The following is a 57671-nucleotide window of genomic DNA, read 5'->3' on the forward strand; positions in this document are numbered from 1 at the left end:
TGGTGAGTCCCGCCTTTTGGCAGGCGGCCCGGAGATCCGGGGTGCAGATCTGCGCGATCGTGTACACGCCGTCCTTGACGAGGGTGCTCTCGATGGTGTCGACGGTCACGGGCGTCAGGGGACCCAGAACGGCGGGTATCGCGTCGCTGGTGTCGTTGCCGACGCGGTCCTTCGCGATGGCGTCGATGGGCGCGCCGCGGCCCAGGGCGAGTGCCATCTCGACGGCGGCCCCGGCTTCGGAGACGAAGGACTTGTAGACCGTGACGTACTGCCGGCCCTCGACGATCCGCTGCACGGCTTCGCGGTTGGCGTCCTGGCCCGTGACGGGGGGCAGCGGCTTGACGCCGGCGGCCTTGAGGGCGGTGAGGACGCCGAAGGCGAGGCCGTCGTTGGCCGAGTAGACGCCGTCGAGACGGTCCGGGCCCACATCGGCGATGGCGGCGGACATGTTGGTGAAGGCGTTCTGCGGTATCCACCCGCCGGTGTAGTACGACTTGACGATCTTCGCCCTGCCCTCGAAGGCGGAGAGCGCACCCCTCTTCAGCGCTGCGGTGTTCGGGTCGGTGGGGTCGCCGTTCATCATCACGATCCGCGGTTCGTGCGTCCCGTGCCCCATCGCCGTGAGCAGTGCCTCGGCCTGGAGCCTGCCGATTTGCTCCGAGTCGTAGCCGGAGTACGCCGAGATGGGACCTTCCGCGAGGCGGTCGTACGAGACCACGGGGATGCCCGCGTCATGCGCCCGTGTGATCGAGGGGCGCAGCGCCTTGTAGTCGACCGGGTCGAGGATCATCGCTCGTACCCCGTTGGCGATCATGGAATCCATCTGCTGCTGCTGGGTGGCCACATCCCCCGAGGCGTTGGCGTATTTGACCACACAGTCGGGGCACAGCTGCCCCACCTTCGCCTGGATCAGGGGCTTGTCGGAGGCGGCCCAGCGCGCGGTGTGGGTGTCGGGAAGCAGCAGGCCGATGGAGAAGCCCTTCGTGTTCGGCTCACCGCCACCGGGTGTCGCGGCGGGTTGCAACGCGCCGCACGCGACCACACCGGCGACGAGGGACGCCACCGCGGCAGCCAGGACGGCACGCCCGACGGCGCCTCCCGCGGGGTCGGGTCGTCGAATCATGGCAGCCATCCGGAGGAACATCAGGACACCTGATCCGACCCTACTCCGCCGCGCTGTGGCAGGCCGTTCGAATCCGTCGCGCCTCACACCCCCTGCGGCGAAAGCAGTACCTCCCCCCATACCTGCTTGCCGCCGCTCAGCGGCACCGAGCCCCATGTCTCCGACATCGCCTCGACCAGCAACAAACCCCGACCCCCCGTCACCTCCCAGTCGACGCTGGCCGGCTTGACGGGTGTACGCGGCGAGGAGTCGCTCACCGCGACCCGGAAACGATCGCCCGCGAGCGTGAGGTCGAGGCGTACCTCGCCCTGCGTGTGCGCGATGGCGTTGGTGACCAGTTCGGAAACGATGAGCAGGATCGCGTCGGTCTCCTCGGTCACCTGCCAGGCACGCATCGTGCGCGCGGTGAAGCGGCGCGCGTGCATGACCGCGTCGGGTAGCCGCCACACCGCCCAGCCGGCGCGCCGCGGACGCGCGGTCAGCCCGTCGTAACGCATGAGCAACAGCGCCACGTCGTCGTCGCGGGCCTCGGCGCCGCGGATCAGCTCGTCGGCCATCCGGTCCACGTCGGACGGATCCGCCGCCGAGAGCGTTTCGCGGACCCGCCGGACACCGTCCTCCAGCAGGAGCTTGGCGGACTCGACCAGACCGTCGGTGAGCAGCGTAAGCACCGACCCCGGGGACAGCGGAGCCATGGTCAGCGGGAACTCCGCGTCCGGGAGCACCCCGAGCGGGGGCCCGCCCTCGGTCTCCACCTCCCGGGTCGTGCCGTCCGGCTCGCGCACGACCGGCAGCATGTGCCCGGCCCGCACGAACCAGGCGTCGCCCTCCTCCGTGTCCAGAGCCACATAGCAGCAGGTGGCGAAGACGTCGGTCTCCATGCCGACCAGCAGGCGGTTCGTGTGCGAGACGACCACGTCGGGCGGGTGGCCTTCGACCGCGTAGGCACGGATCGCGGTGCGAATCTGGCCCATCACCGTGGCGGCTTCGGCGCTGTGCCCCTGCACGTCGCCGATGACCAGCGCGACGAACCGGTCCGACAGCGGAATGACGTCGTACCAGTCGCCACCCACCGCGAGGCCCGCGGTCGCCGGCAGATAGCGCGCGACGGTCACGCAGCCGGGCAGCGACGGGAGCTTGCGGGGCAACAGGCTGCGCTGGAGCATCGCGGCGAGCTCGTGCTCGGCATCGAACGCCCGGGCGCGTACGAGGGCCTGCCCCACCAGACCCGCGGTGGCGGTCAACAGGGAGCGCTCCTCCGTGCCGAACCGATGCGGCTTGTCCCAGCCCAGCAGGCACAGGCCGACCACTCGGTTGCCGTACGGCAACGGCAGTACGGCGAGACCACCACGACCGAGTTCGTCGAGGCCGGGCTCGAGGCCGGTACTGGTCTCCCACAGGCATGTGGTGCCGTCACGGAGCGCGGCCGTCAACGTCGGCAGGGCACCGGTCAGCGTGTCGGGCCGCTCCAGCGGCCACTCGCCGCGCCAGTTCTCCGGCCACGCCGTCGGCTCCGGCGGGTCCAGCACGGTGACCACCAGCCGGCCACCGTGCAGCTGCGACAGCGCCAGCCGGTCCGCCCCCAGCGGCTCCCGAAGCGCGCTCACCAGGCTCCGACCGACATCCCGCACGGCAAGAGCGGTCGCCAGCAGGGCGGACAGCCGCTGCACCATGGAGACCTCATCGGTGCTCGACCGCCGGTGGGAGGCATCGACGAGCACGCCCAGCAGCCTTTCCGGCTGGCCCGAGGAGTCCAGCAGCACCCGACAGCGCAGCCACAACCACCGCAGTTCGCCCGTGGACCGGCGGATGCGATACTCCAACTCCCGACCGCCCGGCATCGCGTGCCCCGGCTCGACGACCGACATGAGTGCGGGCAGATCTTCCGGGACGGTGTGCGCCAACAAAGTCTCCACCCGACCGTCGAAGTCGTCGGGAGCGATACCGACCAGGTCCAGCACGTGCTCGTCCGCCTGGATCCGCCCCGTACTCAGGACCAGGGTGAACGACCCGGCGCGGCCGCCATCCGCAGCCGAGGCGAGTCGCTTCTCCGACCGTCTTCGGCCGACCGCCGCGTTCGCGTCCGCGTCGTGGACGACTCCACCCGCGGCTGCCACGCCCGGGAGGCCGCTCGACAGGTCGGGTCGTACTCGACCGTGCTCGGTCCCGCCGCCCGACGCACCGGCGAGGGCTCCGCCGGATTCGAAGCCTCCGCTCGCCGGGCACCCCGCTTCGACACGCAAGGCGACCTGGCCCGCGTACAGCTCCAAGAGGCCGCGACGCCGGGCGTCGAAGCCGTCACCCGTGCCGTCCACCACGACCAGGCACCCCAGGCGCCTGCCGTCCACGTCGAGGGGCAACGCGCCCAGCGAGGCGCCGGCAGCGGACACGATCGCATCGCCGTCCGAAGCCGCGATCTCGTCCGAGGACAGCCACAGCGGCCGACCCGCGCGGAACGCGTCGGCGATGGGCGACCCCCCGGACAGCGCGTACCACGGCCACAGTCCGTACGCGGCGCCGGAACGCTCTCCGACCGTCTCGGTCAGGCGCAGCCCGTGCGCCTCCTCGTCCACCACGTAGACGGCGACCATCGCCACCCCGGCGGAGGCCAAGACTTGCTCTGTCACAGTCGGCAACGCCCTCTCAGCGGTGGGTCAACGGTGGACTTCCCGGGCCATCACGGCGGATGAAGCCGGGATGGCCTCCTCCAACCTCCTGCCTCATTCCAGTGTGCGTGTAACCCCGCTCCAGGTGCCCTCGGTACAGGGGGGACGACGCGGGAATACCGCAGGCCGAGCGCCCTGGCGGATCCGGTCACGAACCGTCGAACGCCGCGTCCCGCACGCGTACGGTGGAATGGCGAGCGGGCTCGGGGCTTCACCGGACGAAAGGGTGGCCATGAGCACATCGGCAGGCCATCGGAGCCACGGCAGCACCGACGGTCCGACGGGCGAGCAGGCCCTCCCACGGACACAGGCACAGATACAAGGGATGCCGCCCCGCCGTGATCACCCGGACATCGTTTCCGACCCGGGGCCGTTCGATGCTTCCGCGGCGCCTTCCGGTTCGACGGCACCAGGACCCGAACCGACGGGCGACCTACGTTCGACGGACGATCCGGGTTCGGGCGGGGCAACGCCCGTGCACGACGAGCAGCCCCCATCGCCGGTGGATTTCCGAGCGGTGTTCGAGGCGCTGCCGGCCGGGGTGGCGCTGCTCACGCCGGACCTGATCTATGTGGAGGCGAATCCCAGGTACCTGCGCCTGGCGGGACGCCGACGCGAACAAGTCGTCGGCCGGTACATCTTCGAGGCGTTCCCCGACAACCCCCGGCGCAAGGACGCGCTCGGAACACACCGCCTCGCCGCCTCACTGCGCCGGGCGGCCGGCGGGCAGCGCGACACGATGGCCGTACAGCGCTACGACACCCAGCGATCCGACGAGCCCGGCGTGTGGGACGAGCGGTATTGGAGCGTTCTCAACGTCCCCGTCCTCGGCCCCGACGGCCGGGTGCGATGGGTCCTGAACCGCGTCGAGGAAGTCACCGAACTCCTGCGCGCCAAGAACGAATGCCCCGCCGAGCGCGCGAACTTCATGGAGGCGGAACTGTACAACCACGCGCGCGAACTCCAGGACGTCAACGAACGCCTCCGCAGCGCCTACGCACGCGAACGCGAAGTGGCCCTCGTCCTGCAGAGCGCGATGCTGCCCGCGCCGTCACCGTCGCCGCACGCCGGCCCCCACGCCGCGGCGGTACGCTACCGGCCCGCGCAGGGGGCGCTGAACGTCTGCGGCGACTGGTACGACCTGGTGGACCTGCCCGAGGGACGCACCGCCGTCGCGGTCGGCGACGTGGTCGGACACGGCCTCGAGGCCGCAGCCGTCATGGGCCAGCTCCGCAGCGCTCTGACCGCGACCCTGCGCATCGCCGACGGCCCCGCCCAAGCCCTGGAGGCGCTCGGGCTGCACGCACGCTCGATACCCGGTGCCGAAGCCGCGACCGCCGTCGCGGTGATCGTCGACCCCGCACGCCACGACCTCCACTACAGCAGCGCGGGACACCTGCCTCCCGCCCTCCTCGCCCCCGACGGAGGGGTCACCCTCCTCGACCGGGCCACCGACCCCCCGCTCGGCGCCCACCCCGAACACCTCCCCCGCCCCCAAGCGGCGCTCGAATACCACACCGGCGCAACCCTGATCCTGTACACCGACGGCCTGATCGAACGCCGTGACGAAGACATCGACACGTCCGTGGCCCGCCTCGCCCACTCCCTCACCGGCCACCGCACCCTCGACCCCGAACCCCTGGCCGACGCGCTCCTCGCCGACCTCCTCCCTTCCGACGGCGCCACCGACGACACCGCCCTGGTGGTCCTGCCGCTGTAAAGGCCCGTCATCCGATCGGTCGTTCGTGACCCCGGCCGTCCGGCCGTCCGCGGGGTCCTCGGTCTGTGCAGGAGCTCGGAGGCGTCCCGGTGAGGTGAGAGGTGTTCCCCGCGAAGGGCTCGGACCACGGTTACCAACCGTCCGATCATCTGATCGGTCACGGTCGCGGGAGTACCGGACGCCAGGGCCCGCCGATCTCGACCCGGACGGGTCGCACGTATCGCAACGGTCTCACCGTCGTCCGGCGGTTGCTTCGATCAGCTCGTAGGCCAGGTCGAAGCGGATGCCATCGGGGTTGTGGAGTCCCTTCTCCGCGTACCAGGACTCGCCGGCCTCCGGGTGGGGGCCGCTCACGCCGACCCGGCCCTTGCCGTACGGGGCCACGACGACGGCGGCGTCTCCGTTGGGGTAGGTCGCCAGGACGTCGGCCTCGGCGCCCTTGTTCAGGAAGAAGGCGGGCCCGTCCTGGAAGTACATGTGCCGAGGCTTGCCCTTCCACTTCACCCGCACCACGGTGTCGCGCGCGTCGGGGACGGTGGTGCCCGGGGAGTCGATATACCCGTTGGTGTCGCCGGGGAGCAGGCCGAAGCCCGGGTTGGCGCCCGCCAGGTAGGCGCCGAAGCACAGTCCCAGATAGCTGCCGCCCTCCCGGACCCACGTACGGACGACCTCGGCGGAGCTCTTCAGGTCCCGCCAGGTCCGCTCCAGGTCGGAGCCGCCCCCCGGTTGCACGTACAGCTTCGCCTCGGCGAGGTCGGAAGCCTTCGGCGCGGCCTTCACATACTTGACCCGGTAGTGCTGCGGCGCCTCGCGCAGCACCTTGGCTATCGCCGGCGCGCAGTCGGGGCAACCCTGCGGGCCGTCGTAGATCACCGCGAGGGGGCCCTCGGCGGGCTGCCGCACCCCGGCGAACGAGGACGGGGCGCAGCCCACGACCAGCAGGGCGGCGGCCACGAGGACGGAGGCAAAAGGGCGACGAGCGAGGGTTCGGTCGGTCATGGCCCCACCCTCCCGCTCCACTGCCGGTGCCCGGTACCTGCCGATCGGCGGGGACGCCTCCCCCGGTCGGCGGGAATCCTTCGCCCGTGCGACCGACCGGGACATACGAGCCGTAGGGTCGGGATGTGACGATGCAGAGGGGACCATGTACATGATCCGAGCCGTGGTGGTCGACGACGAGGCGCTCGTGCGCTCCGGCTTCCGGCTCATCCTCAACGCCGCCGAGGACATCGAGGTCGTCGCCACCGCCACCGGCGGCGAGGCCATCGCCGTCGTACGGGAGCACGAGCCCGACGTCGTCCTCCTCGATATCCGCATGCCGGACGTGGACGGCCTCACCGTCCTGCGCGAGTTGCGTGCGCTACCCGCCCCGCGGCGGCCCGCCATCGCCATGCTGACGACTTTCGATACCGACGAGTATGTCCTGACCGCCCTCGACGCCGGGGCCGCCGGCTTCCTGCTCAAGGACACCGATCCCGACCTGCTCGCGCAGGCGGTGCGGACACTCGCCGGGGGCGGCGTGGTGATGTCGCCGAAGGCGACCCGTTCCCTGCTCGGCAGCCACCCCGGCACGGCGGAAGCCGACGAGGGGACCGCCCGGGTCGGGCGGCTCTCCGAGCGGGAACGGGACGTGCTCGTGCTGGTCGCCGAGGGGCTCTCGAACGCCGAGATCGGGGACCGGCTCCATCTGGGCGGCGGGACGGTCAAGGACCACGTCAGCGCGATCCTCACCAAGCTGCGGGTCGGCGGCCGCGTCCAGGCGGCGCTGCTCGCGCAGCGGGCGGGGCTGCTGGAGCGGCGATGAACAGGATCCCCGTCCCGCTCGTCGACGCCGGCCTGGTCGTCCTCGCCGGGTTCGACCTCTGGCTCAACCTGGAGGACGACACCCCGTTCGGACTCGTCCTCGGCGCTCTCACCTGCGCGGCGCTGCCCCTGCGCCGCCGCTTCCCCCTATCCGTCTTCCTGCTCTGCCTTCCCGGCTCCCTCGTCCAGGACGTCCTCGTCGCGCCGGTCGCCGCGCTTTACACCCTCTCCGCACGCACCCGCGACCGGCGGCTGCTCGCCCTGTACATGACCCTCTTTGCGCTCGCCACCGCCGCCCCCTGGCCGCTGACGGACTTCGCGGGCGAGGAGCACACCTGGACGCTGGTCACCTTCGTCTACACGTTCGCGTTGGCCTCCGCCCCCGTGCTGCTGGGCCGGCTCCTCCAGACCCGGCAGGACCTGCGGCTGCAGCTGACCGAGACCGAGGCGGCCAGGGAGCACGAGCGGGAACTGCACGCGCAGGGCGTCCTCGCCCGCGAACGAGCCCAGCTGGCCCGGGAGATGCACGACGTCGTCTCGCACCAGGTGAGCCTCATCGCCGTACAGGCGGGAGCGCTCCAGGTCGCCACCGCCGGCGACGAGGTCCACGAGGCAGCCCGTACGATCCGCACGCTCAGCGTCGAAACCCTCGATGAGCTCCGCACCATGGTCACCCTGCTCCGCGCCTCCAGCGGCGACACCACGGAGCTTGCCCCGCAGCCCACCCTCGCCGACCTCCGCCGCCTCGTCCACGGCAGCGGCTTGGACGTCGGGCTGACCGGCGAACTCCCGGCCGTGGATGTTGTCCCCGCCCCGGCCCAGCGCGCCCTCTACCGGACCGTCCAGGAGGCGTTGACCAATGTGCGCAAGCACGCCCCCGGCGCCGCCGCGAGGGTCGAGCTCTGGCACGACGGCCCGGCATACGGTGTCACCGTCACCAACGACCCCCCGGCCCGCCCCGCCCTCGCGCTGCCCGGCGCGCACCAGGGCCTCATCGGCCTCCGCGAGCGCGCCGAACTGCTGGGCGGCAGTCTGGAGTCGGGACCATCCGGAGACGGCGGCTGGCAGGTCCGGCTACGCCTCCCGGACCGCCGCAGCTGACCATGTCCTTGGCATCGGGTGCACGGCTCCCCCTCCGTCCGGGTCTGGTGTGTGCGTCTTCTCCTTCCGGCCCGCTTTCCACGGGCCGACCGGTGAGCCGAGCGACCCGGCATCTCACGCCCATCGCCCGCCGGACGTGGTGTCGTGGAGCCGCGCATACGCCGGTCGGGAGGTTCCAGTGAGTTCGTCGGGATCGATCGGGTGGGACCGGAGGCGTGCGTGCTCGGGCGCGGCGGCACGCGGCGCCGCGGCTTGGCGGGTGGTTCCCGGTGGGATTTCGAAGACGACCCAGGAGCGGGGCGAACTCGCGGCCCGGCCGGGCCCGGCGCGGCTCGCCGGTGGGTCGCCACGAGAACCGTCCGTCCCACGACGTTTCGTGAGCGTCGCGCAAGCGCGTTGAAGCCGAACGGCTCGATGGAGCACGGAACTCTTCGAAGCCGGGCAGTGGCTCGACCTCGGCGTGAGTCCGGTCCGGGTAGGGCGGACAGCCGTGCTTGGCCGCCCTCGGCCCGGGAACGCCGCCCGCTCGCACGGCGGTTCGCGTCAGCGGAGGTCGAGGGGGATCGCCTTGTCCACCTCCGGCTTCAGGCACGCGTTTGCGCTGCACGCGCCGTAGGTGACGACCACCTCGGCACGGTGGCCGCCCGTTCGGCGCACCGGCAGGGTGAACATGACCGGACCGTCCGGGTAGACCGGAAGTTCGGTGGCGAGACCCGTCAGCCTCAGGAGCCGCGTCGAACTCCCGGTCGCGGGCGTGCCGTCGGCGGCGAGGTCGCCGCGGACTCCGATGCGGGTGGGGATGCCCAGACCGTCGACTCCTCCCTCGGGGAGATCGACGCCGTAGATGTGGAAGCCCGGTTGGGGGGCGAACGTCACCTCGAGTTCGCGTCGGCCGTCGTGTGGCAATCGAAGCACTGCGGTGACGGTGACCCCGCTCGCGGTGACACTTGCCGTGGGCGGGGCAGGGGCGGAGGCGGTTTCCCGCGTCGATCCGCATCCGCCGAGCGCCACGACCGTCGCCGCCACCCACGCCCATGAGCATGACCACGCCGGGGCGGACCGCCGCCGGCGCCGGTGGGTTCTCATTTCCGCCCCGCGTCGCCCGGCGCCCAGCGGGTCAGGAATTCGGCGACCTGTCCCGGGTCGAGATCGCGGGCGTTGGCCAACGACCCGTCGTTGGTGGCGGTGCGTACGCTGCCGTCGGGCGCGAGTACGGCCAACGCGGGGATTCCGCTTGTCGTGAGGTCGATGTAGCGGGCGGCGACATCGAGATTGTGGTCGAACTCGCCGACGTCGACGCGGACGACGACGTAGTTCCTCGCCAGGAGCGGTGCCACCTGTGGGGATCGAAACAGGTGGTGCAGGACCCGACAGTCCGGACACCAGTTGGCACCGAAGTCGATCAGCACAGCGCGATCACTTTGTGCGGCGGTCGCGAGGGCGGTACTGATGTCGGCGTCCGCGTCGCGCGTGGAGTCGAACCGGTCCGACACCGCCGAGGTCCCGGGAGAGGTACCGTTGCCGGCCTCGCCGACGGGGCCTTTGGATGCCGTCGGAGCCGACGTGGACGGGGGCGCCGTTCGGGGAATGGAGGCTCTGGCGTCGTCCTCGGCCCATGGGACGCCGGCGGAGTCGTTCGCGCCGCACCCCGCGATCGCGAACACCGCCGCCAGGACGGCTGTCAGGCATGGACGTACGCCGCGCACGTTTCCCCCTCGCTGAGAATGGTCGCCGGAAACTACCAGTAGCACGACTGGAGTTCGTGCCTGGGGCCGGTGGTGGACGGGGGTGGGAATGCCGAACGTCGGGCTCTGGTGGCCTTTCTCCCTTTCGTCGGCGCGCCGCGCGTCACACGAGCTCGGAAGTCCGTCCGATCACCGTCGACAGCGTCCTGCCGGGACCGACCGACACCGACGGCTTCGCGGCCGCCGGCGCACCGACCGAGGCACTCGTCGCCCGCACCCCACTGGGCCGACTGGGCCGACCCGAGGACATCGCCGACGTCGTGGCCTTCCTCGCGTCCCCCGGCGGCCGGCGAGGTCGCCGAGGCGATGCGCACGCTCGGGTGGCGACGCTGATCGGCGGCTCGCCGTCCGGGCCCGTCGCGGGGCCGGACGGCGGCCACTCGGGTGGCGTCGGCGTGGATCGCGGCGCGCCGATCGCCCGTCACCTACGACCGGCGGGACGCGGGTACATGCGCGAACGGGACGGTGCGGGGCCGCTTCAGAGGCGGGACTCGCTGCCGACCGTCGTGACGCTCCACCTCACCTCGGACAGCAGGGCGCCGTCGAGGGTTTTCACACCGACCACATCGACGGTGTAGGACTTGGCGCGCTCCAGCGCGTAGTCGAGAACAAAGGTGGAGACGCCGGTCGTGGGGTCGTAGGTCGTGGTGCCGCGGTAGTTGTCGGTCTCGCCCCGGTAGACCCCCCAATGGATGGTGCCGGGCTGCACCTCTCGGTCGAAGGTGATGGTGAACACGGTGTCGACCGGCACCTCCCGATCGCCCTTCGGGAAGAAGTCGAGGACCTTCGGCGCGGGGCCGCGGGTGTCGGTGGTGCCGAAAACCGGTTCGACCCAGTAATTGCTGTCGTTCCAGGTGGAGTTCGGGAACCCGCTCCCGTAGACATAGACGCCGTTGCCGCCGACCGCCTCGCTCGCGGGCGCGGTCAGCGGGCCGCGGACGCGGGCGGCGGTCAGGCCGTTCTGGTCGTTGCTGTACCTGCCGTTGGGCGCGTGGTACGAGGCCACGTACGTGGTGCCGGCGGTGACCGCGACGGGCTGGGCGAAGTTCACCTGCTGCCAGCCCGACTCGGACTCGCTGATGAAGGTGGCCGTGGCCAGTTGTACGCCGGCCTCGGACCACAGGGTGCCGGTGTGCGTGCCGGTGTTGGCGACGTCCTTCCAAAAGCGGACGCCGAGGATGTAACCGGCCCGGTCCGCTTGGAACTTGACACCGAGTTCGGTGGCGGCGGTGTCCGGATCCGGCCCGAACGTGGGCCCGATGGTCGACGGCCACAATGTGCACGGGCAGGCGGCCGGGTCGCCGATGGCACCGGTGTCGCCGGAATCCGCGGCCGCGCGGGACGTCCCCGGCGCGGCCACGACTAACGCGAGCAGCAGCGCCAGGATTGTCGGGAGGGTCGCTCGGTGGTGCCTTGGCCAAGGTATGTTCATGAGTATTCCCTACTCGAACATCGTTTCCCGGGACGGTCGTCCCGGGGCCGAGCCATGGGAAAGTCTGGCGTACGTCCCGACCCGTTGTCCCGGGTTCGTCCCCTCGGGAAGCGGGTCGCGGGGTTCCGCGGCACACACCACGCAGCCGACGGCCGCCGCACCGCGCGATGACCGCCTCGACCGATCCGGGGGTCGCGGGTGGCGGGTCACGAAGTGGTGCTCACATCACCGACGTTCCGGCCGGTTCAGCGCCCGGGATCCAGTGCCGAACCACGCTGGCGACGTCCGAACCGTTCGGACGTGATCCCTGCGACGGTCACGGCGGAGGTCGGTGTGACCGTCGATGCCCGGCGCCCGTCGCCGTGGAGTGTCCGCGCGCCCGGGGCCGCTTTCCGCCACCGAGCGGAGCCGCAATGCACGCCCGACGAGGGGCAGCGTCACGTACGTCATCAGCGTGCCGAACACCACGGCGACGACCGCGTCACGAGCGCGGCCTTCCACCGCGGGCCGCCGCCCGCCGCCACGTCCCCGGGGCGCGCGGCACCGTTCCGCGTGTGCACCGTGTCGTCGGCCGCCGGTGACGGGGCAGCCGTCACGCACCGCCCGGCGCCTCAACGGCGAATGGCTCATGGTGCGCAACCACGCGGACCTGCTGGCCCGATCGGACCGCACGGGGGCTGGGCGCGACCCGGGGCACGGCGCGGGATCAAGACGTCGTGGTCACCCCAGGCGGCAGCGTGTCGTTTGGTGTGGGTCTTCACCGCCGACTCGGAGCAGGCCCCCTGCGGGCCGTCAGCGTCCGATATTCCCGATCACAGACCGCTGCCGGGCGGGATGGGCGTTGCCTGGTGGTAGTACATCCGCCATACCCCGGCTGCGCCCTGCTTGCGCCAGAGCGAGCTCCGTCGTGCCCGGCTTCCATCGAACGTGGTGTCGTAGGTGAGATGCACGAGTCCAGGGGCCAGTAGCGCGCCGACGAAGTTCGAGGGTTCGTAGCGCGGACCGCGTTCCGCCGCCCCGTTCATCCGGGGCAACTCGGCAAGCATCTCTTCGTACGTCCATCGCCGTCCGGAAGCGCCGACCTCGACGAAGTCCGGGTCCAGCAGCGGCAGGGCAAGCGAGCGGGACGCCCGCACGTCGGGGTCCATCAGACGCAGTTCCGCGGCGATCGCTTCGCCCACCTCATCCATCTTTTCGCTCACGCAGGCATTCTCGCTCGCGTGGCCACCTACTCCGCAACCGGGATCAGCCGCCGGGCATCGCTCGGCAGCCGGGTTTGCGGACCTCGCCACCACCGCGCTGTACCTCGCCTACCGGCGCGGCTCGGTCCCGGTGGTCCGGACACTCGACCTCGCCCACGCCGGTCCCGTCGTCGGTGCGAGCATTCGAAGATCTCTTCGCATGAGGACGCAGATCGTCTCGTAGCGACGGGTCGACCCGTCGGGGCCCTCCTCGTCCCACGCGTCGGGTGCGCGGCCGTAGGCGGCGTAGCCCAGGCGTTCGTACAGGGCGCGGGCGCGGGGATTGTCCTCCTCCACCGCGAGTTCGACGATGTGCAGGCCTCGTTCGCTGATCCTGCGTTCGGCGGCGCGGACGAGCAGGGTTCCCAGACCGCAGGAACGAAGGGCCGGGTGCACGGCGAGCTGCCACAGGGTTCCGGCGTCTCGGCGGGTCCGGTAGTCGATGCCGCCGATCGCGACGGGCAGGTCCACCGGGGTGCACACGGCCAGGTAGTCGACTTCGCCGATCGCCCTACGCGCCAACGCTCGTTCCACGTGCCGCAGGTGGGTGGCCGAGCCCGACCAGGTGCAGGCGGGCAGGTCCCGGGGCAGGAGGTCGCGCACCCGCACGGGCACGACGACGGCGGCATCGGTGGAGTCGTGGGCGGTGGTCACGGTCGTCAGCATCCCGACTTCGGTGACCGCACGGCAATGCATTTCGTCCACCCCCATCCGCAAGCCCTCCCGACGTGGCGCTCCGCGGCCGGCAAACCGCTCGCCGCCGCCGGGACGCCCGGGTCGAAAGGCGGTCGTCACCCCGCACAGTCGAGCCGCAGCCGACGTCATGCCGCGCCTACGCTGGTCGGCGTGCGAGGGCGCGCAGCAATCGTGGATGGAGGAGGGTTGCACCTCCCGGTCGAAGGTGGCGGTGATTCGGCGGTGACCGGGACGGGCTGGGCGAAGTTCGCCTGTTGCCGGCCGGATTCGGGCCCGTCGGTGAACGTGGCGGTGGCCGGTCGTTCGTCGGACAGGGACCACAGGGTTCCGGTGTTGCCCGAACCGGCCGCGGATCGCGGTGCCGCAGCCGGGGTCGCAACGTTTCACCCCGCGTCACTTCTCGGGGTCGTGGCCCCAGTTCATCAGCGAGTATCGCCAGGTGGTCGCGGTGGTGCCGCCGGTGGGGCGTTGGGCCAGGTGTCTGTGGACGTAGCCGGTGACCTTGCGCATGTGTCCGAGGTCGCCGGCGTCGAGTTCGGATTTCTTGGCGCGCAGCAGGGCCACGATGCGGCGACCGGACGCGTGCCCGGTGCTCTCTCCGCCGTTCGTGTGTTGCCCGGCTCGGCGGGACTCGTCGGTGGTGAGCCAATGCTCCAACTCCGACGCGGTCATGTTGACCGCGTCGTGGAAGTCTCGCAGGGTGTCCTCGCGGTCGCTGTCCGATCGTTCGGCCATCAGTTCTTTCCTTTGCGCTTCGCCCGCCTCAGGGCCTGGGGCTTGTGGACGGCCGTGCCACCGGACTTCTCGCTTTCGACCTCGTACTGCGGCTGCTGCGGCGAGGCGTCAACCGTTCGCCCGGCCGCGCGTGTCCGTCGGGTGAGCTTGCGTTTGACGATGCCGATGGCGGTACTTCCGTGACTGCGCCAACTCACCCGATCACCCTTCGCGATTTTCGCGTGCCGCGCCATGGCGTCCTTCTTTCTCGTGACTCCCTCTCCTCTACCCATTCAGGGAGTTTTACGGATCTATCGCCATACCTCCCTATATCGTCGTGGTCACATGGGCGACGCGGACCGGTCGATCGCCACCGGGTGTCCGCGACCGCGCGCGTGATCCGGATAGCTGGTCGTGGGGTGGGCCGTTAGCGTGATCCGCCGACCGTGATCACGCGGTGGCCGATGTGTCGCCGACCCAGCGTGTCCGCGCCATGTGCGGGCAGGAACGGGGATTGATGAGATCCGTTACGTCAGAACGCGGTTTCCGGTGGCAGTCCGCGAAGCTGCGACGGCGAGTAGGTGTGGCGGTCGCGTCCGGGGTGCTTCTGACCGGCGGCGCGGTGGCGGTGGCTCCCGGGGCGTCGGCCGCATCGCACCCGTCGTGCGACACCGACTTCCGGGACCAAACGGCGAAGATTTCCGGCAGCAATGTTCGCCTGCGTGCCAAGCCGAACACCAACTCCACGGTGTACCGACTGCTGCAGAAGGGCGCCACCGTCACGGTGTACTGCCAGAAGAACGCCGGCGAGGCGAACTGGTGGTACTACGTGAAGCACAACGCCAGTGGGGTCAAGGGCTGGGTGTGGTGGGCCTACGTATAGGTCCCGAAGCACGTCCACGCGACCGTCCGCCGACGGATACGCCGGGCGAATCGGAAGGACCCGCGGGCAACGCCCGCGGGTCCTTCGCGTGTCGTCATGTACAAGTGGTCGTCGATCGTGGCGACCGCGGGCCGCCGGGGTTTCACGGTTGCGTCGGGAGGGCCGGTTTCGGGGGGCACCGGTCGGGGCGACGCCGGGCGCCGGACCGTTCCCCGGGCCAACCGGCAGACGGTCGTGGCGAGTCGGGGCGTCGGTCGTAGGCGTTGGTCGGGCGGAGGCTCGAATGGGACATCGGCCGCCACTGCCCCGTCCACGGCGACGCGTTGTGCGAGTGCGGGCCAGGGCGCAGCCGGATTCCGGACGACCCGCGGCTCGTGCCGCGCGCCGACGGCGGGCCGTTCCACGACCTCGACCTGCGTACCGGCCGCTGGAATACCCGCCACCCCTGCGCGGCGGACTTCTACGACCAGGAGTTCACCGTCGTGTCCCAGGACGAATGGCACCTGCGGTGGCGGGTCTCGGGCCCGGCGAAGACGCAATTGCCGACCTCCGTCCACCGACGGATCCCCCCGGTCGGCCGGGACGCCGGGACGAAGTCGCCCCGGCGGTGCCGCTATCGGGTGAGTACGGTTCGCGGACGGACACGATCACCACGCTGCTCCCGGCGCGCCGCAGGCGGGTACGGCGGCGCTGTGTGCGCCGGCGCGCGCCGACCTCACCTGTAGGTGTGGTTTGGCCGCCGATCGGCCGTGTGTTCGGGGTTGTGGGTGCTCTGCTGTTCGAGGCGATGCGCCGGACGGCTCGTGGTGTCCACGAGGGTTCCGGCCTCGCCGTCCGCGGCCTGCCTCGCACGGTGGGACGTGGGGCCGGGCACCTTACGACGTAGGGGGTTTCGTCATGTTCACGATGAGAAGGCGGCGCACCGGACGCTTCACCGGCGTCGGTATATCCATCGCGGTGGCGGTCGCGGGTCTGACCGCACCGTCGGCCGTCGGCACCGCGCAGGCCGCACCCGGGACACCGGGTGTACCGCAGGCACCCGCGGCGATCTTCGCCGAGGGCTTCGAGAACGGCCAGGGTGCGACGCCGACCCTGCTCACGAACTACACCGGCGGTCCGCCGGTGGGCGAGACGTACACCGCCGATCCGGCCTGGTTGACCGCGTGCAACGGCTGGGTCACGTCGCCGGCCGCGTCGACCACGCCGCCCGTCGGCAGCGGATGTGTCCCGGGCGATTGGGCCCAGGTCAAGAACCTCGCGGGCGTACTCGGTCAGTGGTCGGGCGGTTCCTCGACCACGAACCACGCCGTGACGGCGTACACCGCGGGCAATCCCGGTGCCGGCAAGGTGCAGTTGGAGACGGTGACGCCGATTCCGTTGCCCGCCGGTCGGCGCTTCATCGCGTTCTCGGTCGACATCGCCGAGGTCAACTGCTTCGCCAACCATTCCGAGTTCAGCTTCTACCTGCTCGACGGCAACGTGGCCACGCCCGCGTTCACGCGCCCGATCGAGGCGTGCGTGGATGCCACGACGACGATCGGCGGTGCCAAGGTCGGCACCTTCGTCAGCAACGGCGCCGTGCTGTTCTCCGGCGACCGGGCCGGCATCCGGTTGGTGAACGAGCAGCCGAGCGGCACCGGCAACGACGTGGCCTTCGACAACGTCAGGCTCGTCGACGCGAGCCCGCAGGTCGACATCGGCTTCGCGCCGACGCCGGTGCTCACCGGTGGCACCTCGACCCTGACCTTCACGATCACGAACACGAACGAGCTGGGCGCCAAGCCCGGTTGGTCGTTCTCCGACACGCTGCCGGCCGGGCTCAAGGCGACCGGGGTGACCACCACGACGTGCGATGCCGGTTCGGTCGTCGCGCCGGCGGGCGGGGGCACGGTCGACGTGTCCGGCAACCTGATCGCGGGTCAGGGGTCCTGCACGGCACAGGTCCAGGTGACCTCGGCGGCGCGCGGGACGTACACGAACTGCGCGGCCGGTTTCACGAACGTCGTCGGGGTGAGCCTGCCCGGGTGCGCGAGCGTCGTGTTCGACACGATGCGATTCGACGCGCACGCGTACGGAGCCGCGCTGAAGTCGCCGCTCGGAAACATCGGCCCGATCGCCGCGTCCGACGTGACGTGCTCGAACGTCGCGGCGGTCGACACCGACAACGTCGCGACGGTATCGCTCGGCACCGTCGGCAACGCGGGCGTGGTCACCACCCACGCGGAGGGCACGATCGACGCGAATGGCCTGCAACGGGCGAACGCGCGCGCCGAGACGGCCGGGGTGAACCTGCTCGGCGGACTCGTCACCGCGGATGTCGTCGAGGCGGTAGCCACCGTGCAGGGTGACGCCAACGGCGGTGCCACACCGAGCGGTTCGGTCACGTTGGCCAATCTGAGGGTGGCCGGGGTGCCGGTGGTGAACCCGAACGTCAATGTGGACATCACGATCCCGCTGGTGGCGACGGTGCGCGTGAACGAGCGGGTGGTCGACCCCGGTGGTCGGGGAATCACGGTCAACGCGCTGCGGATCACCCTGCTGTCCGGCGTGAGCGTCGTGGTTTCGCACGCACGGGTGGCGCTGACCCTGCCGGGAGCCACGTGCCCGACCGTGTGACCTAGAGGCGACGAGACCGGACGCGGCGGCCGTGAACGACCGCCGCGTCCGCGTATGTCGACGTCGGCGGACGCGCCGGCGTGCGCGACGTTGGCGTCGACGAGGAGGAGTTGCCGGTTCCCGTTGCACTTCGACGATCGATTCGGCGCTCCGGCCGGTGGGGGCGCGTCCGCCGGCCACCGGGTGGCCCGAGGTCACAACGGCGGTCGTTCGTCCGGGTTTTGCTCGCGCCCGCGTGGGCGGCGCGTGCGGCGGCGCGCACCCGTGTGGTGATCCGTGTGCGCTTCGTGCGCCCTACCGGAGTCGTCGAGTCGTCGTGTGGACGCCTGCCTCTCGCAGTGGCAGGACGTCGTGGTCGAGCCGCCCCACGGCCACGCGTCGGTCGACATTCTGCGCCTGCGAGCGGCAGGCCCCGACAGCCCGCACCCCGGCGCGCTCGGCACCCGAACGGGCATTCTCGTCGGCCACCTGCTGCAATGCCACCAGGCGCTGTGTGTACAGCGCCACATCGCCGACCCCGGCCGCGATCTGCGGATCGTGGTGATCGGATCGCGGGTCGTGGCCTGCTACCACCACGTGAACACCGCGCCCGACGGCAACACCCGTCACCCGCTCCATCCACACGGCTGGGCGGCAGCCGAACTCCTCCCCCGGGCAGAAGAGTCGGCGCTCCGGGCGACCGGGGTCCCCGGTCTCGACGTCGCGTCCCCGGATCTGCTCGAAGGTCCGGACGGTCCTGTGATCACCGAGGTGAACCCCAGCTTCTCGGCATGGAGTTCCATCGAACGCACCGAACACGACCGTTCGCCGCACGGGATCACCCACGCATGTGCAGACCCACTGTGTGAGCCGCTGGGCGGTTGACGGTGTCGGCGGCTTCCGGCCGAGCACCCACGCGTGCGCGGGTCCACATCCGTGCCCCCACCCGAACCTGCGCCTTCGAGGGCACGACGACGGCCGGCGTCACGAGGCGCCACCCGGCCCGGCGACAGACACCCGTCCTCGGCACCCCGGCCCACGAAGGTCAGGAGAACGGCACCATGTCCGCAACGACGCCCCGCCCCCTGCGCCGCGTGCTCACCGTGGTCGAACCCCTGCGCGAGGAGATCGAGGCGGCCCGCGACCACCGCGGCCATGTGGTGCGTCTCGATCTGCTGCCCCATCCCGACGGGGGGCTGCGCGTGCCGGGGACGAACGCGAACCGTCCCGGCGGATTCATGACCCCGGACCGAGGCCGAGGCCGAGCCGCCTGGCGCGCCCTGCCGACCCGCCACGGCGTCGACCTGCCTCCACCGCTGCCCACGGACGCCCCCACCCGGCCCGGTACTCGGTTGACCGATCTCGTCCGGCGCCACACCGGGATCCGACCGCGGACCATCGCCCTCCCGTGCCTGCGGGGAGCCAATCGCAACGAACGTGTGGTTTGGGTCGGTGCGCGTGCCGGTACGGAGGCTGTACGCACTGCCACGAACACGGGAGAGATCTGCCGATGGGCACTTCGGAAGGCTACATGCGCGCGTGGGAAGGGTTCTGGGCCGAGAACACCGGCGAGCCGGGTGCGGCGTTCTGGGACGCGGACGCGGCGCTGACGGCGGCTCCGCACACCGAGTTGCTCGCGGCCCACGTCGATCCGACGCTGCCGATCGTCGACCTCGGCTGCGGCAACGGCACCCAAACCCGGTACCTGGCCGGGCGGTTCCCTCGTGCGGTGGGCGTGGACCTGTCCCCCTCGGCCGTGGCACACGCCCGGCGCGCGGACCACGACGCGGTGGCCGAGTTCGAACAACTGGATCTCACCGACCTGGCACGGGTGCGGGGGCTCGGCGACCGGCTCGGCGAGGCGAACGTCTACCTGCGGGCCGTGCTCCACCAGAGCGATCCGGTCGATCGGGCACCCGTCGCGGCCGCCGTCGCCCTGCTGCTCGGTAGACGCGGACGGGGCTTCGTGATCGAGCCGACCGCCGCCGCGAAGGAGGTGCTCCGGCAGGTCGCCGAACGGCCCGGTGGGACACCGGAGAAGCTGCGCCAGGTCCGCAAGCACAACCTGCGCCCGGCCGAGGTCGCGCCGGGGGAATTGCCCGACCTGCTGCACGGCGCCGGACTGGAGATCCTCGACCGGGGCCGGACCGACCTCGTGATGAGCGAGCGCCATCCGGACCTCAGCCCCGTCCTGCTTCCCGCCGACTGGTTCGTGGTCGCCGTGACCGAGGACGGCCGACCGGTCGGCTGAACGAGAGCCGGCGGCCTCCACCGGGCCGATGCCCACGCTGACGCACAGTGCGTCGACCCGGTCGCCCACGGCGCCGCGGCGGCCAGTGCGTGGGGTCCGCCGCCCGAGACGCCCATGACCGCGAATCGGCCGATGCCGCACGCGTCGGCGACCTGCTCCGTCCATCGGGCGGCGTCGCCCACCGTGCGCCCCGGTCGCCCGTCGGAGCGGACGCACCCCGGGCGGTCGAAGGTCACCACCCGTACGTACGCCCGCGCGGTTCAGCCCCTGCCATCCGCCGGGAACGGCAGCGCTGCTGCTCGGCGTTCCGTGGTGGTGGATGGCCGTCGGCCCCGAACGCGGACCCCGTTCCCGGATCGGCGGCGTGCCGCCACGACCGATGTCGATGCGGCGTTCGCGGCACTGCGGCACGGGGTGGGCAGTGGACGCGGACTCCGGGGTCTCGGCTGCCGCGCTCATCGGTTCGCCATCCGGAGCTCGGATGCGAGCGAGAAGAGGAACCGCGGCTCCCCGTCGGTGAACACGACCGTGTCGACGAGCGCCACCGGGTTCCACGTCTCCACGTCTCCACGTCCGTGACGGTGCCGGTCTCGATCGGGAGATCGGGCGAGTCGCCCATGCCCCAGGTGAGTTCGCCGACCCGGTCGGCGCTCGGGAGGCTCGGTCCGAGTTCGTGGCCGCACGCACCGCCGCCTACAGCCCCAGGTCGAGGGCCAGGCACGAGTGGTACGTCCACGACTTCTCGGGGTTGTGGGAGGCGTTGCCGACGCCGCTCGGCGTGACCTCCACCCCTTCGCTCATGTTCTCGAAGCGGATGCGCCGAGGAAGCCTGCCGAAACGTGCCTGTCGTGCCTCGGCCTCGGCGTTCATGGTCGGTTCCACGTTCATGACGCTGCTCCACTCCCTCTGCCGTGGATAGTGCCCCGCTCGTCGCCTCGGGCGACGGATATCAGCATGCGACCCCGTCGCGTCACCTGTCAAGGCGGTGACGATGCCGGACGGGCGGGTATGCCGTCGGGTCAGATGGTGATGGTCTGGTACTCGGTGTACGCACCAAGGCCCACCGCGCCGTACTCGCGGCCGATGCCGCTGGCCTTGAAGCCCCCGAAAGGGCCGTCGAAGGCGACGGAGGCGCCGTTGACGGTGACGGTGCCGGTACGGACACGGCGGGCGACCGCCAGGGCGTGGGCCTCGTCGGCGGACCACACGCCGCCGGAGAGTCCGTACTCGGAGTCGTTGGCGATGCGGACGGCGTCCTCCTCGTCGTCATAGGCGATGACGACCAGGACCGGGCCGAAGATCTCCTCACGCGCGATGCGCATGGTGTTGTCGACGTCGGCGAAGACGGTCGGCGTGACGTAGTTGCCCTTCTCCAGGCCCTCCGGGATCTGCGGCCCGCCGGTGACCAGGCGGGCGCCTTCCTCGAGACCGAGCCGAATGTATCCCCGCACCCGCTCCTGCTGGTCGGGGCGGATCATCGGACCGATGAACGTCTCGGGCGAGTTCGGGTCGCCGACCACTAGCGATTCCACCAATTCGCCCAGTGCCGCCACCACCTCCTCGTAGCGGCCGCGCGGGGCGAGAATCCTGGTCTGGGCGATGCACGACTCGCCGTTGTTGAGCAGGGAGCCGAACTTCACGCCCGCGACCGCTTTTTCGATGTCGGCGTCGGGGAGGATGATCGCGGCGGACTTGCCGCCCAGTTCCAGACTGACCCGCTTGAGCTGCTCGCCCGCGATCGCGGCGATGCGGCGGCCCGCGCGCGTCGAGCCCGTGAAGGCGATCTTGTCGACGTCCGGGTGCGAGATCAGGTACTCGCTGGTTTCCCGGTCGGCGGGCAGGACGCTGACGACACCCTCCGGCAGGCCCGTTCGTTCCAGCAGTTCGGCCAGGAAGCCCATGCTGGGCGAGTTCTCCGGGGATACCTTGAGCACCACGGAGTTGCCGGCGAGCAGGGCCGGGATGAGCTTGGAAGTGGCCGAGGAAAACGGCGAGTTCCACGGGATCACCGCCGCCACGACCCCGACCGGCGCGCGGCGGACCACACTGCGGACCGGCGATGACGGGTCGGAGGGCACGAACGTCTCCTCCCAGGCGAACTCCTGTGCCGCCTTCAGGTAGGCGTTCGCCTGTCGGGTCAGGCCGGACTGTCCGGCCCGGGTGAACCATCCGGCCGAGCCGGTTTCCAGGGAGATCAGGTGTGCGATCTTCGTCGCGTTCTCCTCGCGCAGCGCGTTGAACCGGCGCAGCATCGCGATGCGTTCCGCCGGCGGGGTCGATCTCCATTCGCCCGCGTCGAAGGACTTCCGCGCTGCGGCGACCGCGCGGTCGATGTCCGCCGGTCGCGCCTGCACGGCGCGGGCGATCACCGACCGGTCGTGGGGCGAAGCGATGGCGAGCGGACTCGGGTCGCTGGGCTCGCTCCAGGAACCTCCGACGAAAAGCCGGTCGTAGGTGATCACGTGTGTCTCGCTTCCGATGGTGTGTCCGCTCCGGCGACCCGGATAACCGTCACACCACCGTAGCATTTTTAATTGTTAGCTACACATACGAGTGGCGCTAGTCGTCGTACTCGACGCAGATGGCCCGGACGGAGGGTGGCCGGCCGCAGCCGTGGCGCCGCCGGAAGGCCCGCGTCGGGTCAGGACACTCCCAAGCCGCGCAGCAACGTTTCGACCACCAGGTCCGCCGCCCGGGCGGGAGTCGTTTCGGGCGACTGTCGGGACACGAGGTGCATGAGTTGCGGCAACAGCGCGCCGGCCCAGCCCTGGGGCAGGTCGGAGCGCAGAACCCCTTCGGCGGTGGCGCGTTCGAGGAAGACGTCGACCTCTCGAACGGACGCGTCACGGCGCGCCCGCACGTCGTCGTCGGCGAGCATGCGGGCGAGGTCGACGGGCCAGGCGCGGTTGACGGCGATGATGTTCTCGACGTAGCGGTGCAGGGCGACGGCGACGGGCGCCTCGCGTAGGCGTGCGTCGTCGATGGCCCGCTCGACGGCCGCCAGACGGCACTCGTAAATGGCGGCGAGAAGGTCCTCGCGCGAGGCGAAGCGTCGGTAGACGGTGCGCCGGTCCACCCCCGCCTCCGCGGCGATGTTCGCGATACTCGCACCGGGGTCGGCGGCGAGCATGCGTGCCCCGGTGGTCAGGACGGCTTCCAGATTGCGCGCTGCGTCGGCTCTCACGTTCCCGAGCCTAGTCACGAGGCGTGAAGCCTGAACCGCTCAACACCTCATGAGCGTGAAGAAACAGGGATCAAATGACACGGTCCAGTGGCAATTGATCCCTGTCGGGGCCGGGGCGGTCATCCCGCGCCGGACGCGGACGCGGTCTTCTTGCGCGCCCGGTAGGCGGCGGCCTTGTACTTGTTGCCGCAGGACTCCATGCCGCACCACTGCCGCCGCATGCCCCGGGACCGGTCGACATAGACGCGGGTGCACTCCGGGTTGTCGCATTCCTTGAGCAGGACGACATCCGGGCCGCCGAGCAGTTCGACGGCCTGCCGCACGACGGTGGCCAGGGCCTGCGCGGGGATTGCCTCGGTACACCGGCCCGTATCGGTGAGCTGCGGCGTCACAGGCGTTTCGCGCGCGGCCTCGTTGACGACGGCGAGTGCCTCGCGGTCGTACCGCGCACCGAGGCGGCGGTCGGTGACGAGCCGGTACAGGGCCTCGCGCACCGCCGTGGCCTCGCGGACGTCGGCTTCCTCAGCGGGGGTGACCGCGTCCACGAGCCCGGACTCCAGATACCACGCGTTCAGCCGCTCCGGGGTCACGAACATCTCGAACCGCGTCGAGCGCCTGGCTCGAAGGGTGGCCACGAAGTCGAGGGCCGGGTTTCCGCAGACGAAGACGTGGTCGAGGTTCACGTCACCATCTTGGGGGGTGACCGATGACGGTGCAAACATCGCCCGTCGACGAGCGGGCCTCGTCTCCGTCCCCCCGGGTGCGCGAGACGCGGCGCGAACGGCCGGACGGCACCCGTGCGGCGTGTACGGGTCAGCTGGTCAGCTTCGAGGCTGCCGGGCGGGCACCGCCTCCGGAGGCGGTTCGCACCCCGGCTCGAGCCGGATCTCGCGCCCCTGCCAGCGCCGACGCAGCCAACGGTCGTGGCAGGCCACCACGATCGCCCCCGGCCCGCTGCCCAGGGCGGCCTCCAGTTCGTCGCACAGGCGGGGGGAGAGATGGTTGGTGGGCTCGTCGAGCAACAACAGTTGGGGCGGGCGGGCCACCAGGAGGGCGAGGGCGAGCCGGCGCCGTTGCCCCACCGACAACTCGCCGACCGGTTTGCCCAGGTCCGAGGCGTGCATCAGACCGAGTGTGCCCAGCGGCACCCGCTCGGCCCGCGCCGCGCCCAGCGACAGCTCGTACGTGTCGCGGACGGTGCGTTCGGGTCGTTCGAAATCCGTGTCCTGGGTGAGCAATCCCACCGTCAACCCGGGACGCCCGCGCACCTCGCCCACGGCCGTGAGGCGTCCGGCGAGCACGGCGAGCAGCGTGGACTTGCCGACCCCGTTGCCGCCGGTGATCAGCAGTCGGTCGCTCGCCGACACCTCCAGGTCGATCGGGGCGAGCCGGCCGGGCACCCCCGCCCGCCGCAGGGACACCAGCGGCCGCGGGCTCTGCGTCGCCGGCGCCGCGAGGTCGGCGGCGAAGCGCAGGGGGTGCGGCGGCTCGGCGACCCGGTCGCGCTCCAGTTCCGCCAGCCGCCGGGTGGCGTTGCGCACCCGCCGGGAGATTTGGTTCTGCACCCGACCCGCGCGGCGACCGTAGCCCATTTTCTCGTTGTCGGTGCGCCCGCGGTCCGGTGCCACGCGGTGCGCGGTCACGCCCGCCGACCGGCGCAGGTCCGCCAATTCCTCCTGCTCCTCGGCGTAACGCCGTTCCCAGCGCGCCCGTTCGGCGTGCTTCTCGGCCAGATAGGCGCGGTAGTTGCCTCCGTAGCGGATGGGGCCGTGCAACGCGGGGTCGAGGTCGATCAGGTCGGTACAGACGGCGTCCAGGAACGCCCGGTCGTGGGTGGCGATCACCACGGTTCCGGACAGGCCGCGGACCTGCCCCTCGAGGAAGGCTGCGGCATCGTCGTCGAGATGGTTGGTCGGCTCGTCCAGCAGCAGTGCGGACGGCCGCCGTACGAGCAGCGCGGCCAGAGCCAATCGGGCGCGCTGCCCGCCGGAGAGCGAGCCGAGCCTGCGGTCGGGTGCGAGGGCGCCCAGGCCCAGGCCCGCCAACATCAGTGCGGCGCGGCGGTCGGCGTCCCAGGACTCCCGATCGCGAGCCTGCTCCAGCCGCTTCCCGTAGGCGTCCAGGAGTGTGTGCCTGCTCGCATCGTCCTCCGCGACGCGGGCCAACTCCTCGCCCAGTCGGTCCAGTTCGGTGAGGTCCTCGCGGGCTTCGCGCAGCGCCTCGTCCAGCACCGCGGCCGGGGTGGAGTCTGCGTCGAAGGGCATCTCCTGCCGGAGATAGCCGAGATCGCCGGGGCGGGTGACGGTCCCCGAGTCGGCATCGTCCACACCTGCGAGCACCCGCAGCAGGGTGGACTTGCCGACGCCGTTCTCCCCGATCAGGCCGATGCGCCGGCCTGGGGAGGCGGTGAGGGAGACGCCGTCCAGGACGCGTCGGCCGCCCAGGGAGAGGACGAGGTCGTGGGCGAGCAGAGCGGGCTGAGGCATGGTCGTCCGTCCGATGTCGTCGGTGGTCGACCCGCCGGGCATGGCGCCTCCGGCGCGCAAGCGACCTCGGAGACGGGAGTGCGGAGCCTGAACTCCGCCCGGCAGGTGCGGGAAATGGGGTACGACGAAAACGGCCGCGTCGGCGGCGCCTCTGAGGCGCCGGCCGGAGGCCGTCACATCCGGATCTCAGCCGGAGATGTCGTCTTCGCCCGCCACGTCCGCAACTCCTCGATTTCTCGAATGCCTCGAATACCGATCGCCGGCAGCCTAGCAGCCCACGCCCCCGCTCGATCCGACCCGGACGCGAACACGACCTGCCGGGGACCCGGGTCGACGGCGGCTATCGCCAACACCTCGTCGAGCACGCGGCCACCGTCGGCATCGACATGGAAATCTCCGCACGCGCCCCCGGGACCAGGGGATTCACCCAGGTCCCGAAACGCCGGGCGGTGGAGCGCTTCTACGGATGGCTCACGCTCCACCGTCGACCGGCCCGCGACTACGAGGCCCTGCCCGCCGACTCACCGGCGAGACCACCATCTCGCGGCGCGACCCAACACAACGGGTTCCACAACGCATCGAGATTCGGACGGCCATCGGCCGGCTCTACTGCCGGCGTTGAAGTCTTACTCACTGGAAAGCCTTCAGCCGCGCGAGCGCAGCATGCGGCGCATCCGGTCGGCCCGGTCCAGGAGGTTCGTGCGGACGACCGGGACAGCCTGTGCCGCGAGGTCTTGCGCTCGTTCCACGAAGGTCAGGTCGATTCCGAACAGCGGAAAGAGGCTTTTGGTGTAGGTCCTCGCCTGCACGGTTCCGCTGTGGTGGATGGTTCGCACGAGGTCGAGGTAGGCCTCCGTGTGGGGCCTGAGCAAGTCGTCCTGGCCGGCGCTCCAGAACAGTGCCGCGACCGAGTGGACCGAAGCGATGGGTACCGCGCGGTCCGTCACCAGCGTCTGCCACACCGCTTTCTTCTCGGCCGCGTCCGGGGTCGCAGCGCTGACCCGGAACCTGCTGACCCACGCATCGGGATCCGGGTCGCGGTCGAGCAGCGCCTGTGCCTCGGTAGCGGTCGGGCTTCCGAGCTGCGCCTTGCGAACCAGTGCTCGCCACTGCAGATCGATGTCCTCCCCGGCCTCGGTCCGGAGCCACGCAACCTCCTCCACCTCGGCCGCGGTGCGAGCGAAGCCACGCAACGCCGCTTTACGGTAGGCGCCGACGCCGGAGAGGCTGCGGCACGCCGCAGCCACTGTTCGCAGCAACTCGTCCCGTTCCGACTCCGGGCTCCACAGATCTGCCGCCTCGACAGCCAGGTCGAGATACGGCTCGATCACCGACGCGGACGTCTCGACAGCCAGCACTCCGGTCAGGCACAGCACAACTTCGGCGGCTGTCGCTTCGCCGTTGATCAGCATGTCCCAGGCCGTGGTGACGGCGACACCCCGCGCGGTCGCCGTGGGCAGACGAGCGGCGTTGCGGAAGAACGCGTCTCCGGTCGTGGCGTCGGGTCTCGTCGAGGCGAAGGTCAGGTCTTCGTCATTGACCAGATACAAGTCGGCTCCCACGGGCAGGTCGAGCCGGGTCCGTTCACCCGCTACCTCGACTTCGACGAGTGCCGTCCGCTCAAGGCGGTCCCCTGAACGCTCGTAGGCGCCAACGGCAAGCACATGCGGGCGCGGTCGGCCACCCGGACCCTGAGCGACCAGGGCGAACCCGTCTCCGTCGTGGTCGAGAGTCAGCCGGTCGGTGCCCGCTGTTTCCAGCCATCCCGCGCGCCACCGGTCCAGGTCACGTCCGCCGGCGTCGGCGACCGCGTCGATCAGGTCCTGCAGCGTGGTGTTGCCCCAGGCATGCGTGGCGAAGTAGTCGGTCAGACCCGCGGAGAAGTTTTCCTCGCCGACGTACGTCATCAACTGGTGCAGTACGGAGGCGCCCTTGGGGTAGGTGATGGCGTCGAAGGTCGCTGCGGCCTCGGAGACGTCGCGGACCTGTTGGCGGATCGGGTGCGACGTCGGTCCCTGGTCCATGAAATAGGCTTTGAGTTTTTCGCCGGCCAGATGTGCGGTCCAGGCGTCGGTGTACGACGTCACGCTCACCGCGGCCCAGTTGCTCGCGAACTCCGCGAATGCCTCGTTCAGCCACAGGTCGTCCCACCAGCGCATGGTGACGATGTTGCCGAACCACATGTGCGCGAGTTCGTGCAACAGGTATCGCGAGAAGATGTCCCACTCCGCCCTGGTCGGCGTACTCCTGCGCAGGAACCAGTCCATCCAGGTGACGCAGCCGAAGTTCTCCAGCGCGCCGGGGAATTCGGGTGTGAAGACCTGGTCGTACTTGTGCTGCGGAAACGGCATGCCGAACTTGCCCGCAAAGAATTCGAGTCCCCGGGTGGTCAGGGTGAACAGCTCATCGGCGTCCCGGTCCAGGATCGAAGCCAGCGACTGCCGGGCGAAGAGCCCGAGATCATGACCGGCTCCGCTCCGACGCAATTCGTAGTACGGACCCGCATTGATCACCGTGTTGTACGCCGCCAGCGGCGGCGTGGGCGGGAAAGTCCAGCGTCGCACGGAGCCGAGGTCTTCGATCTGCGGGTCACCGCTGTTGCTCAGCACCCGCCACCCGGCAGGAGCGGTCACGCCGAACGCCCACGGCGCCTTGAGGTCCGGCTGATCGAAGCAGGCCAACACGTAATGGGCGTAGTCGGGACTGAAGTCGGTGTAGACATACGTCTCGCCGTCGGCGGGATCGACCGCCTTGTGCACGCCCCGGCCATCGGCCGAGCACTCCGTCACCGAAACCACCGTGAGGACGTTGCGCTCGGCAAGATCGGTCAGCGCGATCCGGCCCTCGACAGCCGGCTGCGGCACGACCCCGTTGAGCGTGGCGCCCTCGACCGCCGCCGCACAATCGACAAAGGTCTCGGCCCCGGGCCGATGACACGTAAAGGTGATCGTCGATGTGCACCGAACCCGCGAGCCGGTCAGCAGATCCGAAAGGTCGACGGCAACGTCGTACCGCTCGACCGTCAGCAGGCTCGCGCGCCCCTCGGCCTCGGTTTGGGTCAGACTCCTGCCGGTCATCACTTCCCTCCCAAAGATTCGTTCATTCGCTGCGAACCACCCCCTCGGCAGCAACCGGCCCACGTGAATCGGGGTGCGTCCATCGCGTCGCCTATCGGGCGATCGGCGGCTTCCTCCCAGACCTTGGAGGCGTGGGACTGGGTGAGGTGGTCATGACCCACGACGCCGACCCGCGCGAGCCGTCCCGCCATCAACGCCTCGAAGGTGCCCGGCACCGACGCCCCCTGGCCCACGCCCACGCGTCCCGACCGGTCGGCCGAAGGAAGGCAAGTACCGGGAACGATGCGGGAGGCGATACCTCAGAACTCTCCATGACCACCGCCGGAACCCCCACCTCGGGCAATGGCCGTGACGACGGCGAACAAGATGGTCAAACCGAGCCACAACAGGACCGCGGACACATCGAGAGCTACCGCGATTTCGGTCCTGCCGTCACCGAATTTCACGTTCAACAGGCCCCATACGGAGGTGTCGTCGCCCCGGATCAGAGCGTAGACGAGTTCACCCACGACGGCTGCGACCCAAAGGGAGGCGGCGGCCGAGGCGCCCACCCGGACGGCGGATCTGTCGGAGTCACTCATGACGGAGGCGTCCTCTTTCCCATGAGGCACGTGTCCGGCCGAGGGCTCGGGCACCGGACGCGGCAAAAGCACGCTTCGGCGAAGCCGGCGTCCCGCTCTGGGCGGACGATCGAATGAACCCAGGCACACGACACGCGGGGCGCGCCCGGCGAAGAGGCGGCGGTGCTCCGATAAATTTTAGAGCGGATCCCGCCCCACGCACAGGACTTCGACAGTTCCTGAACCGGAGCGACCGGGCCCGGGTGGAAGCCTGCGGCGATGGCTCGCCGTGCACCGATGAGCGGGGCAACCGCCGCCCGACCGCACCCTTCCGAAGCCGCGGACGGAACCGGTCACCGTCGTCGGGATCCACCTTCTCTCTCAACCCACGTACGCGGTCGTTGCCAACGACGTGCGCCGACACCGGCTCCGTCGGCGGAGGGGAACGAACACTACGAACCGGGTGGTAGAGGGATCGATGTCCTTCGCGTACGCAGTCGCCGCCCCCCTGCGACGGACCGATCGACGACGCCACCGGTGCGCTGTCGCCGACCGCCGGCGGTTCGGCCCGCTTCGGCTCCCCGGCGGGCGAACCGAAGCGGGCCGCCGTCGTCCGCTGGGTGGCGGGGCGTACGCGCCGGTCACGAGCCCGGCGAGCGCGTCCACGGCCCGCGCCTGGTGTGCGCCGACGCCGGTGTCCGGCAGGGCGAGCCGGACGATCTCGCAGGCCGGGCCCAGCACGTCCATGGCCCGTTGTGTCTCCCGAACCCGACGCTCGCGCAGGAGTTCGGGCGGAATCGGCCCACCCGGATGGGATTTCTCCCCGTCGGTGAGCAGCACCACCCGCACCCGGATGCCCGCGTCGAGGTGGGCGGCGATCAGGCGGCCGGCGCCCAGGATCTCGTCGTCGGGATGCGCGGCGACGACCACCAGGCCGTCGCCGTGGCCCGCCCCGGCCACCTCCAGGGGCTCGACGCGAGGAAGGTCCGCCAACACCCGCCAGGCACGCCAGACGTGTTCGGGGGTGCCCGGCGCCTGGATGGGGTCGGTGAGCGCGCTCTCGGCGCTCACCTCGTCGCCTTCGCCGGATCGCACGTGGCCGCCGCCTCGGCGGCCCGCAGCGAGCCCAGTCGGGCAAGGTCGCGTTCGGCGTGATGCCGGCGCGTGTAGACCGTCAGGTCGGCGACCGCGCGGGCGTGTCGGGCGTCATGACACAGCGGTCCGGCGCCCAGCGCCCGCCCGACGTGCTCCAGGACCTCGGCGCAGGTCCGCTCGACGCCGGCGCGGACCCGCAACGCCCGCGCCCGCGCGCCTTTCGAGCGGTCGTCGGGGTCGGCGTCGATCTGGGCGGCGGCTGTCGCCAGGAGCGTGTCGGCGACCGTCGGGGCGAGGTCGACGGCGCCCAGATGGGCCAGCCCGTGCGGGTCGAGCCGGTCTCGGCCGGCGGCGTCGAGGAGCGGGCCGGCGACCGCGCGGGCGCCGCCGTACCAACACGCGGCCACGCCGACCCCGCCGTGCTCGGAACCGGGCCGGTCGAGGTATGCGCCGACGTGGCCGACCAGCTCGGCGACCATGGCGTCGAGTTCGACGTCCAGGGTCTCGCTCGCGGCCATTGCGATCGCGGGCCACGAGTCGGGCAGCGCCCGGTGGCCGGGGGTGCCGAGGTCGAAGGCGAACAGGCGCGGTCCGTCGGGGGCGTTCGCGGTCACCAGCGCGTGCGTACAGATGCGGGCGCCCCAACACCACCGTCGAGTACCGTGCAGGCGCCATCGGCCACCATCGAGGCGTTCCGCCGTGACCCTGCTGCCGGGCGGCTCGGCCGCCCATACCCCCATCGTGCCCCGGGAGGGACGGGCACGACGCCCGTTTCGGCCTCGGCGATGATCGCGAGGGCATCGGCGTGGCCTTCCGCGAGCCGCCCGAGGGCGAGATCGTGTTCGGCCGGGTCGGCGAGGGTGTCCCACCGCTGGCGGGTCGCCCCTCCCCCGGGCGCGTCCAGGCCCGTCGGGTGGGCGCGCGCGAAGGCGACAAACCACTCCCGTACCAGTGCCCGGTGGTGATGCTCGACCGTCTCCGCCGACGTCCCGGCGGGGAGATCGCGCCCGGGCGGATCGTTCACCCCGGCACAAACCTTGTCGATGCTCGTCCCACGCTGCTACCCACCGCGCCCACGACCACGCCCCGGTCGGCCGTCGCGGCCGACACGCCGCGGCCGTGATCCCGGGACCGGGCGAAGGCGGACCGGCGCTCCGGGGCACCGGGGCACCGTGTGATCGCACTCCGCCCGCCGGTCCTGTCCTGCGCAGGCATCCGATGAGCACGGCCGGGTATCGGCGTCGCGAGTGTCGGACCCGCCGCGATGGAGCACGAGACGATGACCGAGTACGGCTATTTCCTGTCCTGCGAGGAGTTCACCGCCGAGGAGTTGCTCGACCAGGCCCGGCGGGCCGAGCGAGCGGGCTTCACCCGGCTGGCGATCTCCGACCACTTCCATCCGTGGAACGACGCCCAGGGCAGCAGCCCGTTCGTCTGGTCGATGATCGGCGCACTGTCGCAGGTCACCGCGTTGCCGGTCACCACGCTGGTCACCTGTCCCACCGTGCGCCTGCATCCCACCGTCACGGCGCAGGCCGCCGCCACCTCGTCGGTTCTGCTCTGCGGGCGCTTCGTCCTCGGAGTGGGCACGGGGGAGGCGTTGAACGAGCACGTCAACGGTGACCCGTGGCCCGCGTTCGCGGAACGGGCCGACATGCTCGAGGAAGCCGTCGAGATCATGCGGGAGTTGTTCACCGGCCGCCTGGTCGACCACCGGGGCCGGCACTACACCGTCGACAACGCCCGCCTGTACACCCCGCCCGAGGCGCCGCTGCCGATTCACGTGTCGGGCTTCGGACCGAACGCGGCCGAACTCGCCGGGCGGATCGGCGACGGCTTCGTCACCATGACCCCCGACGGGGGACTGATCCGAGCATTCCGGGCCGGCGGAGGCGTCGACAAACCGGTGATCGGCGGGGTCAAAGTCTGTTGGGGCGCGGACCGGGCCAAGGCCGTCGACACGGTTCACCGGCTGTGGCCCAGCGAGTTGTTGCCGGGCGAACTCGCCCAACTCCTGCCCACCCCGGCCCACTTCGAGCAGGCCGCCGAACTCGTCACCCGCGACCTGGTCGCCGACACCGTCACGTGCGGCGACGACGTCGACGAACACGTGCAAACGGTGCGGGCCTACGCCGAGGCGGGCTTCGACGAGGTCTACGTGGGCCAGGTCGGTCCGGAGCAGGAGCCCTTCTTCGACGCCTACCAACACCACGTCCTCCCAGCGGTGCACGGCTGACCGCCAGCATCACCTCGATACCGGACACCCGAGCGGTGGAAGCGAGAGCGGCCGGTCGACCCCTCGAAAGCACACCCGACGCTTGTCGGGTCAACCGAGGATGTGGCGGATGCGGCGGTGTTGCTCCGGCGTCAGGTGCTTGGTGTTCGGGTTGCGGTGACTGTCGGGGTGGTCGCAGACGCGCATGCTGTCGTGTTCCCGCCAAGTTGGCTGATACGTCGGGTCGTTGGCGGTCAGTGCGTCCAGGATCTCGTCCAGGGGGCTCGGTGCGCCGAAGTGGCGCAGCGCGGACTCGTAGGCCGGGCGGGAGGGGCCCACCGCCTCGACGTCGAGGCACATCGGCATGAGCATGACGGTGCGCGCCGCGCGTTCGTGCGCGTTGCCGGCCGCGTCCAGGAATGCCGACGTCTCCCCCCAGCTCAAGCCGGCGAACGTCGGCTCGTTCGCGTGGTACCCGAGGTGGATCACCTCGCTGTCGGCGTCCTCCCGGACGAGGTAATCGATGCCGGCGTCGTATTCGAGGCTGCGGAAGACGATGCACAACTCGCCCCGGGCGGACGGCATTCGCAATACCGCCCACTCGTCGTACGTCTCGTCGTAGAGCCCGGGCGCCCGGACCTGCCCCGCCGGTCGGTAGAAGCCGAGGGCCTCCTCCAACATGTCCTCGTCGTCCAGTTCCTGGACCTGGAGCAGCCCCAGGCAGAACTCCAGGTCGATCTCCTCCCAGTCCATCTCACGAAACGTGGGTGGCTGCCCGCCCGTTTCGGTATCGACGAAACGCTTCGGATAGCCCTTGATGCGCACGATTGCCCTACCTTCTCCGCAGTGATCAAAACCTTCGGAACCCGGTGGCCGCGTTCCCGCCCCCGAACAAGGGCCCGCCCAGTATCAGGTCGAGTCGACGCAGGAACAGTGCGCGGATGCCCCGGCACACGCTTCGGAGAACCCGCGACCGTCGATGACGCGACGTCGCCGGTCTCGACCCCCCGTCCCGTCGCTCCACCGTCCGCCGGGTGTCTTGAGTCGATCACCGCGACCCGCGAGGATGGTTCGCGTCACGCTCGGTCGTCGAATCCCCACCCTGGAGGCGGATGTGCGCGCACGTGTGAAGCGTCGAATCGTGTTGGGCGTCGCGTCGATCGCGTTGGGCGGTGGCGTCGTGATCGGCGCCGCAGCCCAACTGGCGAAGATCATCGTGCCCGGCGCGGCGTGACGAAGGGCGCCGGGCCGCAGGCGTCACCCGCCCGCGCCCGGCGCGAACGCACAGCCCGACACGGCCGGAGCTCCGGGCCGTCCGGACCCTCGTGTTCCGCCCCGGCGGACAGTGCCACGACGCCGCAGACCGCGCCTTTTGCCTCCCGGCCGCCGTCCCCACCCCGTCGCCGGGGGCGAGGAAGGCATGGCACGCCTTGAGTTCGGGCCGCAATCCGCCTGTCTCGGGGTGCGGGTGTCTCATGCTTGGGTGCGTTGGTGGCCGGCCGATCCGATCACGTGCCGCCCGAGGTGACCGAGTACGTGGCCGACCAATCCGGGGTGGGCCCGGACGTATTTGCCGAATGTCCGTCGCCGGCAACGGCGTTCGCCGTTCGTGATCTCGCCGTGGCGGGCTCGGTGGGATGGTATCCGACGTGTGCTGGACGTTTCCGGCCCCGTCCTCGTTGCCGCAGCCCGCGACCGCGTCGTGACGGCCGTGGGTCGGCCGGGTCGGCCTCGGCGCGACGTGTGCCGTCGCCCTCGGCTGCGAACTCCGCCGCGTCCACCGCCTCACCTACGCCGACGGCCACGCCCGCGACGACCCCCGCGCCGCCACCCCGATCGGCATGGGCTGCCGCGTCTGTGAACGCCACGACTGCACCCGACGCGCCAACCCCACCGCCGGGAACCGGCTCGCCGTCGACGAGAACCGCACCACCGCGACGCCCTACCAGGTGCGTTCGACGCGGTAGTGATCGCGAATCGCACGGAGGGCCGGGCTCATCGTGGCCCGTCCCCCGGTGCACGGCGGCTCGGAGGCGCGTCGGTGAAGACGCAGTCGCCGCATGTACCGCCCTGCGGGATGCGGTAGTACAGACAGCAGGTGGTCCGGCGGAACCCGGCCCCGGACCACGTCCCGGTGTCACGCAAGTGCCCGCGAGATTGCACCGCGCCGGCGATCCGCATCGCGGTATCGGCTCGGGCCGGATCGTCGGGACGCAGGTGTCGATCCAGCATGCGCACGACGCCCGCCAGACCCGAAGCCGCGTTGCCCCACAGCAGGCGTTCCGAGACCGGGGTGATCCGGCGGATCGCCTGCGCCAGGGGAACCAGGTGGCCTTCGGCCACCACCTCGTACACCGTGTCCGCGAGGTTCTGCTCGTCTCCGTCCGACTCGCCGGCGGGTCGGGGAGGAGGATCGACCCAGAGTTCCGCCGGGCCCGGTGGCGAAAGCCGCCACATGACGCGGTCGGGATCGAGGTCCGGAACCACGCCGGCCCGCGCCACGGCACCGAGGGCGACCGACCACAGGCGAGCGGCGATGCCCAACTGGGCGATCGACGCCGCGACACGTACCTCGTCCGTACCCAATCGCACGCCGACGTCGTGGACATGGTGGGCGAGCAGGTCCGGCGCACGGTACAGGTCACCGAGGGGGCGGAATCCCGCCGTGTCGGCGCGGGGTCCCATGGCCAACGCGAAGAACGGACCGATCTCGATCAGACCGCCGAGGGCATCACGCAGGCGATTCGCCGCGGGGAGCATCCCCTGTCCACCGGTCACGGGTCAGCGCTCGCTCTCGCGCAGGCCCAGGTTGTCGTGGATGCGCAGGGTCGCGATCGACCGATTGAGGGTGATGAAGTGCAGACCCGGCGCGCCCTCGGCGAGCAGGCGCTCGCTCATGCGCGTGCCGTACTCGATGCCGATCTCCTGCACCGCGGCCGTATCGTCGCCGACGGCGCGTACCCGGTCGGCGAGTTCGGTGGGGAAATCCGCACCGCTGAGCCGCGCGAACCGCTCGATCTGGCCGGCATTGGTGACCGGCATGATCTCCGGGATGATCGGCACGTCGCAGCCCGCCGCCACGACACGGTCCCGCAGCCGCAGGTAGTCGTCGACGTGGAAGAACATCTGCGTGATCGCGTAGTCGGCTCCCGCCCGGCACTTCCGCACGAAGTACTTCACGTCGTCGTCCCAATTCGTCGAACGCGGGTGCATCTCGGGGAACGCCGCGACGCCCACACAGAAGTCGCCGGACTCCTTCAACAGTCGCACGAGTTCCTCGGCGTACGTGAAGCCCTGCGGATGTGGCACCCACGTGCCCTGCGGATCACCCGGCGGGTCGCCGCGCAGCGCGAGGACGTTGCGCACCCCGGCGTCGGCGTACTGCCCGATGATGTTGCGCAGTTCGCTGATCGAATGGCCGACGGCGGTGAAGTGGCCGAGCGGCGTCAACGTCGTCTCGGTGGCGATGCGCTCGGTGATGTCGACTGTGCGGTCCCGGCTGGAACCGCCCGCCCCGTAGGTCACCGATACGAACGACGGCCCCAGCGCCTCGACACGGCGCAGCGCGTCCCACAGGTGCCGCTCGCCGACATCGGTCTTGGGTGGGAAGAACTCGAACGAGAAGGACCGCTTGCCGCTCGCGAGGAGATCGTGGATGGCCGTGGCTCGGGCCGAGCCGAGGCCCGGTCTCCGGGACGAGGTGACTCCGACAGACATGGCAATAAAGCTATCGGCGAGATTCTGCGCCATGGAGAGGCCGTCCGCACCTCGGACACGGTGCGCCGACGGAAGGCCGCGCCGGCGCGGTGACATCGCGGTCCCCGCTGATCCCGGTGCCGCCGTATGCGACCTACGCTTGGTGAATGCGCATCGTCTCGTTGTTGCCCGCCGCCACCGATCTGGTCGCCGAACTCGGACTCGTGGGCGACCTGGTCGGCCGCACCCACGAATGCGACTGGCCGCCGGGGGAGGTCGCCGGAGTGCCGGTGGTCACCCGTGCGGAGTTCGACGCGGACCGGTTGAGCAGTCGGGAGATCTCCGAGGCCGTCGGCGGTGCGGCGCACCGGGGGTCGTCGCTGTACACGTTGGACGCCGAGCGTCTCGCGGAGTTGGCGCCCGATGTCGTGCTGACGCAGGATCTGTGTGACGTGTGCGCGGTGTCGTACACGGCGGTCTCCGAGACGGTTCGGGTTCTGGACGCCGGGCCGCGCGTGGTCAGTCTGGAGCCGCGTACCCTGCCGGACGTCCTCGACACACTGACGCACGTGGGCGCGGTGCTGGGGGTCCAGGACGTCGCAGCCGCACGGCTGCGGGAGTTGCGGGCCCGCATGGCGGCGGTGACCGCGGCGGTCGCGGGACGGCCGAAGCCCCGGGTCGCGGCCGTCGAATGGCTCGATCCGCTGTGGCCCGCCGGGCACTGGGTGCCCGAGCAGATCGGCCTGGCCGGCGGTGAACCGCTGCTCGCCGCGCCCGGCGAACACACCAAAGCCATGGAGTGGGCGGCGGTTCGAGACACCCGGCCGGACGTAATCCTGGTGCTGCCGTGCGGGTTCGCGCCCGAGCGCACCGAGTCGGAGGCGAGCCTGCTGACGTCCCTGCCCGGCTGGTCGGACCTGCCCGCCGTGCGGTCCGGGCGCGTGTGGGTGCTCGACGGCCCGGCGTACTTCAACCGCCCCGGCCCCCGCGTGGTGCGCGGCGCCGAGGTGCTCGCCTGGGTATTGCACGGCGTCGCGGTCGGCGCACCGGTGACCCATGCCGAGGCTCGACGGCTGCCGGGCGATGCGGACACGGCGACGACAGGCGACTGACCACCCGTTCGCCGGCGGGCGGACCCGCCCGGCCGCCGGCGCCCCGCGCTCCTCGAACTCCCTGGCCGAAAGGCGCCGTTGCCCCACACGTGACGCGTATGCGACCGTGACCGCGATCGGCTCGGCGGCGGTGTCGCAGGGTCGAGTGCATGGCGCCGTTCCTCGGGGAAAGCCGGTCGAAACCCGGCACTGTCCCGCAACCGTAGGCGCTCCGTACCACCGGGCAACCGGGCGGCGGGGTGCGAGTCGGATTGCCCGTGGTCCGGTGTTTTCGTCGAGATCCGTCGTGGACTGCGGACAGCGAAGAGCCCGGACGACCGGCTGCCGTCGGTTCGCTGGCCGCTTCCTCTGCCACGATCCTGGTGGGGAAGGAACGGCCGTGAGTACGTCTGCCGGACACGCGAAATCGGCGCCCCTACCGCGCGAATCCCCCATCGATCGTCGTACCGCCATGACCGGCGCGGTACTGACGGCGATTCTCCTGCTCCTGAGCCTCGTCGGCGCCCTTCCGGCGCGCGCCAGCGGTCTCGAAGCCTGTCCGTCGGGCAATCGGGCCGGTCTGGTGCTGGACTTCGGCGCCGTCGACGACCCGCTCGCCGGCCCCCGCCCCGTCCCGGCGCTGACCTCGACCTGTGTAACGCCGCTGCGCGCTGCGGGCGGTGCCTCGGTCAGCGGCCTGGACCTGTTGACCCGCACCGGGCACACCCTGCGCACCAACGCGTCCGGCCTGGTGTGTCCATCGACGGCTATCCGGCCGAGGGCTGCGCCGAGACGTTGCCGGGCGGGCGAGGGTACGCCTTGTACATCGCGGACGGGTCGGCGTACGGGGCTCCGCCGAAGTGCACGAAGTCGCAGGCCAGGCCCCGTCGCATGGCCCGGTGCGCGGCGACCGGCGAGTCGAAGCCCCCGGACGGCGGGACCAGTGCCCGACCGCTGGTCCCGACACCGTTGGGCACCCACGAGGGTGACGAACGACATCGCGGAATCATCGTATGACCCGTTGTCCGACGAACAGGGCGTCTCGTACGCTCCGCAGGCCGGCTCTCGTCGAGTCGGCGACAATCGCATAGTTCGGAGTCCAGGGGAAGCCGGTCGAAATCCGGCGCTGACCCGCAACCGTAGGCGGTGGTCGACAACCACCGCGAGTCGGAATGCCTGGACTCGTACGAGTTTTATGGCTCCAGCTGTCGTGGACTGCACGCTGAGGCCCGGATTTCACGTCCGGCGATGTCTCGTCGGTGGATACCGGGGGTGCGCGGTCCCGAGAGGAACACCGCTCGGCCCGGTCGGCATCGCTCTCGCCGCTCGTGCCGAGACCCGCCACACGAAGGGGATCCGCACGTGAAGATTCGTGGAAACAAGGCTCGAATAGGTCGGCTGGTCGGGGCGCTCGCCCTGCTCGCGCTGCCCGCCACCGCCCAGATCACCGTGAACGCACCGGCCGCCTACGCCATCGACCCCACCAAGGGCTCCGCCGGCGTCTGCCCGAACGCCAACGGGGTGACCGTCATCGTCGACTTCCAGGAACTCGGCGGGGCTACGCTCACCCGCTGCGCACCCGGCGACCAGGCCACCGGTCTGGCCGCGCTGAAGAACGCCGGCTTCCAGATCCAGGGCACCAACCGCTGGGGCGAGGCGTTCATCTGCCGGATCGAGGGCAAGCCCGGCGTGGACACCGAACCGTGCGTCAACACGCCGCCGGCGTCCGCCTACTGGTCCTACTGGCACGCGCCCAACAACGGCACCTGGACCTACAGTTCGTGGGGCGCGAGCGCCCGCAAGCCCCCGCTGGGCAGCTTTGAGGGCTGGTCGTTCTCCAAGGACAAGACGGACACCACCAACCCGCCGCCGCGGGTGGCCCCGACGCGCCCGTAACGCCGGCCGATCCGCCCAAGGCCCCGAGGCAGGCTCGTCCTCGATGTCGCGACCGCGTTCGTTCCGCAGGATCACCGCCCGTGGGGACACTTCGCCCGGGACGAACGCGGCAACGCGTCATGAGGACCGACTCGATCGAAGCGACACCGGCCGCGTCCACACCTTCGAGGCATGCTCTCGCCGTCCGGCGCATGGACTGGGCTCCCCGAGGTGCCTCCGGGCGACTAAGCTGTCGCACGCAGTCGGTTCGCCCTGCCATCCGGGTAGGCGCGTCGTAAGAGGGAACCCGGTGTGAATCCGGGACTGCCCCGCAGCGGTGAGTGGGAACGACCGCCGTCAACAGCACTGGACCCGAGTCGGGTTTGGGAAGCGACGGCCAGTAGGTGTCCGCCCTTTGGTGGACGTGCCCACGAGTCCGAAGACCTGCCACTGCCCGTGCGCTGCCGCAGCGCACGGTGAACTCGGTGACCTCGTGGGCGGGTCGGCGGACAACCGGTGGGACACATGCGCGAGTGCGCCGACGTGGCCCGCGCGGTTTGTCGTCCCTTCGCGCCTGCGATCCGTCTCCGGGATCTTGTCGACAGGCTCGCGAAGGAGAGTTCCGTGACCACCAAGTCCGCAGCCGCGGCGGCACGCGCCACCGTGTACGGCTACCCCCGCCAGGGCCCGAATCGGGAACTGAAGAAGGCCGTCGAAGGCTACTGGGCCGGCCGTATCGATGCACAGGCGCTCCGCAACGCCTCGGCCGAACTGCGCCGCGCCAACTGGCGACGCCTCGCCGAGGCCGGCATCCACGAGGTGCCCACCGGCGACTTCTCGCTGTACGACCACGTCCTCGACACCAGCGTCGCCGTGGGCGCGATCCCGGCCCGGCACCGCGCCGCCGTCGAAGCCGACGCCCTGGACGGCTACTTCGCGATGGCGCGCGGTACGCAGGACGTGGCGCCGCTGGAGATGACCAAGTGGTTCGACACGAACTACCACTACCTCGTGCCCGAACTCGGACCCGACACCGTTTTCGCGGCGAACTCCGCCAAGCAGGTGGCCGAGTTCCGGGAGGCCGTCGCGCTGGGCCTGACCGCCCGTCCGGTGCTGGTGGGCCCGCTCACCTACCTCCTGCTCGCCAAGCCCGCACCGGGCGTCGCGGCCGACTTCCAGCCGCTGACCCTGCTGGACCGACTGCTACCGGTGTACGCCCGGCTGCTCGCCGACCTGCGCGCCGCCGGCGCCGAGTGGGTACAACTCGACGAACCGGCGCTGGTGCAGGACCGCAGCTTCGCCGAACTGGGCGCCGCAGCCCGGGTCTTCCGCGAACTCGGCGGCCTGACCGACCGGCCCAAGCTGCTCGTGGCCTCGTACTTCGACCGCCTGGGCGAGGCACTGCCGATCCTGGCCAAGGCCCCGATCGAGGGCCTGGCGCTGGACTTCACCGGCTCCGCCGCCGCCAACCTGGACGCGCTGGCCGCCGTCGGCGGACTGCCCGGGAAGCGGCTGGTCGCCGGTGTCGTGGACGGCCGCAACGTGTGGATCAACGACCTCGGCAAGTCGCTGACCACGCTCGGCATACTGCTGGGCCTGGCCGACCGGGTCGACGTCGCCGCCTCCTGCTCGTTGTTGCACGTGCCGCTGGACGCCGACGCGGAACGCGACATCGACCCGCAGATCGCCCGCTGGCTCGCCTTCGCCCGGCAAAAGACCGAGGAGGTCGTCACCCTGGCCCGCGGCCTCGCCCAGGGCACCGACACCATCGCGACACACCTCGCCGCCAACCGCGCCGACCTGGCCGCACGCAGGGCCTCCGCGCTCACCCACGACCCCGCCGTCCGCGCCCGCGCCGCCGCGGTCACCGACGCGGACGGCCGCCGCAGCAGGCCCTACGCCGAACGCGCCGAGGCCCAACGCGCCCACCTGGGACTGCCGTTGCTGCCCACGACCACCATCGGCTCCTTCCCGCAGACCGCCGAACTGCGCGCCGCCCGCGCCGACCTGCGCGCGGGGCGCATCGACGGCGCCGGGTACGAGGAGCGCATCGAAGCCGAGATCCGCGACGTGATCTCCTTCCAGGAGAAGGCCGGCATCGACGTCCTGGTGCACGGCGAAGCCGAACGCAACGACATGGTCCAGTACTTCGCCGAGCAGCTGACCGGATACGTCGCCACCCGGCACGGCTGGGTGCAGTCGTACGGCACGCGGTACGTGCGCCCGCCGATCCTGGCCGGCGACATCTCCCGTCCCGAGCCGATGACCGTGCGCTGGACCGCGTTCGCCCAGTCGTTGTCCGACCGACCCGTCAAGGGCATGCTGACCGGGCCGGTGACCATGCTCGCGTGGTCCTTCGTCCGCGACGACCAACCGCTCGGGGAAACCGCCCGACAGGTCGCGCTCGCGCTGCGCGACGAGGTCGACGACCTGGAGGCCGCCGGGAGTTCGGTCATCCAGGTGGACGAGCCCGCGCTGCGCGAGACGCTGCCGCTGCGCGCGGTGGACCATGCCGCGTACCTGGACTGGGCCACCGAGGCGTTCCGGCTGAGCACGTCCGGCGTACGCACGGCGACCCAGATCCACACGCACATGTGCTACGCCGAGTTCGGCGACATCGTGCAGGCCATCGACGACCTCGACGCCGACGTGATCAGCCTGGAGGCCGCCCGCTCGCACATGCAGGTCGCGGGCGAACTCGCCGCCCACAGCTACCCGCGCGAGGCCGGACCCGGCGTGTACGACATCCACTCCCCGCGCGTTCCCGGCACGGACGAGGTGGTGGGCCTGCTCCGCAAGGGCCTGGCCGCGATCCCCGCCGAACGCCTGTGGGTCAACCCGGACTGCGGCCTCAAGACCCGCGGCTGGCCCGAGGTCCGCACCTCGCTGGAGAACCTGGTCGCGGCGGCCCGGGAGGTGCGCACGACGCTGCCGAACACGACCTCTTGACCCGAGCTCGCCGGGGTGGGCGCACGTGCTCCCACCCCGACGACTCGGCCGCGGCACGTGGGCTTCGGACAGCAGACCGGATCGATGCGGGGGACCACCGACGAACCGATCGAAAGGATCGACTACCTCATGGGACCGCAACGCACGGACGGATCCCGGCTGATCCGCGACCCGCGCACCAACCCCGGCCCGAGTCCGGGAGGCGCCGCCACGCCGACGAACACCGGGGCGAGTGCGGGGGGTTCGTCCGGCGGGTCGGGTCGGGACGCGGTGGCGGCGGATTGGCCTTCAGCGGCACCAACGCGTCGACGTTGGTCCTGATATCGCTGATCCTGCTCACGATCGGTGGCGGCGTCTTCGTCGCGACCCGGCATCGCAAGGGTGCCTACGTGCGACGGCACTGAGCATCGGGCTGGGTGGTGGGCCGGTCCGTACCGCCACCCATCCGTAAGCCCCTCCTTCCCGTTGCCTGAGGTCCGTCATCGTGACGAACGGCACGAGGGATTGCGCACTCATCCTGTTGTCCGACGGCTGGAATGTTCCGTATGCTCCGCACGCCGAGTCGTATCGGCATTCCAATTCCATAGTTCGAAGCTCAGGGGAAGCCGGTCGAAATCCGGCGCTGACCCGCAACCGTAGGCGGTGGCCGCGAGGCCGCCGCGAGTCGGAATACCTGGGTACGTACGAATTTTGCTGGCTCCAGCTGTCGTGGACTACACGCTGAAGCCCGGACCGCCCGACCGGCGTCGTGCCGTCGGCGAGCCCCGGGACGCGTTGGTCTCGGAAGGGTCCCACCGATGTCCTGGCTCACTGTGCGAAAGTCCGGCGCCGTCGCGGTCTGCGGCGCGATCCTGGTCGCGGCCTCCCCCGTCTTCTCCGCCTCGGCCGATGCCGCGAACCCGTATGCCGCATCGGCCGCGGCGGCGGCGAAGTGGCAGGCCGGGGAGCTGGTGGACGGGGGTATACCCGGGTTCTCCGGTGCGGACTGGGGCCTGACCATCGACACCATGATGGCGCTGGCCGCCACCCGTTCGCAGCCTGCCGCGCTCGGCGCGGCGGCGGATGCGGTGGCCGCGAACATCCGCAAGTACAACAGCGCCGAGGAGTGGGGCATGCCCGGCTCACGGATCGCGGGGGCGACCGCGAAGGTGTTGTTCGCCTCGGTCGTCGCGGGCCGCGAGCCGACCGCGTTCGGCGGGCTGGACATGCGCGCGGAAACACTCGACCTGATCGCCAGCGCGGATGCCGGCGACGACGTGGGCCGGATCCGGGACAAGCTCACCGGCAGCCCCGACTCCGGCAACGCGTTCGGTCAATCGCTCGCCGTGCTCGGCCTGGCCCGCAGCGGCGGAGTACCGCAGACCGCCGTGGACTTCCTGATCAAGCAGCAGTGCCCGAGCGGCGGCTTCCGGCTGTTCCCGGGGCAGTTGGGCAGCACCGGCGCGACCTGCCAGGACACCCCGACCACCGTGCTCGACCCGGACTCCACGGGGATGGCCGTACAGGCGCTGCTGTCCGCGGCGGCCGAGAGCGGGTCGACCGGCGCGGCGGCCGCGGCGAAGAAGGGTGCGGACTGGTTGAAGTCCAAGCAGCGCGCCGACGGTTCGTTCGGCGGCTCGGGCCCCACCGAGGCCTCGAACACCAACAGCACCGGCCTGGCCGGGCAGGCCCTGCACGCCGCCGGCTACTCGACCGAGGCGGACAAGGCCGCAGCGTGGGTCGCCAAGCACCAGATCACCGCGGACAACGCCGGCGCCGCGACCAAGGACGTCGGCACCATCGCCTACAACGAGGACGCGCTCACCTCGGCCCGGGCGGAGGGCATCCCGGACTTCCAGCGCGACCAGTGGCGCCGCGCCACCCCGCAGGCCCTGCTCGTACTCGCGGACGTCCCCCTCGGTGACCTGGGCAAGGCGCCGACCGAGCCGACCGGGACCGCGACAAGCAGCCCTGTGCCGACCGGCTCCCACACCCCCGCGCCCTCCGGCTCGGCCACCCACACCGGGTCCGAGAGCCCGTCCGCCTCGACGTCGGCTACGCCCACCACGTCGCTCGGCCAGACCGCGAGCGCCTCGATCACCGCGTCCGCGACGAACACGACCCGGGCCGGCACGAGCGGCTCGGCATCGGGCGGCGGAAGCACCTCCGGCGGTGGCGGCACCGCGAACGGCGGCGGCGGAAGCCTCGCCCGCACGGGCGCGGAGATCGGCGGCATGGTGCTGCTGGCGGTCGGCCTGGTCGGCACCGGATTCGCCGTCCGCGCCGGCGCACGCCGCAAGAACGGCAAGCACACATGAGGCGCCTCGGACGTGGTGGCCGCATGGCACGCCTGATCACCGCCCTGGCCCTGCTCGCCCTCCCCGCCGCCGCTCGGCTCACGGTCGCCGCGCCGGCCGCACAGGCGGTCGACACTTCGAAGGGCACCCCCGGCTACTGCCCGGACGCGGGCGGCGTGACGATCGTGATCGACTTCCAGGAGCTGGGCGGTACGACCATCGTGCGCTGTGCCCGGGGTGATCAGGCCACCGGCCATGCCGCGCTGAAAAACGCCGGCATCGAGATCGCCGGCGTGGCCCGCTGGGGCGAGGCGTTCATCTGCCGGATCGAGGGCAAGCCCGGCGCCAACTCGGAGCCGTGCATCGACACGCCCCCGGCCTCCGCCTACTGGTCGTACTGGCACGCCCCCAACGGCGGTTCGTGGACCTACAGCCAGTGGGGCGTGATGAACCGCAAGCCGCCGCCCGGCAGCTTCGAGGGCTGGTCGTTCGCCAAGAACAAGACCGAGACGACCAACCCGCCGCCGCGCGTGGCTCCTTCGCGCCCGGCCGCGCCCGCGACGCAGGACCCACCGCCCAGGACGAACAACCCGCAACCGCCGGCAGGCAACGGAGGCAACCCGGGCAGCTCCGGCAACGGCACGACGTCGGCGGCATCTGGGGGCAACTCCGGTAAGACCGGGGGTGGTTCCGCCTCGACCGTGGGCGGCTCCAACGGGGCGAACGGGACTTCCACCTCGGGTACCGATCCGCTCGCCCCGGGGCCGGGTGTGTCCGGCAATCCGATGGAGGCCGAGCCGCCGCCGGCCGCCCCGGCGAGCGAGGTGCCCGGCACGGCCCCCACCGAGTCCGCGGCGCCGCCGGGTTCGGCCGCGCCGTCGGCGCAACCCTCCGGGATCACCCCGCAGGGCCAGACCTGGACCGGCGGCGAGGAGTTGGCCACGAAGAAGCGGGAAGGGATCCCGACCACGACCATCGCCGGCATCGCCCTGCTCGTGGCGATCTGCGCGGCGGCCGGGTTCACCACGTGGCGCCGCCGCACCCGCGCCGACGGATCGGGATGAACGTGCCGCATCCGAAACCCTCGCCGACCGCCGTCGCGTTCCGCCGCGGCGGCGGCCGGCTGCCCCGCACCGTGCACCCCGGCGCGTGGTGGTTGTGGGCCCTTGGCCTGGCCACCGCCGCGAGCCGAACCACCAACCCCCTGCTGCTCGCGCTGATCCTGGCCGTGGCCGGGTTCGTCGTCGCCAACCGGCGCAGCGACGCGCCGTGGGCGCTGGCCTTTCGCATGTACCTGTTCCTCGGCTTGTTCATCATCGTGATGCGGGTGTTGTTCCGGATCGTCTTCGGCGCGGGCGCGGCGAGCGGCCATGTGCTGGTCGACCTGCCGGAGATCCCGCTGCCCGAGTGGGCGGCGGGGATCCACCTGTTCGGGCCGGTGGGGCTGGAGCATGTACTGGGCGGGTTCTACGACGGGTTGCGGTTGGCCACGATGATCGTGTGCCTGGGCGCGGCGAACGCGTTGGCGAGCCCCAAGCGCATGCTCAAGGCGGTGCCGGCGGCGCTGTACGAGGTGGGCGCGGCGGTGGTGGTCGCCCTGTCGGTGGCGCCGCAGTTGATCGAGAGCGTGCATCGGGTGCGCCGGGCGCGGCGGTTGCGCGGCGGGGCGCAGAAGGGCATGCGGGCGCTGCGGTCGATCGCCATCCCGGTGCTCCAGGACGCGCTGGATCGTTCGCTCGCGCTGGCCGCGGCGATGGACTCCCGGGGATACGGCCGCAATCGGCATCTGCCGCGCACGATCCGGCTGGTGACCGGGGTGTTGACCCTGGTGGGGCTGATCGGGGTCTGTGTCGGGGTGTACGCCCTGCTCGACGGCGGTACGCCCCGCTACCTCGGCGTCACCATGTTGCCGGGGGGCCTGGTGGTCGCCGGTATCGGCTTCGTGCTGACCGGCCGGCGGATCGACCGCAGCGTGTACCTGCCGGACCGCTGGCGCCTCGCCGAATTCGCGGTCGCCGTCTGTGGCCTGGGCACCGGCGCGTTGCTCTACCTGACCAGCCGGATCGACGCGGGCAACCTGTACCCGTCACTCAGCCCACTCGCGTGGCCCGAGTTGGCCCCGTTGCCCGTACTCGCCTTGGCCGTCGGCGTGTTGCCGGCCTGGCTCGCCCCGCCGCCTCCGCTCACCGTGCCCCGCGCGGGCGTCATGCCGCCCGCGCCCGAGACGCCCGTTCGGCCGACGACCCCGGACCGGGGCGACGGCACCATCCTCAGGGAGAAGTCCGTCCGGTGATCGAATTCCGCGACGTCACCATCACCTACGCCGACGCACCGGCACCGGCCCTGCGCGATGTCGAGTTGACCATTCCCGAAGGGGAGTTGTGTCTGGTCGTCGGTCGCACGGGCGCGGGCAAGTCGACCCTCCTGGGCGCGATCAACGGCCTGGTCCCGCACTTCACCGGCGGCACGCTGCGCGGCAGTGTGCGCGTCGACGGAATCGAGACCCGCTCGCAACCACCGCGCGAGTTCGCACACCTGGTCGGCGTGGTCGGCCAGGACCCGCTCGCCGGCTTCGTCACCGACACGGTCGAGGAGGAACTTGCCTACGGTATGGAGCAGTTGGCCATCCCGTCGGCGGTGATGCGCAAGCGGGTCGAGGAAACCCTCGACCTGCTGGGAATCGCCGAGTTGCGCCATCGCCCGCTGCGCACGCTCTCCGGCGGCCAGCAGCAGCGGGTCGCGATCGGCTCGGTGCTCACCGCGCACCCGCGCGTGCTGGTCCTGGACGAGCCGACGTCCGCGCTCGACCCCACCGCCGCCGAGGACGTGCTCGCCGCGATCACCAGGCTCGTGCACGACCTCGGGATCACCGCGATCGTCGCCGAACACCGCATGGAGCGGGTCGTACAGTACGCCGACCGCCTCGTGCACCTGCCCGGGGACCGCACCGTCCGCGACGGCGCGCCCGCCGAGATCCTGCGGACCTGCGACATCGCCCCGCCGGTGGTCGAACTCGGCCGGCTGGCCGGGTGGTCGCCGCTGCCGCTGTCCGTGCGCGACGCCCGCCGCCTGGCCGCGCCGCTCCGCGAACGCCTCGTCGGCCACACACCCCCGGCGCCGCGCCCGACCGACCCGACGACCGGCCCGCTGCTGAGCGCGCGGCGCATCATCGTGCGCTACGGCGACGTGATCGCCGTACGCGGCCTGGATCTGGAATTGCCCGGGCAGGTCACCGCGCTGATGGGCCGCAACGGGTCCGGCAAGTCCTCGCTGTTGTGGGCCCTGCAAGGGTCCGGGCCGCGTCAGGGCGGCACGGTGGACGTGGCGGGCGTCGACCCGGGCCGAGCCGAGCCGAAACGGGCCCGCGCACTGGTCGGCCTGGTCCCGCAGACCCCCGGCGATCTCCTCTACCTGGAGACCGTCGACGCGGAATGCGCCGAGGCGGACCGCGAGTCGGGCGCCGAGGCGGGCGCGTGCCGAGCCCTGCTCGACCGCATCGCGCCGGGCATCGACGGCGCCGTACATCCGCGCGACGTCTCCGAGGGGCAACGCCTCGCGCTGGTCCTGGCCATCCAACTCGTGGCCGCGCCGCGGGTGGTGCTGCTCGACGAACCCACCCGCGGCCTCGACTACCACGCCAAGCGGCGGTTCGTCCGGGTGGTGCGCGAACTCGCCGACGCCGGAAGGGCGATCGTGTTGGCCACACACGACGTCGAGTTCGTCGCGCAGGTCGCCGACCGGGTCGTGGTGATGGCCGAGGGCGACATCGTCGCCGACGGCCCCACCGCCGAGGTCGTGGTGTCCTCCCCGGCGTTCGCACCCCAGGTGGCCAAGATCCTCGCCCCCGCCGAGTGGCTGACGGTCACCGACGTCGGCAACGCCCTTGCGGATACCGACGTCGCCCACCGGCAGCCCGACCCGTCGGTCTCACCCGACGCTCGCGCATCCGCCGCAGACAGGGAGCCCACCGGATGACGACCGTCACCGACACGCCCAAACGCAGCAACGCGATTCGCATCACCCCACGTACCGCGATCGTGCTCACCATCGCCTCCATCGCGGGTCTGGCGATGTTCCTGTGGCCGCTGTTCGCCTCCCCCTCGCCCGAATCGGCCGCGCACTCCGGGGACGCGCCGCTGATCTTCGCCGTCACATTGCCGTTCGTGGTCGCCGTGGTTCTCGCCGAACTCACCAGCGGTGGACTGGACTCCAAGGCGCTGGCCATGCTCGGCGTGCTCTCCGCGATCAACGCGGCACTGCGGCCGCTCGGCGCCGGCACCGCGGGGATCGAGACGGTGTTCTTCATGCTCGTGCTCGCCGGACGCGTGTTCGGCCCCGGGTTCGGATTCGTGCTCGGCTGTACGTCGTTGTTCGCGTCCGCCCTGTTGACCGCCGGCGTCGGCCCCTGGTTGCCGTTCCAGATGCTGGCCTCCGCCTGGGTCGGACTCGGCGCGGGCCTGCTCCCCCGACGCGTTCGCGGCCGGCGCGAGATCGTCATGCTGGCCTGCTACGGAGTCTTCGCCGCCTACGCGTTCGGCTTCCTGATGAACATGTGGTTCTGGCCCTTTCTCGCCGACTCCGAATCCATGGTCGGCCCGGCGTTCGTACCCGGCGACGGCATCCTCGACAACCTGCACCGCTTCTTCGTCTTCACCATCCTCACCTCGACCTTCGGCTGGGACACCGGCCGGGCGATCACCAACTGCGTCGCCATCGCCCTCGTCGGCCCGGCGGTGCTGGCCGCACTGCGCCGCGCCTCCCGCAAGGCGGCGTTCGAGGCGCCGATCGTGTTCGAACCCGCTCGGGCCGACGACGGCCCTACACAGGTCGGAACCGCGACCACCGCCAAGCAGACGAAGCTTGCTCCATAACTTTCGCGAACGGGAGCGGAGACATCGTGGTGATGCTCGACGCGCACCAGGCCTTCACCCGTCTCGCGGGCGAAAACCTGTGGATCATCGCGGGAGTGGTTGCGGGCATGCGATCGAAACGCCGGGCGACGGTGCAGCCGCCCGGCGTCCCGGTCGGCTCAGCGGTGGGTGAACGACGGCGTGCGCTTTTCGGTGAACGCCGCCATCCCCTCCTTCTGGTCCGCTGTCGCGAACGTGGCGTGGAACAGGCGTCGTTCGAAGCGCACCCCCTCGGCCAACGTGGTCTCGAAGGCGCGGTTGACGCTCTCCTTGGCCATCATCGCGATCGGCGTCGACATGCCCGCGATGGTCGCGGCGGTGGACAGCGCCTCGGTGAGCAGGTCGGCGGCGGGAACAATGCGCGAGACCAGGCCGGCGCGCTCGGCCTCGTCGGCGTCCATGGTGCGGCCGGTCAGACACAGGTCCATCGCCTTGGCCTTGCCGATCGCCCGGGTCAGTCGTTGTGAGCCGCCGATGCCGGGGATCACGCCGAGCTTGATCTCGGGTTGGCCGAAGACCGCGGTGTCGGCGGCGAGGAGGATGTCGCACATCATGGCGAGTTCGCATCCGCCGCCGAGTGCGTAGCCGGACACGGCGGCGATGGTGGGCTTGCGGACGTCGCCGAGGCGGTCCCACGCGGAGAACCAGTCGGAGAGGTAGACGTCCATGTAGCCGTTGGGCCGCATCTCCTTGATGTCCGCGCCGGCGGCGAACGCCTTCGCGGATCCGGTGATCACCAGCGCGCCGACGTCCGGGTCCCGGTCGAGCGTGGTCGCGGCGTCCACGACCTCGGCCATCACGGTCAGGTCGAGGGCGTTGAGTGCCTTGGGCCGGTTGAGCGTGATCAGCGCGGTGCGGTCGTGGCGCTCGACCAGGATGGTCTCGTACTCGGTCATGCGGGGTCGTTCCCTTCGCCTGCGGCGGTGTCGGTGTGCTGGTCCCTGATGGTGTGGATGACGGCGGAGAAGTCGCGGTCGGCGCCGCCGTTCTCGGCGAACGCCGCGTACATCTCGGCCGCGTGCAGACCCAGTTCGGCCGACACCCCGCCCGCGCGGATCGCGTTGGCGGCCAGCCGCAGGTCCTTGGCCATCAGGGCGCCGGCGAAGCCGGGCCGGTAGTCGTGGTTGGCGGGGCTGGCCGGCACCGGGCCGGGCACCGGGCAGTTCGTGGTCAGCGCCCAGCACTGTCCGGAGGCGGCCGAGGCGACGTCGAACAGCGCCTGGTGGGAGAGCCCGAGGTGCTCGCCCAGCACGAACGCCTCGCTCACCGCGATCATGGTGGCGCCCAGGATCATGTTGTTGCAGATCTTCGCGGCCTGCCCGGCACCGGGCGGACCGCAGTGCACGACACGACGACCCATCGCGGTCAGCACCGGTTCGATCGCGGTGAAGTCCTCGCTGTCGGCGCCGACCATGAACGTGAGCGTGCCGGCCACCGCGCCGACCACTCCCCCGGACACCGGCGCGTCGAGGGCACGCCGCCCGGTCGCGCGCACTGCGGCGTGTGCGGCGTGCGCGTCGGCGACGTCGATCGTCGAACAGTCGACGAACAGCGCCCCGGCCGGCGCGGCGGCCAAGAGCCCGTCCTGGCCCCCGTAGCAGTCCAGGACGTGCGCCCCGCCGGGCAGCATGGTGATCACCACATCCGCGTCGGCGGCGGCTTCCGCAGGGGATCCGGCGATCCGGACACCCTGGTCCCGGGCCTGTTCCAATGCCTGGGGAACCAGGTCGAATCCGTTGACGACGTGTCCGGCCGCGACCAGGTTGGCGGCCATCGGGCCGCCCATGTTGCCCAGTCCGACGAACGCGACGGCCCGGGTCGTCATCATCGACTCGCCTCCGCGGTCACGGCCGCGAAGTCCAACGCTCGCTCGGATGCACTCCCCCACCGCGGTTGCACCGGCCTCCCGACGGTCGGCCACGCCGCCTTGGCACACCCGGAGTGCCGGGGTTCGGCGGTTTGCCGGGAAGGGTCGGCGGAGATGCCCCGGAGCCGTTCGGCCCCGGGGCCGTCTTCCGGGCCCGTCCGACGGGTACCGCGTCAGCGGGCTGCTCCGGACACCGGCGGTATCCGTTCAGGGGCGTACCCCGCTGATTTCGTTGGGGGTGTTGGGCAGGTCGGTCGTGGCGTTGGTCCGCCCGGTGTCGATGTCCACGGCGTGCAGCTTTTTGGCGGCCGGGTCGGACACGTACGCCGTGCGGTCGCGCACGAAGATCGCGGGTCGGGGCTGTTGCCAGCCGAGCGGTTCCTGCCATGTGCCCAGGACCGGAATGGTGTTGACGACCTTGCCGGCTTCGGGGTCGATGACGTGGATTCGTCCGTCGGTGCCCAGTACGAGGGCTTCACCGCGTGGGCCTCGGGCCAGGGAGCGGGAACTGTAGCTCGTACCGGGACCGAGGTCGACGAGCCGCATCGTGCCGCTTCTCGTGTCGGTCAGGGATACCTGTTCGGGGCGTTCGAGTTCGGCGTCGGGGTCCTTCTTGTAGTCGCCCAGGACGATCGGCGACTGCTCGGATCCCGCCTGGGTCCCGATCCTGCCGTACGCCGTCGGACTGCCTACCTTGGTGATGGCGCCGTCCTTGTAGACGAGCAGGCCGTCCTGGCAGCCGATGACGACGGCCTCCCCGCGTGCGGTCGCCTCACCGTGTACACCGGGACAATTCTCGTTGCGGGTGATCTCCTTGTGGTCCTTGTCGAGTACGGCGATGCCGACGCGCTTCTCCTCGTTGCCGAGGGTGACGACGAGGCGGCCGTCGCTCAATTCGACGGCGACACCGTGATGCGGCGAGGGCGCGGTGTACGTCCGGCTCTTGGGCGTTCCGCGACCGAGTGCCCCGGAATCGAAGATCGTCACCTGGCCCGTGCCGTCGGCGAACAGCGCCGTCTTTCCGGCGTGTCGTACGACGTGCCCCGGTTTCGCTCCCTTGAACTCGACGTCCGTCATGGTGCGGCCCACCGCGTCCAGGACCCGGAACCCCGAGGCGGTGGAGACCATGATGTGCCGTTCGTCGCCGGCCGGGTTGACCCGGTTGAAGCCGTCGAGCCTCAAGTCGTCGACCACGCGCAGCGTTTCACCGTCGAGGATGTAGATGCCGCCGTCGTACGTCGCGACCACGGGTGCCGTGACGCCGCTCTTGGCCGCGGTGGTCAACTGGCCTCGCGCGGGTTCGGATTGTTTGTGGGTTTCGTCGTTGCCGCTGCCGCACGCGGTCAGCGCGAGGGAGCCGATCAGAAGAGCGGTCAATGTCGCGGCTTTCGTGGCCGCTTTGTCACGCGAGCGCCTGGGTGTCGCCATGGGTGCGTTCCTTCCGGTGGGGGTTGGCTCAGGTCCGACCGCGGAGAGCGTCCGCTATCGCGTCGGTGTTGGTGCGCATCATTTCCAGATAGGTGGCCGCGCCTTTTCCCTTCTCGGTGAGCGATTCGGAGAACAGGGCAACCACCGCGACCCGCAGGCCGCTTTCCTCCCTGAGCACGTTCGCCAGGCGTTCGGGCTGGGACGAGTCGGCGAAGATGGCTCCGACGTCGGCCTCGCGGATGGCCGTGGCGAGCGATTTCAAGTCCTTGGCGCTGGGTGCGGCCAAGGTGGTGCCGCTGGGGATGATCGCGCCGATGACGCGGAACCCGAAGCGCTGTGCCAGATACCCGAATACGTGATGGTTGGTGACCAGGTTGCGTTTGTGCTCCGGGATCTGCGCGAAGCGCTCCTTCATCCAGACGGCGAGGTCGTCGATCTCCTTTCCGTAGCCGGCCACGTTCGCGCGGACCGCGGTGCGATCGACACCCTCGACCTTGTCGACCACCCGCTCGGCAATGAGCCGCGCGGCTTTGCTCACCCGATGGGGGTCGGTCCAGAAATGCGGGTCGAGCGCGCCCGCCGATTCGTCCGTCGCGTAGGGGATCGGATCCACGGCCTCCGCGACCGCGATGGTGGCCACTCCGGAGTCCGCGGCGGCCCGCACGTGACGCAGGACGTTCTCCTCGAGGCCCAGGCCGTTGTAGACCACGAGATCGGCGCGCTCGATCCGTGCCGCCTGGCTCGCGGAGATCCCGAAGGAGTGCGGGTCGGCGTCCGCCTTCATCAGCACCAGCACGTCGGCCTGATCGCCGACGATCCGGCGGGTGATGTCGCCCAGGATGTTGGTGGTGACCACGACGCTGGGGCGGGCGTTGTCCCGGTCCGCGCATCCGGTCAGGCACGCCAGCAGGGTGAACACCGTGATCGCCAGCGCGGTTGCCGCGCCTGCCCGGGTTGCGGATGTGCCCCTCATCGGCCGGTCTCCACCATGTGGGTGGGCGTCAGGGGCAGAGAGAACGTGCGTGCCACGCGGAGGTCGTCGCCGTAGTCGATCTCGTGGATCTTCCTCGTGGCGGCGTCGTTGACGTAGGCGCGACCCGAGTCGATCTCGATGACCGGTGGTCGCGCGTTCTCGGTCCCGGCGCCCGCCGCGGCGGGGCCGGATGAGCGAACGGGGGCCGACAGCAGTGCGGTTCGAGCCGTTTCCGCCCCGGTGCGAGCGTCGTACGCCTTGAGTACACCGTCATCGGTCAAGGCCAACAGCGGCGCGCCGTCGGCGGCCGTGTTCACCGCGACGACGGGGCCGGTGGGCACGAGCGTCCAGGTTCGTCTGGCCACGTCGAGCAGCCACGCTCCCTCGGCGCCGGCCCGCGCGGCCAGCGTCGTGCTTCCCGGCCGGTGGTGGAAGTCGTGGGCGCGGTTCTCGGCGGCGACCGGCCGGCCGTAGGCGATCTTCTCCCCTGCGAAGGTGCCGCCTTTCTCGGTGACGAGCAGGGCTCCGTCGGCGCAGCCGAAGACCACTCCCTTCCGGGTCACGGCCACCCCACGCAACTCCGGACAGGGCTCCGCGATCGCGCCGTCCCGTACCCCGTCCTTGCCGCGCACCGCCACGACCGTTCCCCCGTCGGGAGCAAGTGCCGGAGTGAGGAGGTGTTCCCGATAGGGAACGGCGGGGCCGGGCAGGGTTCCGTCGGTGACAGTGGCGACGCGGCGGATGGTGCCGCCGTCCAGTGCGGCCCGGTCCAGGAGACCGACGCTGCCGTCCCCGAAGGCGACCGCGGTGCGGGCCGTGTCGCTGTTGACCTGTTTCGGCTGTGCCCCGGGGACCTCGCCGACGTCGCGAATGCGGGCCCGGTAATAGTGGACGTGGTCGCCGTGGTCGACCATCCACGCTCCGGTGTCGACGACGTGCGTGCGATCCGTCGTGTGGAGGTAGGCGAACCGGCCGTCGCCGACGATCTCGCGCACGCCCTCGACGCGCGCGGTCGGTGTGATGTCCCCGGTGGTGAGGTCGAGTACCTGCACCGCTCCGGTGTCGCCGTCGGCCACGACCAGGCGCGGCTGTTGCTCGGCCGTCTCCTGCGCTCCCTCGACGTATCCGTGCGGAACCGCCTCCGATGGCGTCTTCCGTTGTTTCGGCGACGGCTGATCCGAGGCGGATCCGCAGCCGGTCGCCAGGGCCCCCGCGGTGAGGACGCTCAACGCGGCGCATACGGCTATTCGGTTTCTCGTGGTCGTCATGACAAGGGTTCGCAATCCGTTCGGGCAGCCGCCACGGGAGCGGGCGGGGTCATGCCGCCGGTGCGGTTCAAGGCACCGGCGGCAAGGGCGGAGAGAAGGAACTGAAGGACCGCGACCGCGGCGATCGTGGCCCCGGCGGCCGTGCGGAGGTGCCACGAGAGAAGGAGACCGACGACGGTCGCCACGACTCCGCAGAGCGCGGCCCCGAGCATGATCGACGGAATCCGCCGGGCCCACGGAAGCGCGGTCGCGGGTGGGGCGATGAGCAGGCCGAAGACCAGCAGCGTGCCCACCACGTGGAACGAGGCGACGATGGCGAGGGTGACGAGGCCGAGCAGTACGGCGTGCGCGAGGCGTGGCCGCAGGCCCAGCGTCCGTGCCTTGCGTTCGTCGAAGACCAGGGCGACGAACGATCGATGCCCGGCGAAGGAAACGGTCAGGGCGATGCCCAGCGCGACGGCGAGATGGACCAGGTCCTGTTCGCGCACCGCGAGCACGTCCCCGAACAGGAACGCGGTCAGGTCCACGGCGAAGGACTGGGAACGCGAGACGATGACGACGCCGAGCGAGAGCATGCCGACGAACAGCAGGCCGATGCTCGTGTCCTGGGACAGGCGGGGAGAACGGCTCAGCACGGTCACGCCGAGGGCCATCACGCCTGCGCTGGCGGCTGCGCCGAGCAGCAGGTTGCCCCCGAGGAGCGACGCCGTGGCGACGCCCGGCAGCATGCCGTGCGACATCGCGTCACCGAGGAACGCCATGCCGCGCAGAACCACCCAGGTCCCGGCGACGGCGCAGATCAGAGACACGAGGATGCCGCCCCACAGGGCGCGTTGTACGAAGGTCACTTCAAAGGGCTCGACCAACCACTCCATGCCGGGAACCTATAATGAAAATGATTATCAAATCAAATAAGCGATCGGGTGGCGCTCGGCCGAACCGATCGTTGGAGCAGTTCGAGGAGTCTCGTGCGACCGATCCATCCGCCTTCCGAAGTGACCCTGCGCGGCATCTCGGCGGGCTACCCGCGCCGGCCGGTTCTGCACCGACTCACGGCCCACATACCGAGGTTCGCGACCACCGCGATCGTCGGACCGAACGGTTCCGGCAAGTCGACCCTGCTCGGCGTCCTGGCCGGCCTTCTGCCCGTGACCGCCGGCTCGATCGAACGGGCGGGTGACTCGCGCCCCGCCTTCGTCATGCAGCGCAGCGCGGTCGCGGAGACCCTGCCGCTCACCGTCCGAGAAACCGTGGCCATGGGCCGATGGGCGCACCGAGGCGCCTGGAGGCGCCTGACCGCACACGACCGGGCGGTCGTGGACGCCGCGTTGGACCGCCTGGGCATAGCCGACCTCGCGGCGAGACAACTGGGCCGGCTCTCGGGCGGCCAACGCCAACGGGCGCTGGTGGCGCAGGGCCTGGCTCAGGAGGCCGAACTGCTGCTTCTGGACGAACCGACCACGGGCCTGGACGTGGCGGCCCGGCAGCGCATCTCCGACGTGCTCGCCGAGTCGGCCGGCCTCGGCACCACGGTCGTCCACGTCACGCACGACCTGGCGTCGGCGCGGCTCGCCGACCACTGCCTCCTGTTGCACGACGGTCGACTGGTCGCGCAGGGCGCCCCCGAAACGGTGCTGACCGGTGCGACGTTGCGGCGCGTATGGGGCCTGCCCGACTCCCTCTGACGTGCGCGGGGTCGGTCAAGGCGGCGGCGAGGGTGAGGTGTCGACGCGCGCGACACGTGGGGCGACGGTCGGCGTCGGTGCCAGGGCGGGACCCCCCGATCACACACGCCCCCGGGCGCCGGAAGGGCGCGTCGGTCGGCAGCCCGTCGTCGGCTGCCGCGCAGGGGATCTCGCCGAGGGTGTCGAGATGGTTGGTGACGGAGGGGATCGTCTCGCCCAGGGACGCGAACGCCGGCGCGTGCGGGGGGGGTGGCCGTGCGCGATGCCGTGGCAGGCGGGGAATGCCTCGTAAAGGGCGAGGCACGCTGATCCCGGTGTCCCCACGCCGGCCCCGGACGCGGGGGATCGACACCGCGGCACGTGAACCCGGCGGTCCCGAGCCCGGGATCGAGACCGCCGGGCGCCTTCCCCGCCCCGGCTGCACGGCCGCTGCGCCCGCCACCTCGGCGTCCTCGTCGCGGCCTGGACGGTGTCGGCCGGCTCAACCGCGAACGGCGCCCGTGGCCAGGCCGGCCGCGATTCGGCGTTGGACGAGGAGGAAGGCGACGACGACGGGCAGCGCGGTCAGGGTGGCGCCGGCCATGAGGCCGCCGTAGTCGGTGCCGAAGCCGGTCTGGAAGGAGACGAGCCACACGGGGAGCGTGCGCTTGTCGTTGCCGGAGAGCAGGACGTACGCGAGCACGTACTCGTTCCACGCCTGCACCAGGCCGAAGATCGAGGTGGCGATCAGACCGGGGGCGAGCAGCGGCAGGGTGACGCGCCGGAAGGCGCCGAGTCGGCCGCATCCGTCCACCATCGCCGCCTCCTCCAGTTCCGGAGGGATCGCGACGATGAACCCCCGCAGCATCCACACCGTGAAGGGAAGGGCGAAGGCGAGGTAGGTGAGGATCACGCCGGTCAGGGTGTCGGTGAGCGCGAGGTCGTTGAGCAGCAGGTAGACGGGAATGACGAGCGCGATGAGCGGGATCGTCTGAACGGCCAGCAGGACGAGGATCAGCGCCCGGCGCCCGGCGAAGGCGAAACGGGCGACGGCGAAGGCGGCGAGCGTGCCGACGACCAGGGAGAT

General features: G+C 71.0%; 53 protein-coding genes, 3 pseudogenes and 3 riboswitches (1 of these 59 running past the window's edge). Of the genes and pseudogenes, 22 read left to right on the plus strand and 34 right to left on the minus strand.

The features are described 5' to 3' along the window. On the minus strand, positions 1 to 1132 hold a 1132-nt coding region (locus tag EMA17_RS26390), incomplete at its 3' end, for a substrate-binding domain-containing protein (protein ID WP_246126906.1). 74 nt (positions 1133 to 1206) lie between these two features. After that, positions 1207 to 3759, minus strand: coding sequence for a SpoIIE family protein phosphatase (locus EMA17_RS26395; protein WP_281290540.1), 2553 nt, complete (start codon positions 3757 to 3759; stop codon positions 1207 to 1209). 505 nt (positions 3760 to 4264) lie between these two features. On the opposite strand from EMA17_RS26395, the gene EMA17_RS26400 reads away from it, so the two are divergent. Further along, positions 4265 to 5509 (plus strand): PP2C family protein-serine/threonine phosphatase, encoded by a 1245-nt coding sequence (locus EMA17_RS26400; RefSeq protein WP_246126907.1) that lies wholly within the window; start codon positions 4265 to 4267, stop codon positions 5507 to 5509. Positions 5510 to 5740: 231 nt separating this feature from the next. Here EMA17_RS26400 and EMA17_RS26405 read toward each other — a convergent pair whose 3' ends face one another. Continuing rightward, positions 5741 to 6508 carry a BPL-N domain-containing protein gene (locus tag EMA17_RS26405; protein WP_126639638.1) on the minus strand — a complete coding sequence of 256 codons (768 nt, stop codon included), beginning with the start codon at positions 6506 to 6508 and terminating at the stop codon, positions 5741 to 5743. 151 nt (positions 6509 to 6659) lie between these two features. Between EMA17_RS26405 and EMA17_RS26410 the strand changes: the two genes are divergently transcribed. Together EMA17_RS26410 and EMA17_RS26415 are read left to right on the plus strand one after the other, a co-directional pair. Beyond that, positions 6660 to 7313: a response regulator gene (locus EMA17_RS26410; protein WP_126639639.1), complete on the plus strand. Its 654-nt coding sequence runs from the start codon at positions 6660 to 6662 to the stop codon at positions 7311 to 7313. After that, positions 7310 to 8413, plus strand: a complete 1104-nt coding sequence (locus EMA17_RS26415; protein WP_126639640.1) for a sensor histidine kinase — start codon at positions 7310 to 7312, stop codon at positions 8411 to 8413. The genes EMA17_RS26410 and EMA17_RS26415 overlap by 4 nt, the downstream gene beginning before the upstream one ends. Positions 8414 to 8956: 543 nt before the next feature. Here the strand turns inward: EMA17_RS26415 and EMA17_RS26420 are convergent. After that, entirely contained in the window at positions 8957 to 9328 is a 372-nt protein-coding gene (locus tag EMA17_RS26420; protein ID WP_126639641.1) for a hypothetical protein, read from the minus strand. A 167-nt stretch (positions 9329 to 9495) separates the two neighbouring features. Beyond that, positions 9496 to 9906, minus strand: a complete 411-nt coding sequence (locus EMA17_RS51970) for a thioredoxin family protein (RefSeq protein ID WP_160161566.1) — start codon at positions 9904 to 9906, stop codon at positions 9496 to 9498. Positions 9907 to 10100: 194 nt separating this feature from the next. Between EMA17_RS51970 and EMA17_RS53380 the strand changes: the two genes are divergently transcribed. Beyond that, complete coding sequence (locus tag EMA17_RS53380; protein WP_246126908.1) at positions 10101 to 10736, plus strand: SDR family oxidoreductase; 636 nt, start codon at positions 10101 to 10103, stop codon at positions 10734 to 10736. Here the strand turns inward: EMA17_RS53380 and EMA17_RS26435 are convergent. From EMA17_RS26435 to EMA17_RS26460, 6 genes are all read right to left on the minus strand, one after another. Next, entirely contained in the window at positions 10637 to 11590 is a 954-nt protein-coding gene (locus EMA17_RS26435; RefSeq protein WP_126639643.1) for a DUF4082 domain-containing protein, read from the minus strand. The genes EMA17_RS53380 and EMA17_RS26435 overlap by 100 nt on opposite strands. Positions 11591 to 12402: 812 nt before the next feature. Continuing rightward, complete coding sequence (locus EMA17_RS26440) at positions 12403 to 12780, minus strand: nuclear transport factor 2 family protein (RefSeq protein ID WP_126639837.1); 378 nt, start codon at positions 12778 to 12780, stop codon at positions 12403 to 12405. 120 nt (positions 12781 to 12900) lie between these two features. Further along, entirely contained in the window at positions 12901 to 13497 is a 597-nt protein-coding gene (locus tag EMA17_RS26445) for a GNAT family N-acetyltransferase (protein ID WP_126639644.1), read from the minus strand. A gap of 155 nt (positions 13498 to 13652) precedes the next feature. Continuing rightward, positions 13653 to 13850 carry a DUF4082 domain-containing protein gene (locus EMA17_RS56055; RefSeq protein ID WP_126639838.1) on the minus strand — a complete coding sequence of 66 codons (198 nt, stop codon included), beginning with the start codon at positions 13848 to 13850 and terminating at the stop codon, positions 13653 to 13655. A 70-nt stretch (positions 13851 to 13920) separates the two neighbouring features. After that, on the minus strand, positions 13921 to 14262 hold the full coding sequence (locus EMA17_RS26455; RefSeq protein ID WP_126639645.1) for a DUF3140 domain-containing protein: 342 nt from the start codon (positions 14260 to 14262) through the stop codon (positions 13921 to 13923). After that, positions 14262 to 14495, minus strand: coding sequence for a hypervirulence associated TUDOR domain-containing protein (locus tag EMA17_RS26460; RefSeq protein WP_126639646.1), 234 nt, complete (start codon positions 14493 to 14495; stop codon positions 14262 to 14264). Before EMA17_RS26460 ends, EMA17_RS26455 begins: the two co-directional genes overlap by 1 nt. A 329-nt stretch (positions 14496 to 14824) precedes the next feature. On the opposite strand from EMA17_RS26460, the gene EMA17_RS26465 reads away from it, so the two are divergent. The 5 genes from EMA17_RS26465 to EMA17_RS26485 all read left to right on the plus strand — a co-directional run bounded on the left by EMA17_RS26465 (position 14825) and on the right by EMA17_RS26485 (position 19970). Continuing rightward, positions 14825 to 15124, plus strand: coding sequence for an SH3 domain-containing protein (locus EMA17_RS26465; protein ID WP_160161567.1), 300 nt, complete (start codon positions 14825 to 14827; stop codon positions 15122 to 15124). Positions 15125 to 15498: 374 nt separating this feature from the next. Next, entirely contained in the window at positions 15499 to 15849 is a 351-nt protein-coding gene (locus tag EMA17_RS55780) for a DUF6314 family protein (RefSeq protein ID WP_307721562.1), read from the plus strand. Between the two features lie 172 nt (positions 15850 to 16021). Further along, complete coding sequence (locus EMA17_RS26475; protein WP_126639648.1) at positions 16022 to 17740, plus strand: choice-of-anchor P family protein; 1719 nt, start codon at positions 16022 to 16024, stop codon at positions 17738 to 17740. Positions 17741 to 18058: 318 nt separating this feature from the next. Then, positions 18059 to 18604 (plus strand): ATP-grasp domain-containing protein, encoded by a 546-nt coding sequence (locus EMA17_RS26480; protein WP_160161568.1) that lies wholly within the window; start codon positions 18059 to 18061, stop codon positions 18602 to 18604. A gap of 625 nt (positions 18605 to 19229) precedes the next feature. Continuing rightward, entirely contained in the window at positions 19230 to 19970 is a 741-nt protein-coding gene (locus EMA17_RS26485) for a class I SAM-dependent methyltransferase (protein WP_126639650.1), read from the plus strand. Positions 19971 to 20053: 83 nt separating this feature from the next. On the opposite strand, the pseudogene EMA17_RS56060 reads toward EMA17_RS26485, so the two are convergent. The 7 genes and pseudogenes from EMA17_RS56060 to EMA17_RS26515 form a co-directional block, all read right to left on the minus strand. Continuing rightward, positions 20054 to 20209: pseudogene (locus EMA17_RS56060) on the minus strand (alpha/beta fold hydrolase); the annotation flags it as partial. Between the two features lie 454 nt (positions 20210 to 20663). Further along, positions 20664 to 20858 (minus strand): hypothetical protein, encoded by a 195-nt coding sequence (locus tag EMA17_RS26490; RefSeq protein WP_126639651.1) that lies wholly within the window; start codon positions 20856 to 20858, stop codon positions 20664 to 20666. A 131-nt stretch (positions 20859 to 20989) separates the two neighbouring features. After that, a complete protein-coding gene (locus EMA17_RS26495) occupies positions 20990 to 22432 on the minus strand; it encodes an aldehyde dehydrogenase (RefSeq protein ID WP_126639652.1) in 1443 nt (480 codons plus the stop codon). 179 nt (positions 22433 to 22611) lie between these two features. Continuing rightward, positions 22612 to 23100: a TetR/AcrR family transcriptional regulator gene (locus EMA17_RS26500; protein ID WP_126639839.1), complete on the minus strand. Its 489-nt coding sequence runs from the start codon at positions 23098 to 23100 to the stop codon at positions 22612 to 22614. Positions 23101 to 23273: 173 nt separating this feature from the next. Beyond that, complete coding sequence (locus EMA17_RS26505; RefSeq protein WP_126639653.1) at positions 23274 to 23837, minus strand: CGNR zinc finger domain-containing protein; 564 nt, start codon at positions 23835 to 23837, stop codon at positions 23274 to 23276. 138 nt (positions 23838 to 23975) lie between these two features. Continuing rightward, complete coding sequence (locus EMA17_RS26510) at positions 23976 to 25640, minus strand: ABC-F family ATP-binding cassette domain-containing protein (RefSeq protein WP_126639654.1); 1665 nt, start codon at positions 25638 to 25640, stop codon at positions 23976 to 23978. Positions 25641 to 25813: 173 nt separating this feature from the next. Next, complete coding sequence (locus EMA17_RS26515) at positions 25814 to 26005, minus strand: hypothetical protein (protein WP_126639655.1); 192 nt, start codon at positions 26003 to 26005, stop codon at positions 25814 to 25816. On the opposite strand from EMA17_RS26515, the pseudogene EMA17_RS55785 reads away from it, so the two are divergent. Further along, positions 25952 to 26262 (plus strand): annotated as a pseudogene (locus EMA17_RS55785) (hypothetical protein); the annotation flags it as partial. The gene EMA17_RS26515 and the pseudogene EMA17_RS55785 sit on opposite strands and share 54 nt — an antisense overlap. 22 nt (positions 26263 to 26284) lie before the next feature. On the opposite strand, the gene pepN reads toward EMA17_RS55785, so the two are convergent. The 5 genes from pepN to EMA17_RS53385 all read right to left on the minus strand — a co-directional run bounded on the left by pepN (position 26285) and on the right by EMA17_RS53385 (position 31396). Further along, positions 26285 to 28717, minus strand: a complete 2433-nt coding sequence (gene pepN / locus EMA17_RS26525; RefSeq protein WP_126639656.1) for an aminopeptidase N — start codon at positions 28715 to 28717, stop codon at positions 26285 to 26287. A 299-nt stretch (positions 28718 to 29016) separates the two neighbouring features. Then, positions 29017 to 29298: a hypothetical protein gene (locus tag EMA17_RS26530; RefSeq protein ID WP_126639657.1), complete on the minus strand. Its 282-nt coding sequence runs from the start codon at positions 29296 to 29298 to the stop codon at positions 29017 to 29019. Between the two features lie 360 nt (positions 29299 to 29658). Continuing rightward, positions 29659 to 30348, minus strand: coding sequence for a PIG-L deacetylase family protein (locus EMA17_RS26535; RefSeq protein WP_160161569.1), 690 nt, complete (start codon positions 30346 to 30348; stop codon positions 29659 to 29661). After that, a complete protein-coding gene (locus EMA17_RS26540) occupies positions 30345 to 30986 on the minus strand; it encodes a hypothetical protein (protein WP_218043056.1) in 642 nt (213 codons plus the stop codon). Before EMA17_RS26540 ends, EMA17_RS26535 begins: the two co-directional genes overlap by 4 nt. After that, complete coding sequence (locus EMA17_RS53385; protein ID WP_218043057.1) at positions 30983 to 31396, minus strand: hypothetical protein; 414 nt, start codon at positions 31394 to 31396, stop codon at positions 30983 to 30985. Before EMA17_RS53385 ends, EMA17_RS26540 begins: the two co-directional genes overlap by 4 nt. 255 nt (positions 31397 to 31651) lie before the next feature. On the opposite strand from EMA17_RS53385, the gene EMA17_RS26545 reads away from it, so the two are divergent. Continuing rightward, on the plus strand, positions 31652 to 32608 hold the full coding sequence (locus tag EMA17_RS26545; RefSeq protein WP_126639840.1) for a TIGR03557 family F420-dependent LLM class oxidoreductase: 957 nt from the start codon (positions 31652 to 31654) through the stop codon (positions 32606 to 32608). Between the two features lie 90 nt (positions 32609 to 32698). On the opposite strand, the gene EMA17_RS26550 is transcribed toward EMA17_RS26545, so the two are convergent. Beyond that, positions 32699 to 33412 carry a hypothetical protein gene (locus EMA17_RS26550; RefSeq protein WP_126639659.1) on the minus strand — a complete coding sequence of 238 codons (714 nt, stop codon included), beginning with the start codon at positions 33410 to 33412 and terminating at the stop codon, positions 32699 to 32701. 911 nt (positions 33413 to 34323) lie between these two features. Between EMA17_RS26550 and EMA17_RS26555 the strand changes: the two are divergent. Then, positions 34324 to 34554 (plus strand): annotated as a pseudogene (locus tag EMA17_RS26555) (short-chain fatty acyl-CoA regulator family protein); the annotation flags it as partial. A 28-nt stretch (positions 34555 to 34582) separates the two neighbouring features. Here the strand turns inward: EMA17_RS26555 and EMA17_RS26560 are convergent. After that, complete coding sequence (locus EMA17_RS26560; RefSeq protein WP_246126909.1) at positions 34583 to 35365, minus strand: (2Fe-2S)-binding protein; 783 nt, start codon at positions 35363 to 35365, stop codon at positions 34583 to 34585. 3 nt (positions 35366 to 35368) lie between these two features. Next, positions 35369 to 36304: a methylenetetrahydrofolate reductase [NAD(P)H] gene (gene metF / locus EMA17_RS26565; RefSeq protein WP_126639660.1), complete on the minus strand. Its 936-nt coding sequence runs from the start codon at positions 36302 to 36304 to the stop codon at positions 35369 to 35371. Between the two features lie 146 nt (positions 36305 to 36450). On the opposite strand from metF, the gene EMA17_RS26570 reads away from it, so the two are divergent. After that, positions 36451 to 37395, plus strand: coding sequence for a cobalamin-binding protein (locus tag EMA17_RS26570; RefSeq protein ID WP_126639661.1), 945 nt, complete (start codon positions 36451 to 36453; stop codon positions 37393 to 37395). Between the two features lie 746 nt (positions 37396 to 38141). Here the strand turns inward: EMA17_RS26570 and EMA17_RS26575 are convergent. After that, a complete protein-coding gene (locus tag EMA17_RS26575; RefSeq protein ID WP_503826239.1) occupies positions 38142 to 38351 on the minus strand; it encodes a hypothetical protein in 210 nt (69 codons plus the stop codon). 126 nt (positions 38352 to 38477) lie between these two features. Beyond that, a riboswitch (cobalamin riboswitch) is annotated at positions 38478 to 38551 on the plus strand. 185 nt (positions 38552 to 38736) lie between these two features. Between EMA17_RS26575 and EMA17_RS26580 the strand changes: the two genes are divergently transcribed. The 8 genes from EMA17_RS26580 to EMA17_RS26610 all read left to right on the plus strand — a co-directional run bounded on the left by EMA17_RS26580 (position 38737) and on the right by EMA17_RS26610 (position 49345). Next, entirely contained in the window at positions 38737 to 39270 is a 534-nt protein-coding gene (locus EMA17_RS26580) for a flagellar hook-length control protein FliK (protein ID WP_126639662.1), read from the plus strand. 225 nt (positions 39271 to 39495) lie between these two features. Then, a riboswitch (cobalamin riboswitch) is annotated at positions 39496 to 39715 on the plus strand. A 158-nt stretch (positions 39716 to 39873) separates the two neighbouring features. Then, positions 39874 to 42198: a 5-methyltetrahydropteroyltriglutamate--homocysteine S-methyltransferase gene (metE, locus tag EMA17_RS26585; protein WP_126639663.1), complete on the plus strand. Its 2325-nt coding sequence runs from the start codon at positions 39874 to 39876 to the stop codon at positions 42196 to 42198. Positions 42199 to 42479: 281 nt separating this feature from the next. After that, positions 42480 to 42602: a hypothetical protein gene (locus EMA17_RS55440; protein ID WP_281290541.1), complete on the plus strand. Its 123-nt coding sequence runs from the start codon at positions 42480 to 42482 to the stop codon at positions 42600 to 42602. A 195-nt stretch (positions 42603 to 42797) separates the two neighbouring features. Next, positions 42798 to 42872: riboswitch (cobalamin riboswitch) on the plus strand. Positions 42873 to 42995: 123 nt separating this feature from the next. Beyond that, positions 42996 to 44495, plus strand: a complete 1500-nt coding sequence (locus tag EMA17_RS26590) for a prenyltransferase/squalene oxidase repeat-containing protein (RefSeq protein ID WP_126639664.1) — start codon at positions 42996 to 42998, stop codon at positions 44493 to 44495. Between the two features lie 23 nt (positions 44496 to 44518). Further along, entirely contained in the window at positions 44519 to 45538 is a 1020-nt protein-coding gene (locus EMA17_RS26595) for an SCO2322-related protein (RefSeq protein ID WP_218043060.1), read from the plus strand. Beyond that, on the plus strand, positions 45535 to 46767 hold the full coding sequence (locus tag EMA17_RS26600; RefSeq protein WP_246126910.1) for a CbiQ family ECF transporter T component: 1233 nt from the start codon (positions 45535 to 45537) through the stop codon (positions 46765 to 46767). Before EMA17_RS26595 ends, EMA17_RS26600 begins: the two co-directional genes overlap by 4 nt. Beyond that, positions 46764 to 48449 (plus strand): ABC transporter ATP-binding protein, encoded by a 1686-nt coding sequence (locus EMA17_RS26605; RefSeq protein WP_246126911.1) that lies wholly within the window; start codon positions 46764 to 46766, stop codon positions 48447 to 48449. The genes EMA17_RS26600 and EMA17_RS26605 overlap by 4 nt, the downstream gene beginning before the upstream one ends. Further along, positions 48446 to 49345 carry an ECF transporter S component gene (locus EMA17_RS26610; RefSeq protein ID WP_126639666.1) on the plus strand — a complete coding sequence of 300 codons (900 nt, stop codon included), beginning with the start codon at positions 48446 to 48448 and terminating at the stop codon, positions 49343 to 49345. Before EMA17_RS26605 ends, EMA17_RS26610 begins: the two co-directional genes overlap by 4 nt. A gap of 158 nt (positions 49346 to 49503) precedes the next feature. On the opposite strand, the gene EMA17_RS26615 is transcribed toward EMA17_RS26610, so the two are convergent. The 6 genes from EMA17_RS26615 to aztB all read right to left on the minus strand — a co-directional run bounded on the left by EMA17_RS26615 (position 49504) and on the right by aztB (position 55795). Continuing rightward, positions 49504 to 50280 (minus strand): enoyl-CoA hydratase, encoded by a 777-nt coding sequence (locus EMA17_RS26615; RefSeq protein WP_126639667.1) that lies wholly within the window; start codon positions 50278 to 50280, stop codon positions 49504 to 49506. Next, the gene (mmsB, locus tag EMA17_RS26620) at positions 50277 to 51212 is read right to left on the minus strand and encodes a 3-hydroxyisobutyrate dehydrogenase (protein ID WP_371863043.1); all 936 of its coding nucleotides are present in this window, start codon (positions 51210 to 51212) and stop codon (positions 50277 to 50279) included. Before mmsB ends, EMA17_RS26615 begins: the two co-directional genes overlap by 4 nt. A gap of 246 nt (positions 51213 to 51458) precedes the next feature. Beyond that, positions 51459 to 52679, minus strand: a complete 1221-nt coding sequence (gene aztD / locus EMA17_RS26625; protein ID WP_126639668.1) for a zinc metallochaperone AztD — start codon at positions 52677 to 52679, stop codon at positions 51459 to 51461. 28 nt (positions 52680 to 52707) lie between these two features. Continuing rightward, positions 52708 to 53652, minus strand: a complete 945-nt coding sequence (gene aztC, locus EMA17_RS26630) for a zinc ABC transporter substrate-binding protein AztC (RefSeq protein ID WP_126639669.1) — start codon at positions 53650 to 53652, stop codon at positions 52708 to 52710. Then, entirely contained in the window at positions 53649 to 54920 is a 1272-nt protein-coding gene (locus EMA17_RS26635) for a hypothetical protein (protein ID WP_126639670.1), read from the minus strand. Before EMA17_RS26635 ends, aztC begins: the two co-directional genes overlap by 4 nt. Then, a complete protein-coding gene (gene aztB, locus EMA17_RS26640; RefSeq protein WP_126639671.1) occupies positions 54917 to 55795 on the minus strand; it encodes a zinc ABC transporter permease AztB in 879 nt (292 codons plus the stop codon). The genes EMA17_RS26635 and aztB overlap by 4 nt, the downstream gene beginning before the upstream one ends. Positions 55796 to 55888: 93 nt before the next feature. Here aztB and aztA point away from each other — a divergent pair, with 93 nt between their 5' ends. Continuing rightward, the gene (aztA, locus tag EMA17_RS26645; RefSeq protein ID WP_174861432.1) at positions 55889 to 56605 is read left to right on the plus strand and encodes a zinc ABC transporter ATP-binding protein AztA; all 717 of its coding nucleotides are present in this window, start codon (positions 55889 to 55891) and stop codon (positions 56603 to 56605) included. 481 nt (positions 56606 to 57086) lie between these two features. Here aztA and EMA17_RS26650 read toward each other — a convergent pair whose 3' ends face one another. Continuing rightward, positions 57087 to 57671 carry the 3' portion of a carbohydrate ABC transporter permease gene (locus tag EMA17_RS26650; RefSeq protein WP_126639672.1) on the minus strand. The gene runs 255 nt beyond the window's last position, so 585 of the gene's 840 nt are visible here — the last part of the coding sequence; its start codon lies off the right edge, out of view — the gene reads right to left on this strand; the stop codon is at positions 57087 to 57089.

Origin of the sequence: Embleya hyalina (genome assembly GCF_003967355.1) — a bacterium.
GTDB classification, from domain to species: domain Bacteria; phylum Actinomycetota; class Actinomycetes; order Streptomycetales; family Streptomycetaceae; genus Embleya; species Embleya hyalina.

Coding starts and splice junctions, on each gene's coding strand:
- EMA17_RS26405 (WP_126639638.1), bottom strand. CDS start 6,508: ATGACCGACCGAACCCTCGCTCGTCGCCCTTTTGCCTCCGTCCTCGTG.
- EMA17_RS26410 (WP_126639639.1), top strand. CDS start 6,660: ATGATCCGAGCCGTGGTGGTCGACGACGAGGCGCTCGTGCGCTCCGGC.
- EMA17_RS26415 (WP_126639640.1), top strand. CDS start 7,310: ATGAACAGGATCCCCGTCCCGCTCGTCGACGCCGGCCTGGTCGTCCTC.
- EMA17_RS53380 (WP_246126908.1), top strand. CDS start 10,101: ATGGACGTACGCCGCGCACGTTTCCCCCTCGCTGAGAATGGTCGCCGG.
- EMA17_RS26435 (WP_126639643.1), bottom strand. CDS start 11,590: ATGAACATACCTTGGCCAAGGCACCACCGAGCGACCCTCCCGACAATC.
- EMA17_RS26440 (WP_126639837.1), bottom strand. CDS start 12,780: ATGGATGAGGTGGGCGAAGCGATCGCCGCGGAACTGCGTCTGATGGAC.
- EMA17_RS26445 (WP_126639644.1), bottom strand. CDS start 13,497: ATGCTGACGACCGTGACCACCGCCCACGACTCCACCGATGCCGCCGTC.
- EMA17_RS26455 (WP_126639645.1), bottom strand. CDS start 14,262: ATGGCCGAACGATCGGACAGCGACCGCGAGGACACCCTGCGAGACTTC.
- EMA17_RS26460 (WP_126639646.1), bottom strand. CDS start 14,495: ATGGCGCGGCACGCGAAAATCGCGAAGGGTGATCGGGTGAGTTGGCGC.
- EMA17_RS26475 (WP_126639648.1), top strand. CDS start 16,022: ATGTTCACGATGAGAAGGCGGCGCACCGGACGCTTCACCGGCGTCGGT.
- EMA17_RS26485 (WP_126639650.1), top strand. CDS start 19,230: ATGGGCACTTCGGAAGGCTACATGCGCGCGTGGGAAGGGTTCTGGGCC.
- EMA17_RS26490 (WP_126639651.1), bottom strand. CDS start 20,858: ATGAACGTGGAACCGACCATGAACGCCGAGGCCGAGGCACGACAGGCA.
- EMA17_RS26500 (WP_126639839.1), bottom strand. CDS start 23,100: ATGCTCGCCGCCGACCCCGGTGCGAGTATCGCGAACATCGCCGCGGAG.
- EMA17_RS26510 (WP_126639654.1), bottom strand. CDS start 25,640: ATGCCTCAGCCCGCTCTGCTCGCCCACGACCTCGTCCTCTCCCTGGGC.
- pepN (WP_126639656.1), bottom strand. CDS start 28,717: ATGACCGGCAGGAGTCTGACCCAAACCGAGGCCGAGGGGCGCGCGAGC.
- EMA17_RS26530 (WP_126639657.1), bottom strand. CDS start 29,298: ATGAGTGACTCCGACAGATCCGCCGTCCGGGTGGGCGCCTCGGCCGCC.
- EMA17_RS26545 (WP_126639840.1), top strand. CDS start 31,652: ATGACCGAGTACGGCTATTTCCTGTCCTGCGAGGAGTTCACCGCCGAG.
- metF (WP_126639660.1), bottom strand. CDS start 36,304: ATGTCTGTCGGAGTCACCTCGTCCCGGAGACCGGGCCTCGGCTCGGCC.
- EMA17_RS26570 (WP_126639661.1), top strand. CDS start 36,451: ATGCGCATCGTCTCGTTGTTGCCCGCCGCCACCGATCTGGTCGCCGAA.
- EMA17_RS26590 (WP_126639664.1), top strand. CDS start 42,996: ATGTCCTGGCTCACTGTGCGAAAGTCCGGCGCCGTCGCGGTCTGCGGC.
- EMA17_RS26595 (WP_218043060.1), top strand. CDS start 44,519: ATGGCACGCCTGATCACCGCCCTGGCCCTGCTCGCCCTCCCCGCCGCC.
- EMA17_RS26600 (WP_246126910.1), top strand. CDS start 45,535: ATGAACGTGCCGCATCCGAAACCCTCGCCGACCGCCGTCGCGTTCCGC.
- EMA17_RS26610 (WP_126639666.1), top strand. CDS start 48,446: ATGACGACCGTCACCGACACGCCCAAACGCAGCAACGCGATTCGCATC.
- EMA17_RS26615 (WP_126639667.1), bottom strand. CDS start 50,280: ATGACCGAGTACGAGACCATCCTGGTCGAGCGCCACGACCGCACCGCG.
- mmsB (WP_371863043.1), bottom strand. CDS start 51,212: ATGATGACGACCCGGGCCGTCGCGTTCGTCGGACTGGGCAACATGGGC.
- aztD (WP_126639668.1), bottom strand. CDS start 52,679: ATGGCGACACCCAGGCGCTCGCGTGACAAAGCGGCCACGAAAGCCGCG.
- aztC (WP_126639669.1), bottom strand. CDS start 53,652: ATGAGGGGCACATCCGCAACCCGGGCAGGCGCGGCAACCGCGCTGGCG.
- EMA17_RS26635 (WP_126639670.1), bottom strand. CDS start 54,920: ATGACGACCACGAGAAACCGAATAGCCGTATGCGCCGCGTTGAGCGTC.
- aztB (WP_126639671.1), bottom strand. CDS start 55,795: ATGGAGTGGTTGGTCGAGCCCTTTGAAGTGACCTTCGTACAACGCGCC.